Raw genomic sequence first — 57,671 nt, 5'->3', positions numbered from 1 at the left:
TCTCATTGCTGCCGACGCAGAAAATCAACTGTATGCTTTCGCGCCACTTGGTCATATATTCAAGGAGATTGTCCTCATACATCAATCCCCAGCCGCCACCCATTATGAGCACGGTAGGCATAGGCTTTAAGTTAAATTTCTGCAGCAGCTCCTGCTTGTCGTAAGTTGTCCAGAAGTTCGGATGTACCGGAATTCCGGTTACTTCAATTTTCACGGGAGTTACGCCGCGCTCCATCAGCTTGTTTCTCACAAGCGGGGAAGATACCAGGTATTTGCTGACTTCCGGATTGACCCATGAGCCATGGGCATCGTAATCGGTAATAAGCGTATACAGCGGAATATTTAGTCCAAGACGCTTTAGCCTGCCTACGACTGCATTAGGGACAGGATGGGTACATACGATAAGATCCGGCTTCAACTGGGAAATAACCTGTGACGTTTGTGTATAGAACATGCGATGAAGAGCAAGCTGCGTAAAGCGGTTTAGCGATTTCTTGTAATTGCTGCGATACATCAGGCCAACCATTTTTGGCTGTTTGCTTACGGTTTTGCGATAAGCAGACATAATCCATGGCCCGACAACCGGATTAAGAAATTTGCCCAGCTCGATAACGCGGGTTTGAATCTCGGGGTTAATTTGGCGCAATCCCGCCGCTAGAGCATATGCGGCTTGCGTATGTCCCGAGCCGAAACCCTCGGAGAGCAGCAGCACTCTTTTCTTACGCATAATGTCACCTACTTTTCTAATTCCATAATACGTCGCCAAGGTTGGGAACACAAGTCATTCCAGGTTATTAAAATGTAAGCGGTTAGCCTCTGCGATTGCATGGCTGCCTGCTCAACATGCTGGTGCAACAACCTGTCACAAGCCGCATTGCTCTGAGCTTGCCTGCCAGCGCCATTGTCCTTTATGATTAGAATGGCATCAACCGGAAGCGGATTATACATCATGATCGTTTCATTTAAAATAAAGCTAGTGTTGCGGCTGTTCAAAAAGCCGCAGACGGCACCAAGTAGGAGGCATGCATAATGGAAGAAGCAAGGAGCATATTTGAAGTCGGAGCCATTGTGAAAGCGGAAGTAAGATCGGGACTATATGTAGGAGAAGTAATGGAATTGCATGGGCCCCGTGCATTGTTCAAGGTGCTGGCTGTACTTAAGCATCCACAGCAAGGTGATTTGCACCATCCGTATGAGCCGGATGTGCCGCTGTTTCATGAGCGGCCAGCGCTGGCCTATACAGAGAAGACGATGATTCCGCTGCGCCAGCTGCAGACCTTTAGCGGCCATGTGCCGGATTACCGCGAATCGCTGCATGCTGCCTTGGAGGCTGAAGTGGCCACGCTCGATCGGTTGAAGCGCTGGTCAGAGCAGGGTCTTGCTTTGCTTGAGCAGCTTGGAAAGCAATATAAGTAGCGTTGCCCATTGTTTGGGCTGCGCTTATCGGGTAAAACAAACGGCAGTCGTTCACTTAGGACGGCCGCCGTTTGTTTTACTTATGACTAGTCTTACGCTTGCTTGCTGCCCTAGCTTAAAGCTAGTTGATGAAGACAGCTTGAAGCGTACTGCGGTAGGTAATCTGCAAGCCAAGCTCCTCGGAGAGGACCGCTAGCGGCAAATAGGTTTTTTGTTCTTTGCCGTTCTTGTGCAAATAAGCGGCGGGGCTGTTCAGCTTCTTCTTCTCGCCATCAACAAGAATAGTAGACGATCCAATCGTAAACGCTACTGTATGATTATTGTAGGAAACGGTTGCGGTTTGGTTCGTTTTGTTCCAAACAAGCTTCGCGCCAATGGCATCTGTAATGTCGCGCATCGGTACGAAGGTGCGGCTGCTCTTCATCGTCGCAGGGGATGAGGCTGGCAGCTCTTTGCCGCGTACGACTACCGAGACTGGCACATTCGCTGGGCGAGTGCGAGCACTCAAATACTTATTCCATATCGTGGTGGAAAAAGTACGGCCCATAGCAGCGTACCCAAGGCGAGTCGGGTGGAAGTCGCTGTTTGCAATTGATGTATATTCCAGCTCCTTGCCAACAAAAGGCTCGCTGACTGCAGTAATGGAAATATCGATGCCTTCTGCTTTTGTAGCGGCTACAATCGTTTTAAGTTTTTCGTTAAGCTGACTCAGCGCCTGTAACTCGAATTCGCGCAGGCGTGCTGCATCTGGAGGCAGAGGAAAGCTTAAACCGCCGACAGTAATCGTAGCCGGAATCGGCATATATTGATCGGCGATAACGAATTTTGCTTTTGGCGCGAGTGCGGTTACCGCCTGCAGCCCAGCAGTCAGCCCCGTTTCATATTGAGCCAGTGCCGTTTGCAGCAGCTGTGCTTTCTCCTCATCCGTAGTTGTGGATGTGATTTGTGCGGCTACACCAATCAAATCATTTCCGCCAATAGTCATGACGATCAGATCGGCGCCACGGATGCTGTCGGCAATTTGTGCAGTTCCGCTAATAATAGTTGCGCCGCGAGGATCCTTCAGTCCAGGCTGCACATCGCTGATAGTGACGCTTTTACCCTCTTTCGCCGCTCCAAGCAATTGGCTGAAGCCGATTGACGTCAGGCCTAGCAGACTATAATTCACATATTCCGCTTGAAGACCTTGGAACAAGGCCTGCTCATATACATGCTCCACATAGCCGTAAGGCACAGATTTTGCATCAAAGCCATACTCATAGCCGACAGTTAGTGAATCTCCAAGCGCGACGATCTGATAGGACGAAGCTTCTTCTTCTGCGGCGATAGCTGTTTTCAAGCCGGGTGAAGCCACCAATAAACCGATTATTATAAATAGAAACGACACTTTCCTCCACTTTCCAGACAACATGGACACTTCCTTTTGATAAAATAGTAGCAGCGGGTTTTCATTCATTTGCATAATTGTGTATAAAGTTTGCAGAAAGAACACGAACATTGCCGTTCTGATCACAATTATGAAAATATTAAATTGATTCCCTTTTGGCCTGATGTTAAAATACTGTAATAATCGCAAGTGGCGGAATACAGCCCGGAATATGGTCAACCTCAAACGATCCCCGCAGCGCTGCTTAATTTTATTCAACATAACACGAACGTTTTCCTGCGAGTGCAGCTAAAAAGTTTGTGTACACCTATTCGGCGCGCTGCCGGATACAGTCGTTTGAGTAATTATGCAAAGTGATAGGCTGGCGGATAGGCTCTGCTGTCCGCTTTGCTATCAAGCTACAAGCCTGTTTGATGAAGCATAACTGCTTGTTCTCACAGCGATCGGCTTGGTTCCGTTATGCACGCCCCAAAAATCTTCTGATAGAAAGGTTGCACACAATGAAAGAGAAAATTTTTGGATTACCGCCGAAACAAGGTCTGTATGATCCTCAATTTGAGAAAGATGCATGCGGCATGGGATTCGTGGCGAACATCAAAGGAAGAAAGTCGCACAAGATTATTCGCCAGGCGCTGACGTTGCTGGAGAATATGGAGCATCGCGGCGGTCAAGGCAGCGAACCAAACACTGGAGATGGAGCAGGAATTATGCTTCAAATCCCCCATGCGTTTTTTGCAAATGAGCTGAAGCGAGTGGAAGTGGAACTGCCAAGCGAGGGAGAATACGCCGTAGGTATGGTGTTTCTGCCGCAGGATGAGAACGTTCGCCGTTCGCTGGAGAGCGATCTTGAAGCTATTATTCGTGAAGAAGGCCAGTCGCTCATTGCTTGGCGTACCGTGCCGACGAATGATGCAAAGCTCGGTAAATCTGCTAAGTCGGTTAAGCCTTTTGTCCGCCAAGTATTTATTGGCAAGAACGAGAGCTTGAAGGACGTCTTGGCATTCGAGCGCAAGCTGTATGTCATTCGCAAACGGGCGGAAATCGCCATTCGCTTCTCGGGCAAAGAAGGCGGAGAAATGTTTTATTTCCCGAGCTTGTCCACGAAGAAAATCGTCTACAAAGGCATGCTTACGACGGAGCAGGTTGGCTCCTTCTATATGGAGCTTAATGATGAGTCGGTCGTTACAGCGATGGCGCTTGTCCACTCCCGTTTTAGTACGAACACTTTCCCAAGCTGGGAACGTGCCCATCCGTTCCATTATTTGATTCACAACGGGGAGATTAATACGCTCCGCGGCAATGTGAACTGGATGCATGCTCGCCAAACGCTGTTTGAAACCGAATTGTTCGGCAGCGATATGGACAAAATTAAACCTATTATTAATCCGGATGGCTCGGATACAGCGATGTTTGACAATACGCTGGAATTCCTGTACTTGTCCGGTCGCTCCCTGCCGCACGCGGCAATGATGATGGTTCCAGAACCATGGTCCAACCACGAAGGCATGGATGATGACAAGAAAGCTTTCTATGAATACCACAGTACGCTAATGGAGCCTTGGGATGGACCGGCTGCGATGGCCTTTACAGATGGCGTACAGATCGGTGCTTTCCTGGACCGCAATGGCTTGCGTCCAGCCCGTTATTACGTGACGAAGGACGATCATATTATTCTTGGCTCCGAGGCGGGAACCGTTGTTATTCCGCCAGAGGATATTTTGTATAAAGATCGCCTGCGTCCGGGTATGATGCTGCTCATCGATACGAAGGAAGGCCGCATCATTTCCGATGAGGAAGTGAAGAAGCAAATCGCGACGGAGCAGCCGTACCGCGAGTGGCTGAACGAGCATTTGATCGATCTGGAAGATTTGCCGGATGCGCCGGAATTGCCGGAGCTTGATCATGCGACGGTACAGCAGCGCCAGCAATCTTTCGGCTATACGTTTGAAGATTTGCGCAAAGTGCTTGAGCCTATGGCTAGCAGCGGCATGGAGCCGATTGCTTCTATGGGCTACGACGCTCCGCTTGCTGTATTGTCGGATCGTCCTCAGCGTTTGTACAATTATTTCAAACAGCTGTTTGCGCAAGTAACGAACCCGCCAATCGATTCGATTCGTGAGGAGATTATTACTGCAGTAGGTACGACAATCGGACCTGAGCGCAATCTATTGAAGCCGGAGCCGGAAAGTGCACGCCACATTAAGCTGGAGACGCCAATCCTTTCCAACGAGCAGTTCGCGAAGCTGCGCCATGTTCGTCGTCCGGGCTTTAAGTCGATTACGCTGCCGATTTTCTTCACGGCGAGTGAAGGAGAAGAGGGCCTGCGCGCAGCACTGAAGCAAATGTGCGAAGCAGCAGACCGCGTTATCGACAAAGGGCATAATATTCTTATTTTGTCCGACCGCGGTATCGATAAAGAAAATGCGGCGATTCCGGCATTGCTTGCCGTATCCGCTTTGCATCACCATTTGATTCGTCAAGGTACGCGGACTAAAGTAGCGATTTTGCTTGAATCCGGCGATCCGCGCGAGGTTCATCACTTTGCGCTTCTGCTCGGCTACGGCGTGAGTGCAGTTAACCCGTATCTGGCATTTGAGACGCTTGATGATATGATTCGCCAAGGCTTGCTGAGAAATATTTCGCATGAGAAAGCGGTCAAAAACTTCATTAAAGCAGCTACTAAAGGCGTAACTAAAGTGTTGTCCAAAATGGGTATTTCCACGATTCAATCGTACCGTGGCGCTCAAATTTTCGAGGCGCTTGGTTTGAAAGAGGAACTCATCAACGAATATTTCACTTGGACACCTTCGCGTATCGGCGGTATTGGACTTGATGTTATTGCAGAAGAAACGCTGAAATATCACAACTTGGCTTACGCTGACCAGGAAGGCCGTGTAACGGATCTGGACTCCGGTGGCGAATACCAGTGGCGTAAAGACGGCGAGGACCACCTGTTTAATCCGCAGACGATTCATACGCTGCAGATGGCAGCTCGCTCCAATGACTATAAGCTTTACAAAAAATTCTCCAATCTTGTTCAAGGCGAGGACAAGAAGTATATGATGCTTCGTTCTTTGCTGAAGTTCAAGGATGGCAGAACAGCAATTCCGATCGAAGAGGTTGAACCGCTGGAATCGATTTTGAAACGCTTTAAGACGGGTGCTATGTCCTTCGGCTCGATCAGTAAGGAAGCGCATGAAAGCCTTGCGATTGCGATGAACCGCCTTGGCGGCCGATCCAATACAGGCGAGGGCGGCGAAGATCCTGCACGTTTCATACCTGATGCAAATGGCGATTCCCGCCGCAGTGCAATCAAGCAGGTAGCATCGGGACGTTTCGGCGTAACGAGCAACTATTTGGTCAATGCGGATGAAATTCAAATCAAGATGGCGCAAGGCGCGAAGCCAGGAGAAGGCGGACAGCTGCCAGGACGTAAAGTATACCCTTGGGTTGCCGAGGTTCGTGGCTCCACGCCAGGTGTAGGCCTGATCTCGCCTCCGCCGCATCATGATATTTATTCCATCGAGGATTTGGCTGAGCTTGTTCATGATTTGAAAAATGCTAACCCGCGCGCGCGCATTAACGTTAAACTCGTATCCGAGGTTGGCGTTGGTACCATTGCAGCAGGTGTTGCCAAAGGCCGTGCCGACATTATTATGGTCAGCGGTTATGATGGAGGAACGGGCGCATCTCCGATGAACTCGATTCGCCATGCTGGCCTGCCGTGGGAGCTTGGTCTGGCTGAGACGCACCAGACGCTGATGATCAACAACCTGCGTGATCGTGTTACGCTTGAAACAGATGGCAAAATGATGAACGGACGCGATGTTGCGATCGCTGTTTTGCTCGGCGCTGAAGAATATGGCTTCTCGACAGCACCGCTTGTTGTGCTCGGTTGCGTGATGATGCGTGTTTGCCAGCTAGACACTTGTCCGGTAGGCGTAGCAACGCAAAATCCAGAGCTGCGCGCGAAATTTATGGGCGATCCGAGCCATGTAGTCAACTACTTGCGTTTCGTTGGGGAAGAGCTGCGAGAAATTATGGCTGAGCTTGGTTTCCGTACAATTCAGGAAATGATTGGACGCGTAGATATTCTTGAAGCGAAGCATCTGGCTGACCATTACAAAGCGAAAGGTCTTGACCTGACGCCGCTATTGTATCAACCGGAAGTATCTCAGGATGCTATTCGTTACTGTGCGCAAGAGCAAAACCACGGTTTGGATTTGTCGCTTGACGTTCAGGAGCTGGTACCAGCAGCGAAAGCCGCTTTGGAAAATGGGGAGAAAGTACGTGGTACATTCCCAATTCTGAATACGAACCGTGTTGTGGGAACGGTGCTTGGCAGCGAAGTGACTCGTCGTTATGGCGCGAAGGGCTTGCCAGAGGATACGATTTCCTTCCACTTCGTTGGTTCAGCAGGCCAAAGCTTTGGCGCTTTCGTTCCTCAAGGCATTACGCTTTCGCTGGAAGGCGATTCGAATGACTATGTAGGTAAAGGGCTTTCCGGTGGTAAGGTCATTGTAGCTCCTTCATCGAAAGCAACCTTTGTCGCTGAGGAAAATGTTATTATCGGCAACACGGCACTTTACGGAGCAACAAGCGGCGAAGCTTATATTCGTGGTATTGCTGGCGAGCGTTTCGCGGTTCGCAACAGCGGCGTGAACGTTGTTGTTGAGGGCGTGGGCGACCATGGCTGTGAATATATGACGGGCGGCAGAGTCGTCATTCTTGGCCAGACTGGCCGTAACTTTGCAGCTGGTATGTCTGGCGGTGTTGCTTACGTCTATGATGAGCAAGGCGACTTCTACAAGCATTGCAATATCGAAATGGTATTGCTGGAGCGTCTTGAAGAGGAAGTGGATATTGCTGAATTACGCGGCATGATTGAACGCCATGTTACCTATACGGATAGCGCCATTGGCGGCCGGGTATTGAATGACTGGGATCTATCACTTGAGAAATTCGTCAAAGTCATTCCGAAAGATTACAAGAAAATGCTGGAGTATATCCGCAAAGCTGAAGATTCCGGTTTGAAGGAAGACGCAGCGCTGCTATCAGCATTTGAAGCCAGCATGAGAGAGCTTGCCCGTACAGGCGGCTGATCCATGTTGCCCAATAGATAAATGAAAAACGGCTCTCCGATAAGGAGAGCCGTTTTTCATTGCTTTTTTATGCTATACCGTTACAGCATATGCTTATATCGGCAGGTTTTATTATTTGCTTTTTCGTACAAGCAGTGTTCACTTATTTGGGAAAAATGAAAAGTATTTCAAAAATCAAAAAAATTTACCTTAAATCTACGTAATTCGACAAAAAAACAACAAAAAAAGAACAATCGTGCTCCCACCTTACGACAAATTCCCAGTAAGGTATTGGGTATAATAACAGTATTGTTCAAACTATACATAAGGCAGGAGTCGGATACGAAGATGGCAGAGAAAAATTCAGGCCGTATTGAATTAGATGTAAAGGATATACTTATCCAAATGGGAATTCCTCCAGAGAAATGGCCGCCACTATTGAATCCACCATCCAAATAAATAGTCTAATTCATCATTCTCTCCGCTCGTACAAAAGCTATAAACCGTTTCGTTTCTTCCACTGTCAACTTACGCCCATCAATACTCAAATTAAACTTCTCCAATATTTCATCATCGGATAATTCCAAATGCTCGGCAAAATTGCGAACGTCGTCGCTAAGTACCGTTTGCGGATGAAGGGTGCGTCCAACCAGAAAATCAACGGATACTTGGTATAGATCGGCAAATTTTTTCAATGTCTCGGAATCCGGTTCCCGGCGATTTTTCTCGTAATGAGATAAAGCAGCGCGTGAAATGCCTAGCTTTGCTGCGGTTTGCTCTTGTGTCCAGTGTCTGTCATCTCTCAATTGAGCAATTCTGCTGCCTATATTCATATGACCCCTCCTAAAAGTTTGCGAAGCAAACTAACTTCGTAAGCATAAACCTAGGTTTGTGGAACAAACCATCTTCGTAAGCATTAACTTAAGTTTGCGAAGCAAACTCACTTCGTAAGCATTAACTTACGTACAACATATAAACAGCAGGTTTTGCTATGCAAAACCTAGTTTGTATACACACACATATTGGATTATAACTGCTACACCTATATTAATACGGAAACGTTAGATTTGCATTTGTTGCAACGAAATGTCGCAAAAAATATTGATAGACGATTTTTTTGCTTGACATGATACAATTTGTATCTTAAAGTGAAGGAAAAGATTGATACATATCGTATCAAATTATTTCCAAGTCTATATCACTTTATACCTATAAGGAGAAATAAATGGACGGTAAAGAAGAAAATTCGCGCAGCAAGGTCCGTTTAAAGCTGAAGCCAGGCATTAAAGCAGGGTTAAGATTGCTCAATCGGCATGGCATTTTAATGAGTCCATCTACTGGAACGGTACTGGTGCTGAATTTAAGCCAGGAGGGTTTATGCTTCTGGTCTTCCTTAAGGCTCCCCGTACATCGGCTGTATATGGTAGAAGTCCGCATGAAGCTGTCCGGCAAAAACATCCGGCTTCAGGGAAATGTCGTTTGGCGCAAACGAACGGATAATGTTTTCGAGTATGGTATGCATTTCGAGCCCCCACTGCTTATCAAATCCATTATTACCCGCCTACTAAATGAAGAATTACTCGCCCAACAGCCGCAGCAACGGAAAATCCATCAGCTATATCGCAGTTTGAACGCAAGAAGCACTTTTGTCAAATGAGGAGGATTTTCGGGTGAAACGTTGGGTGAAACGCTCACTTATCATCGTCAGCACGGTATGTCTGATCGCTGGCTTGGGAACGGCTTTATACAGCTGGTATCTTTATGGGAAATTCAAAAAAACGGCTGCTGATATGTTTGAGCCCATCATTTCTACACCATACGTAAGCTCAGATTCGGAGCTGCAAGTGTCCGGCATAGAAGAAGCAATAATCGCACTGAAGCCCTTCACCGTACTAGTAATGGGAGTAGATGAGAGGACGAATGATCGGGGACGAACAGACACCATGATCGTCATGGGAGTGAATCCGCTCAAGCATTCGATCTTTATGTTCAACATTCCGCGTGATACGAGAACGGCTATTATTGGGCATGGCACGACGGATAAAATAAACCATGCCTATGCTTTTGGCGGGGTGGAAATGTCAAAGCAGACGGTGGAGCATTTTCTTGATTATCCGATTGATTATTATATTCGGGTCAATATGGAAGGTTTCTCGAATATCATCGACAAGCTTGGCGGAGTAACCGTCAACAATCCTTATGCTTTTGATTTCAGCGGTTATACGTTTGAGCAAGGGCCTATTCAGTTAAATGGCGAGCAGACGCTGCTTTATTCTCGCATGCGATATGAGGACCCGAAAGGAGACAGGGGCAGAAATGACCGTCAGCGCGCCGTCCTGAAGCAGCTCATTTCCAATGTGTTTACCTTTTATGGCGCTACGCAAATAAGCAATCTGCTTGCGGAGATGGGCGACAATGTGAGAACGAATATAACCTTTGATGAGATGAAAATCTTTTTTAAAGAATATGGGACCGGGATTGAAAAGGTGGATAGCGCTGAAATAAGCGGCAGCGGCACGATGATTGATAAGGTATGGTATTATATCGTTGGTGATCAGGAACGGGATCGAATACACGAGCTTTTGAAAAAACAAATGAGCATAGAAATGGATGGGGTTTAAAGCTTTCTGCCCCTATAAATAAATGAGGACCCTGACAAATCGTTGTCAGGGTTCGATGTTTCTGTAAGACGACAAAATTTGAGTTTTCTGTTGACATTATTCGCTAAATACCATAAAATATAAACAAACAGATACATTACGTAACATTTTACATAAATATGATACAATAAGTATACAAGGAGTGATTAGGTGATTCAGCCTCAGGAGCAGTTTTATTGCGTCGGATGCCAAAACATGATACCTACAGGGCAAGCGAATGTGTTGTTCCGAACCGGATTTTTCCGTGTGGTAAATCGGCTAGGTTGTTGTAGAGCATGTGCTCAGGCACAAGCTGGCCTTGCTAATAAGTTGGAGGCACAAATGCAAAGCGTAACAGGCGAAGTCATCCCGTTAACTGCGAAATCTGATTATGATCCCTATCAAACGATCTTCTATCCTGCAACCCAAAGCCTCCTGACTACAGAAGTTGTGTAGCAGGAGTTTTTTCTGTTTAATTGCTACTATTCGGGTACATATTCCAATCGTTTCCTTATTCGATTATACTAGGTAGGGTTAGATAGTTAGATTAATGTTAAATCATTATTAGATCACTATTAGAAATGTGATAGGACATGCGGTCCACTGGAGAAGGAGGAATAGAAATTGGAGCAGCCAATCGTACAAATGCTAAATGTAACGAAGCGCATCGGCAAACGGACGATCATTGATCATCTCAGTCTTGACTTGCCGGCTGGTGAAGTATTCGGTTTCCTTGGCCCGAATGGCGCAGGAAAAACGACAATGATCCGAATGATGGTCGGCCTCATTTCAATAACGGGAGGCGAAATCAAAATTGATGGTCACAGCATCTCAAAGCAATTTGAGAAAGCGATTCGTCATGTCGGTGCCATTGTCGAAAATCCCGAGATGTACAAATATATGACTGGTTATCAAAATTTGGTTCATTTTGCCCGGATGGTTCCGGGTGTTGAGCATTCACGTATTCAGGAGGTAACGGAGCTTGTCGGGCTTGGCTCGCGCATTAATGATAAAGTGAATACTTATTCGCTTGGCATGAGGCAGCGGCTTGGCGTAGCGCAGGCGATTTTGCATCGTCCAAAGCTGCTCATTTTGGATGAGCCGACGAACGGACTTGATCCAATGGGCATTCGCGAGCTGCGGGATTATTTGCAAAGGCTGGCCAAGCAGGAGGGACTGGCGATATTCGTCTCCAGCCATTTGCTTGCCGAGATGGAGCTAATGTGCGACCGGGTGGCCATCATCCAGCAGGGCAAGCTTGTGGAGGTCGTCAAGGTTGAGAAGAACAGGGAGTCGGAACGAACAGCAACGCAGCGGGTCGTTTTTGAGGTAGACGATTTAGAGGCGGCGCTGGCTGTCGCGGCAACTGAAGGAATAGCGGGGGGACGGGCTGGCCGCGCCATTGCGATTGGGGCGGATAAAGAAGCCGTTGCTATCTTTAATGCCAAGCTCGTAGCGGCAGGCATTAAAGTATACGGCATTCAGGCACAGCATCAATCTTTAGAGGATCGGTTCCTCGAGAAGACGGGGGGCGGTCATATTGTATAACTTTAGCAAGCTTCTATTGAATGAAAATATGAAAATATACCTCCGTACAAGAACTTGGATTATGACGGGTCTGCTGCTGGCGTTGGTTGTATTTATGACCGTACCCGTTTATTTTATGTCCAAAGACAGTGCAATGTCGATGTGGACACTTGTAAAATATGAATCGGCTGTAGGTTATTTGCTTATTGCCATGTTCACAGCCGTCGTTGCGGCGGGGAGCGTTGCTGAGGAGTTCACGAGCGGAACGATCAAGCTGCTGCTCATTCGCCCATGGATGAGATGGAAAATTTTATTGTCCAAATACATTTCAGTCGTGTTGTTTGCGCTGCTCCAGGTCGTGCTGCTATATGCATTTACCATTGCGTTCAACTTTTTATTTTTTGACCATACGAATGTAACGGCTGAAGAGATTCACGGCTTTTTCGTTGGTGATGGACAATATGAAGGGTCGGCGGCCGTGTATAATATGAAATATTATGCGATGCGCTTTATTGCACTGCTTGTGACGTCGATGATAGCGTTTATGCTGTCAACGGTATTCCGGAGCGGCGGACTTGCCATTGGGCTATCGATTTTCCTCGTATTTTCCTCCATTTCCATTGGTCCGATTATTGGGCTGATCGATTATAAATGGGTGGACTACTTGTTTTTCGTCCATTTGGATTTGGTGCCTTATTTGACTGGTAACGTTGGTGATCGGACGCTCGGCTTCGCGATTAGCGTGCTTGCTGTTTATTATGCACTATTCGCAGCGCTCACCTGGTTCGTGTTTGAGAAGCGCGACGTTGGTGCGTAGAGGAGTCGTACAGCATGATTTAAAAGAGTACAGGGCAGGCGTGTTATCGCCTGCCCTGCTTTCGTATGTTCACCTTGCAGCTATTTAAAGCTGTTAAGCCAGAAGCAGCGCTTTTTCATAAGTGAAGCTTATTGCACAGTATGCTCTCTAATGATGCTTGCAAGCTGTTTCACCTAATCCATTCCGTTTGCTTGTTCTATGTGTTTTCAGTTATATCCTTCGAGCTGCTGCTTATGTGCCGTTCATTGAAACACGCTGTGGGCTTGCTAGACCGCCTGACGGGCTTTATCCCGAGCACTGCCGTTTGCTGCGTTATCTTTGCCTGCTCCCTCTGTTTCCGAAAGCGGGCGTGTGAGCGGGGCTTGCCCCCGTTCCATATGGCAGCTGCCATTGAAGCTTCCGCCATCTTGAATGATGAAGGAATGGGCGTTAATGTTCCCCGTAATTTGCCCGGTTGCGGTAATGGTAAGCCGCCCCTTCGTCGTAATATCTCCGAATAGTTTGCCCGCTACGGTCAAATCCTTCGCGGTTATATTTGAACGTGCGACTCCGGATTCACCAATAATGACATCTCCTTCACATTCAATGTCTCCGCGGTATTCGCCTTCAATGCGCAGCCCTGCTTCGCATATCAGCTTGCCTTCTACATGAGTACCCTGTCCAATCAGTGTATCCGTGGGGGATATTCGTTTGTTTTCCTTAAATATAGACATAGAAAAACCTCCTTGTTTCACAGCTTAGGATGGTTGAAGCAAGTAGGGCAAAGGATTGACGGCCTCATCGCCTTGCATAATTTGAAAATGAAGATGGGGGCCCGTGCTTCTGCCTGTAGAGCCTAGCAGGCCGATTTTCTCGCCCCGTACGACCTGTTCTCCCTCCTTGGCTTCTATGCTTTGCAAATGCATATAGACGCTGTTCAGCCCGTTATGATGGTCGACAATGATATAGTTGCCCTCAGAGCCTCCAGTACCGACTTCCTTAATGGTTCCATCCGCCGCGCTGAAAACAGGGTCGCCTGCTTTGCCGCCAATATCAATACCGGCATGAAAGACAGCTTTCCCTGAAAAAGGATCCTTGCGGTAGCCGAAGCTGGAGGTCAGCTTCTTCGAATAGGTAGGCCAGCTCGATGGATAGGAATCGACCTGCTGCCTTTTTGTCTGTGCCTGCCGCAGCGTTTGCGCCATTGTTTCTTCCAGAGAGTCGACCATAGCGCTTAACGATTGAACGTCAAATGAGGTAGAAGAAGCCAAAGCACGAAAGGACATCCCGCTCGTATCATAACTGGCTTGCTGAGCCAAAGCCTGCTCGCGCTTGTGTGGCTGTTCAGATTGTTGTCCAAGCTTGTGGTTGCTAGTGTCTATCCCAGAATCAGAGCTTCCATATTTGTCGATGAACTGTTTGAGCTTGTTTTCTAGTGCAAGCAGCTCATCGACACGCGTCTGCATATCCTCGGTTTGCTGAGCAAGGCTTGCCAGCTGCTGCTGTAGGGCGAGGATCGTCTCATCCTTATTGGAGACGGTATGCTGATACTGTTGTGTCTGTTCATCCTGCTGCGTCGCCTGCTCCTGAAGCTGCGCCTCGAGCTCATGCAGCTCGAAGACGGATTTGAGCTGCAGCGCGGCAAAGCAGCCAGACACGGCCAGTGCAGCTGCGGCGGGGGCCGCAATGACGGATCGCTTTGAGACATGAAACTGCTTAACGGTTTTGTCGGCACCGCGCATGACTACAAGCGACCACTTTGAATTAGACGATCGATTCAATAGAGGTTTCTCCTTCCGGCCGGTATGAGAATTTAGAACGTTCTAATGCAATTTATTCTGCGTCGGTGGGAAACATGTCAGAAAATTAGGAAAAGCGCCTCCTTGGAAGCGTCTTTAAACGGGTTCATGCGTTAATGCATGCACAGATCCAACCGTTTGAAGACGCGACCAGAGAGACGCTTGTTCGTAGGCAAATTATTTACTTTCAATCGTAGCGAGCGCCTGCTGCATAGCAGGGGTGAAGCTGAAATCACGGCCCTGTGATTGCTCAGGAGGCAGCGTTGCGAGCTGGGCAATGCGCCGCTCGACTTCTGCTTTAATTTCCAGCGCCCGCGCGCGGTAAGTATCCGCGTTGCCAGCATCGCTGCTCATAGCAGCCGCGTATTCTACAATAGCATGATCATAGAGTTCAATATTCCAGCGGAATTTGCTGATGCCTTCCTCAAGCACTTTCAGCATTTCTGTTGTATTTCCATCTTTCTTGAAATTTTTATATTGGGCCAAAATAAAGGTGATATTGTAAGGATCATTCGTTTTACCTGCTGCAAGCGTCTGAAGCGCTTGTTCTTTCATTGTCGCATTTTGTGTCTGCTCATAGGCTTGCATAAGCCATTCGTATTTCATCAAGCTGAATACGGAATGATCAGGCGACGTCTTAATGGCTTTGTCGAGCGAAGGCAGCAGTTGGTTAAGCTGAGCCTGCCCAGCAGCAGCCGTATTGTACGTATCTTGGAACGTGCGGTTCGCGCCGTTCTCGCGTGCGGAGCCGACTAGCAGTACAACCGCCAGCACGCCGATTGCAGATGGATAGATCCATTTTACAACGTTACCCTGTACGGATTGCTCTGATCCTTGTTTAAACGCAAGCGATTTGCCATATGGCGCGATCATAGCGCCCAAGCAAATGAACAGCAAAGCGCTCAAATAGACGTAGCTCATATCAAAATCGATGGCGCTATGCAGCAGCAGCGTAGTTGCCAAAATAAAAAAGATCAAGTGGCTCCCCCGGCGTTCAGGGTAACGAATATACGAGCGAATATATAAGTAATAGATGTAAACGAGCAGCCCGATCAGTGCAGCAAATCCAATCCAGCCTACTTCAACTAGCGTTTGAATGAAGAAGCTGTGCGCTTGTCTGCTCCAATAAGGATTGTTCTGGTACTGCTCATACAAAGCTTGCCAGCCGCCTCCGCCTGCTCCGAGCAGCGGATAGTCTTTGGCAACCTTAAGACCATCTTCATAGAAGGTCCAGCGCTCAAGAACGCTGTGCTGCTGCAAGTTAATGTTTTCAAATCGGGAAGCGATTTTCTCAGGCAGCAGATCGCGTATGCCATCGCTTGTAATAAGCAATACGGCTGCTAATAATCCGATAACGATAATAGCAGCGGGAAAAGCGGCAAATGCCCATTTGCGTTCCGCAAGGCGTGCACTTTTATTTTCAATCCAAGGGAACAGCTTCTTGTGGATAAGCATGATCAGCCCTGCATTGACAAGGGCAGCCCCAGCGAGCAGCGCCCAGCTTTGCAGCGGCAGTTTGTCGAACATCGAGATCGTCGTTGCGACTTTCGTTTCTGTCGGCTGGACAATGGCGGAAATCGCTTCTGTATTGGCCGTAATTTTGCCCAAAATAACGAGCGTAAGCACTGCGGATAGACCAGCATAAACCACATAGGCAAATTGTCTAGCCAGCTTCAGGAAAGGCAGAAGTACAATAAGCATCACCGGTATGATAACGATGGCGCCGCGCGAGTATGCGAGAAAAAAGGAAATTAAAATCGGTACGAGCATAATGGAATTAGCCAGGCGCATGTACCAGCGTTCACAGGTTGCCGCATAATAAGCAGCGATCAGAAAGATTGCAATTAGGAAGCCGGCGTAAGTATTCGAATATTGAAAGACTGAGCTGAGCCGGTAGCCATCATGGGCGAGCCACATCGCGTCCTTGTAATATTGCTGGCCGAACAAATTGAGCAGGCCGAAAAATACGATTAAATAGGCCGAAAGCATAATTCCGTATTCCAGCCATTTGCGCATCTGTACTTTTCCAGCTGCGTAGAGACTGGCCATAAACAGAGAGGCGAGCAGGAAAAAAACAAACGTCATAAATTTGGCGTAATAGCTGGAGACGGCTTGCAGCGATGAGAGCCAGTAGATGGCTGGCAGCAGCAAAATCGCAATCGACAGCACGCTGCGATGATTGTTCAGTTTCCAGCCCGTAAGATAAGCGTACAGGGCGGTTGCGGCGAGTAGAACGTAGCCGTAGATGGCTGCGCTGTAAATAGGCGATTCAAAAGCGTACTCATAGCCATTGAACAGTCCCCGCTCGTATGGGAAAATAAGAACGAACAAAGCGAGTCCAAGCGCGAGTAACCCTTGCAACAGCGGCTGCTCTTTTACTAAAGCCGCTGTATTTTGTATTGCTTTTTTCCGTGCACTCATTAATATGTACTCCTTGTATGCGTAGTAGATTTCTTCATAGAGTTATTTTAACAAATGAGGGAGTGGATTACTATAAGGGGAGTGGTAGTGAGGATAGAATACATTAAAAAACGTTGCACTAATACTGATAAGCGAAGATGCTGTGTCGAAAGTGATAGGAGTTAAGCGCACCTAAGAATATAATAAGGTGTTAATATGTCGTTTTTTTTGGTAAGATAGCATAGGTGGAAAAGGGTAGATGAAGTGTTGTTTAATTGCAACTTACGTTAACGGTGGTGTTTATAATAAAGAAGAGTCTTTTTAGATTGTTATATAGAACTGCGCTATATTTCAAAAAATGGATTTTAATATTCGTTCCCCAACCAGTAATGCAAAAGATAAAAACAAAAATGCTTAAATCAGCTTTTCCAATCGAAAAAAAACAGGGGATTATTACGAGTTTCGGTGAGGATGGGATAAATTTAGTAGGTTATGCAAGAGCTGAAATGGGTATAGGTGAGTCCTGTCGTATAGCTGCTAATTGCTTAAATTCAGTAAACATTCCTTTTGGAATTATTAATTTTATAGGAACGAATAGTGCAAGAATGACGGATACAACTTGGATTCATAAAGAAATGAATATACCCATTTACAATGTGAATGTATTTCATATTAATGCAGAACAGATGGTTGAGGTCTATGCTAATTATGGAAATGATATTTTTAATAATAAATATAATATAGGTTTTTGGCATTGGGAGCTACCGGATTTTCCCGAAAGATGGTTAGATAGTTTTGGTTTAGTAAATGAGATCTGGGTTCCATCAACCTTCATTGCTGATAGCATTGCACAGAAGAGCCCCGTTCCAGTTGTTAAAATTCCGCATGGAATTGAAGTTTTAATTAAAGAAGCTAGGGATAGGGAGTTCTACGGTCTCCCAGAAAATAGGTTTTTATTTTTAAGTATGTATGATGTTAAAAGTTATCAGGAACGCAAAAATCCTCAAGCTTCAATTAAGGCGTTTAAGCTAGCTTTTAAGCATGATGACAGCAGTGTTGGGCTTGTTATTAAATTGAATAGCAATAGTGATGAAATAAAAGATATATTTGAATTAGAACAATTAATTGGAGATTATCAAAATATCTTTTTAATAAAAAAAGTGCTATCTAGAAATGATACAAACGCATTATTAAATGTGATAGATTGTTTTGTTTCGCTTCACAGAAGTGAAGGTTTTGGTTTGGGTCTAGCTGAAGCTATGTATTTGGGGAAGCCTGTTATAGGTACTAATTGGTCTTCTAACACTGACTTTATGAGAAGTGACAACTCTTGTCCAGTTGATTATGATTTGGTAACATTGGGAAATGACTATGGTCCCTATGAAGCATATCAATATTGGGCGGAGGCTAAAGTAGAACATGCTGCATTTTATATGCAGAAATTGACGGAAGATGAAGGTTTTAGAGAGGGAATTTCACAACGTGGTCAACAGACGATACGAACTGAATATTCTCCTCAAAAAGTAGGGGAGCTAGTGGAAAAACGATTGAAATATATAAAATTATGGAGTTCCGGAGGATGATATGACGTTAACTTGCGTAATAATGGCTGGTGGAAAAGGAGAACGGTTTTGGCCAAAGAGTCGTACTCATTTGCCAAAGCAGTTTCTAAATATATCAGGGAATAAGTCTATGATTCAGCAGTCTATTGAGCGACTAGAGCTACTTATTCCCATTAGCCAAATTTTTATTGTCACTAATGAGCTTTATGCAGAATTGCTAAAAGCACAGATCCCTCATTTACCTCATGATAATATTATTATTGAACCAGTAGGGAGAAATACAGCGCCTTGTATAGGTCTTGCTTCATTAATTATCGAAAGTAAATACAGCGATAGTACAATGATTGTAATTCCTTCCGATCATATTATCCAGAATGAAACTGGTTTTATAGATATACTTAAAACCGCGGCTAAGTTAGCCAATGATGGAGATAACCTAATTACGTTGGGAATAGAGCCTACTTATCCAGAGACAGGTTATGGGTACATAGAAAGCACTGGGATTGAACAAACAGTGAATGATGTGAAAGTTTACAAAGTAAATAAGTTCGTTGAAAAACCCAATAAAGAAGTAGCCGAGAGTTATCTAGAAGCTGGAAACTTTTATTGGAATAGTGGCATTTTTGTGTGGAGAACTGAGGTTATTAGAAAATATATACAACAGTTAATGCCTGAAGTACATGATATACTTGAGACGATGAAATATGCTTTAGGTGGAATGAATGCAAAAGAAATTATTGCGGAACTTTTTGTAAAGATGCCTGATCAATCCATAGATTATGGCATTATGGAGAAAGCGGAAGAAATTTTTGTTATTCCCTGTCTCTTCGGCTGGGACGATGTTGGAAGCTGGACGGCATTGGAAAGAATTGATGAGTTGGATGAAAATGGAAATGTAATAAAAGGGAATATTTTAAACTTGGATACAAAACGTTGTATTATCGAAAGTAATGGTAAGCTCATTGCTACCTTAGGGATAGAAGACTTAATAATTGTAGATACAGAAGATGTAACTTTAATATGTACAAAAGAAAAAGCACAAGAGGTTAAATTATTGCTCAAGGAATTAAGAATGCAAAAACTGGAGCAGTATTTATAAATTATATAATATTAAGGAGTAGTTATCACCATGACTAAGAATGCACTAATCACAGGAATTACAGGGCAAGATGGATCTTATTTAGCAGAATTGCTCTTAGAAAAGGGATATAAGGTATTTGCTTTACGTAGAAGAACGAGTGTGCCTATTATGGAAAATATTGAACATATTAAAAATGAAATTGAGTTTATTGAAGGCGACTTGCTGGATCAGGGATCACTAATAAATGCAGTGCGTATTTCTAATCCAGATGAGGTTTATAACTTAGCTGCACAGTCATTTGTGGGTACGTCTTGGATTCAGCCTGTATTGACTGGTCAATCAACAGGGATTGGTGTAACAAATATGCTGGAGGCAGTGAGGTTAACTAAACCAGAAGCAAGGTTTTATCAGGCTTCAAGCAGTGAAATGTTTGGAAAAGTTGTTGAAACTCCACAAAAAGAGACTACACCATTTTATCCGCGAAGTCCATATGGTGTAGCTAAAGTTTATGGACATTGGATAACTGTCAATTATAGAGAAAGTTATGATATGTTTGCTTGCTCGGGTATTTTGTTTAATCATGAATCGCCACGTAGGGGAGTAGAGTTCGTTACACGAAAAGTGACAGATGCTGTGGCTAGAATTAAATTAGGTCTACAAACCGAACTGCGAATGGGTAATTTGGATGCAAAACGTGATTGGGGTTTTGCGGGTGATTATGTAAAAGCAATGTGGCTGATGCTACAACAAGACCAACCAGAGGATTTTGTTATTTCTACCGGAGAGACACATACGGTTGAGGAGCTTGTTGAAATCGCCTTTACTCATGCTGGTCTTAACTGGAGAGATTACGTTGTTATTGACCCTAAATTCGTACGTCCTGCAGAGGTAGATCTACTACTTGGCGATTGTACAAAAGCAAAAGAAAAGCTGGGTTGGAAATTAGAAGTTGGGTTTGAGCAAATGGTGAAGATGATGGTAGAAAATGATTTGCAAAAAATACAACGTTGATTGAAGTAGAGGGCGGTAATTTTTAATGAGAGCTTTGATTACAGGTATTACGGGATTTGCTGGTGGGTACTTAGCAAATCATTTAAAGCTGCTAGGATATGAAGTGTTTGGCACTACAAGTAAATCAATTAATAAAACCTCACGTATAAGTTTAGTTAACCAATGGACCACTGAGAAGGAGATCATTGATCTCCTTAATGAAATCCAACCAGATTATGTTTACCATCTTGCAGGGCTCAGCAATGTTAAGGAGTCCTGGGATGATAAAATTTCTGTGGTCTCTACAAATACGAATTTAACTATTAAATTACTAGAAGCAGCAAGGAAAAGTAGTGTTTCTAATCATGTAAAAATATTAACTGTAGGCTCTTCAGAAGAGTATGGGAGAGTAGCGGATCCAACGGTGCCTATTAACGAAGGAGATGCACTGCAACCTATGAATCCTTACGGTGTGTCAAAAGCTGCCGTTTCTTATTTGGCAAAGCAATACTTTACCGCTTATGGCTTGAAAGTCATTCATGCAAGGTCTTTTAATCATATCGGGCCAGGCCAACGCTTAGGATTTGTAGTATCTGACTTTGCATCACAGATTGTTCAAATTGAACATAAGCAACAGGAAAAAATATTAAGAGTTGGGAATTTAGATGCCAAACGAGATTTTACTGATGTTAGAGATATTGTGAGAGCTTACCACTTGTTGCTTGAGTCTGATGCGTGCGGTGAAATCTTTAATGTATGTTCAGGAAAACCTATTTCAATTAGTGATTTAATTCAGAAACTGCTAGAGTTGTCGACAGTTGAAATCGAATTGCAATTAGACCAAAGTAGAATGAGACCCAATGACATACCATTTTATATAGGGAATAATAATAAACTTAAAGAATTAACTGGCTGGAGACCGCAAATTGCTGTGGAAACAACGTTGTTAGATGTATTAGAATATCTACGCAATATATAAGGTGGACTATATAAAATGCTTAATGTATGGAAGGACATTTATCAATATAGGGAGTTTCTTAAAAATAATGTTTCAAAGGATTTAAGAACACGCTATAGAGGTTCGATTTTTGGATTTTTATGGACATTCCTAAATCCTTTATTTATGTTAGTAGTTTACTCGACATTATTTTCTATTATTATTAAAATGCCAGTAGATAATTATCCTATATTTTTATTTTGTACGTTATTGGCATGGAACAATTTTCAATCCAGTGTTCAGAGCAGTGCTTCTATCATAGTTAATTCAGGTAATCTCATTAAAAAGGTATATTTTCCTCACGAAATACTACCGATTTCTGTAGTTACCGGAGGCCTAATTAATTACTTATACGGTTTAGTTATTCTGATACCAGCACTTATTATTTTTGGCTATATGCCTAATTTAAATTATTTATGGTTACCCGTTATAATTATAATTCAATTTATATTCACCCTCGCAATTTCATTTATTGTATCTGCTCTTAATGTTTATTTCAGGGACTTAGAGCATATGTTGAATATTTTCTTAATGGCCTTTTTATATTTAACACCAGTATTATATCCTCAAACAATGATACCAGAAAAGTATCAATGGTTATTTAATTGGAACCCAATGGCGATACTTGTGACGGCGTATAGAAACGTTTTTTATTACAATGAACCCCCTGCTACAGCTCAGTTATTTATTTTGGGATTTATTTCAGTTGTTTTACTATTGTTTTCTCAATTGTATTTCAAAAAAGTAAAGGTGAAATTCAATGAAGAAATATAAAGGGTGAATTTTAGTGGACAATAACAAGATGATTGAAGTTAAGGATGTTTGGAAGAAGTATAAAATATATCAAGATAAACCGGTATCCTTTAAGGAAAGATTTTTATATAAGAGAAAAGGTGTTTTTCAGGAAAAGTGGGTATTACAAGGAATATCCTTATCTATTGAAAAGGGGAAAATGATAGGACTAATTGGAAGAAACGGATCAGGTAAAAGTACTTTATTAAAAATGATGACTAAAATTTTGCAGCCAGACAAAGGTGAACTCAAAATAATAGGTAGAGTTTCAAGCCTGCTTGAGCTAGGGGCAGGCTTCCACATGGACTTTACTGGAAGAGAAAATATATTTATGAATGCATCTTTGTTTGGGCTGTCTCGTAAAGAAATCAATTCCAAGCTTCAAGAAATCATTCGTTTTGCGGAGCTGGATACATTTATAGATAACCCAGTAAGAACTTATTCCTCTGGTATGTTTATGCGATTAGCGTTTTCCATCGCCATACATGTTGAACCTGATATTTTATTGATAGACGAGATTCTAGCGGTAGGAGATAATGCATTTCAAAAAAAGTGTATTAGTAAAATTGAAGAGTTTAAGGAGAAAGGAAAAACGATAGTTTTTGTTTCTCATGATAACGGCATAATGGAAAGATTATGTGATGAGCTTTATTGGATTCATGAATCTAAATTAGTAAAGAAAGGCAAGCCAGAAGAAGTTATTAGAGATTATTTGGATTTTCTGTCGGGTAGTGAAGAACAGCGTTTGAAAAATGAGGTTATGCAACAAGAAAATCAGCAGACGAGTCAAATTGAAGTAACTGAACAAAATGAAGAAGTTAATAAAAAGGAAAACAAACGTTGGGGTAATGGTGCTGTTGAGATTACTAATATCGCAATTAGAAATCCTGACAATGAGAATAAATTTATTTTCACAAGAGAGCAACGTTTAGAAGTAGAGTTAACTTACAAAACAACAAATTTAAAAGTTGAAAGACCTGTATTTGGAGTTGGAATTTTTAAAATGGATGGAACAAATTGTTACGGGACGAATACGTATATTGATAAGGTAGAGTTAGAAATAAGCGAACATGGTAAAGTGCGTTATTGCATTGAATCTTTAAATCTAGTTCAAGGAGATTATTATGTTGACGTAGCGTGCCATCATGAGGATGGAACCCCTTATGATTATATAACGAAAGCTGCAAATTTTAGTGTTCATTCAAAGGAAAATGATCAAGGAATTGCATTCTTGCCACATAAATGGTTTTTTGAAAAAGGGGGAGAGTCCTGATGACAGCATCATTTGATTCTGCTGAAGAGCTAATGGAGCATTTGAAAAAGCAAATTATTGAATTTCCTAACTCAGAAGAAACGATTACCTATTCGGTAGAGAAAAAGACTGGGACTGGGATACTAGATCTTACCAGTTTTCGTAATGAATGCGATGCGAACAATAGTTTATGGAACGTAAGTACTGACCGTCCAATAACATCACACCGGAAATTAACGGGTAAATTTATTGTATTAGGCAAGAAAGTCGTTCGAAAATTATTGCGCTGGCATGTAGGAAATACGTTTGAGATGCAAACGACCTTTAATGGATCGGTAACTAGGTCATTTAATGAGCTATATAACGTTGTTCTCCAATTAACAGCGAAACAAGAACAATATGAAACACATATCCAGGAGCAACAAAAACACATTCAACGCCTTGAAAACAAATTAAATAATTTGGATATGCAGCGCGAAGTAAAAATTGGAATGAATAATTTCAAAACCGAAATTAATGAATTTAAAACCGAATTTGATGAATTGAAAACCGAATTTGATAATTTGAAAACCGAAAAAAGTATTGAAAAGCATAAAAGTGAGGAAGATATTGCAAATGTTATTTCGGAAGTTAGATCATCCCAAAATAACTACGTAAGAAGCTTTAATGAATTAACAAATTTAATAACTGATAGATTTAATACGCTAGATGATAAATTTAAAGCAGAAATTAATTTCATGCAGTATCGATTAAGAAAAATTAAAAATCAATCACTGACTGAATCAAGCGGAAAGTTACCTATGCTTATAGAGCCTAATGAAAAGGTGGAAACTGATTCAAATAGTTTTGATTATCTGCATTTTGAAAATAAATTTAGAGGCAGTGTGGATGAAATAAAAAAACGCCAGACGGTGTATCTTCCTTATTTTATAAATAAAGAGAATGTACTGGATATCGGTTGTGGGCGTGGTGAATTTATTGAATTGATGTTGGAGAACAGTGTATCTGTAAAAGGGATAGACCTCAATAGAGAAATGGTGGAGTACTGTCAAGACCGTGGGTTGCCAGTAGAATATAATGATGCTATTCAGTATCTACACTCAGTAGAGGATAATGCACTTGGTGGAATATTTTTAGGTCAAGTTATTGAGCATTTAACTTTTGAACAAATAATCACACTCGTTGAATTATCGTATAATAAACTAAAAGCGGGTTCTTATTTAATTATGGAAACGCCTAATCCGTTGTCATTGGCTATTTTCTATCGTACTTTCTATGTAGATCCAACGCATGTCAAACCCGTACATCCTTTAACTATTCAATATTTAGTCGAATCTATTGGCTTTAAAGAAGCCAAGTTGAATTACTCAAGCAGGGTAGAGCCGAATTGGTGGTTACCAACCCTTGATGTAGAGGAAGCCGCAATCAAAAATGTAAATGAATTTAATGAGGGAATAAATCGGATTAATGAATTATTATATGGGAATTTAGATTATGCTATTATAGCAAAAAAGTAAGGTTGTGAATGTTATGAAAATCGGTATTGTAAAACCGGACTATAAAATATCTGGTGGATTTGAAGTAGTAGTAAATCGTCTTAAACTTGAGTTGGAACAAATGGGGCATCAGGTTCAGATGGTTTATATCGATGCTACAGATCAATCTATAAATGAAATACCCTACAACCTAACTAATGAGATGTTTCACAAAAATCCGGATTTTTTCAGATATATTAATCATTTTTGGAAGTATCTAAAAATGGATTTGAACCGGTTTGATTGTGTGATAAGTACACAGCCTCCTTCATTTGCTATTCAACATCCACGGCACATCTCATTGTTTTATCATCATATGAAAGTTTATTATGATATGTCTAATCTAATACAAGAAGTTGGACTTCAACAGCCTTACCATCGTAAGGCTGTTGAAGTCATTAGAGAAATAGATACGAAGAGTTTGTCCAAGGTTTCAACTATTCTTGCGGGTAGTAAAACTATCCAAAATAGATTAGCTGAATTTAATGGTTTATCGAGTAATGTTGATGTTATATATGCAGGAATAGATCCTGAAATTTATCATTATGATGGTGAACTAAGCTATGTTAATCCGGTAGTCGTTGGCAGGCATGAATTTCCCAAACGCCCTGAATTATTTGTAGCTGCTATGAAGCTTGTTGCAAATGAAACAGGCGTTATCGTTGGGGCTGGAGGTCGAACAGATGATTTGAAAAAAATTGACCAGTTGCTAACGATGGCTGCTAAAGAGCAAATAAGTATTCCTAACGATGTTATCTGGAAACAGATGTCTAATGGACATTTTCATAAAGAATATAAAGATCTAGGTCAGTTGGCTAAAAAGAAAAACTATCCATCAAATATTAGATTTACAGGTAGAGTCTCAAAAGAAGATCTGTTCAAAGAATATTCAAAAGCGTTGTGCGTTGTATGTCCAGCCTATCAAGAAGATTACGGCCTTACCGCAATAGAAGCGATGTCATTTAAAAAGCCGATAATTGCTTGTAAAGATGGTGGTGGCTATGCAGAACTTATTGAGGATGGAATAAATGGATTTTTGGTTGAACCGACCTCAGAAGCAATAGCCGAGGCTATTCTGAAGTTTTCACAGGATAAGACTCTTGCTGTTCGAATGGGAAATGCTGCGTATGAAACTAGCAGAAAGTATACATGGAATAACACGATTAGTAAATTAAATGAACATCTGATATTTTAAGGAAAGAGGGTCTACATGGACATTGCTATCGTCTCACCAAGTCCTAAGCCTTTTGCTATGGGTGGAATAGAAAAGTTAATGTCGGGCTTATATCACCATATTGATGAGCAGACTAATCATAGGGTTGAGCTTTTCAAAATTCCTACAGAAGAAAATGGTTTTTGGGAACTTATATGGAGCTATAAAACTTTTTATGAGTTGGATTTAAATCATTTCGACAAAATTATAACGTGTAAATACCCGGCTTGGATGGTTCAACATAAAAACCACACGATATATATGGCTCATCATTTAAGAGGATTGTTTGATACTTATCATATGTTAAATATGCCTACTGAAGTGCAGAAGTCTTCATACCCATTAGTTAATGAAATTCTGAATTATATTCAGGATAAACAGAACATGACGAATTCTTTAGTTCGTTTTTTTGAACTGTTGAACGAGCTACATAAAAATAAGGAACAGCTTCCGCAAGACTTGTTTGCTTTTCCAGGTCCTTTTATAAGAAAATTAGTTCATTTTATGGATAAGTGGGCCTTGCACCCTTTAAGAATAAAAAAATATGCATCTATCTCCGAAACCGTGAAAAAGCGGAAGGATTATTTTCCGAAAGGTGAAGATGTTCATGTTATCTATCCTCCGACTTCCTTAAGCAATTTACAATCAGGAAGTTATGATTATTTTCTCGTTGTAGGAAGGCTAGACGGAGCTAAAAGAGTAGATTTAGTCATTAATGCTATGAAAGAAGTGGATAATAACGATGCCAGACTGTTAATTGCAGGTACTGGACCTGATGAGGCGCGACTTAAAGCATTAGCAAATGGTGATAAAAGAATCGAATTTATCGGATACATTAATAATGAAAAATTAAAGTCATTGTATGCGGATGCATTAGCAATCATTTATGTACCTTATGATGAAGACTATGGGCTTGTTACCATTGAGGCGATGTTTTGTGGAAAACCAGTAATCACTTGTAAAGATTCTGGTGGTACGACTGAATTTGTTGTTGATAATAAAACGGGTCTATTAGCTGATAATAATTCGAAAGATTTAGCGAAAAAAATGAAATTGTTGGCCGATAATAAAGCTCTTGCTTTGAATTTGGGGAATGAAGCAAGAAAGCAAATACAAAAGGTTAATTGGAATAATTGTATTACTAATCTTTTGAGTGAAGTGAATTCTTCGGAAGTAAATGCTATTAAAAAAGTAATCAGTAAGAAAATGATAGTGCTTTCCACATATCCAGTATTTCCAAGAAAACATGGCGGCCAAATTAGAATCTTTAATATATATAAAAATTTATCCTCTTATTATGATGTGACAATTATTAGTCTTAATAATGAATCTAACTATTATGAAAAAAAATTCGGTGGTCTAACAGAGATTTCTGTTCCAATGAGCAGTAAACATTTAGAACAGGAATGGGAGATCGAAAGAGAAATTGGTATACCTATTACAGATATTGTAATGCAGCAACTGCTTAAATATTCTCCAGACTATGTACAGCTTGTAGAGAAATATATTAGTCAATCAGACATTTTAGTTTGTGCACAGCCCTATTTATTTAGCCTTATTAAATCATACTCTGGTCATAAAACAATCATTTATGACTCACAGAATGTAGAATATGAATTGAAAAAATCTATGTTGCCAGATAATAAGGCTGCAAAGAAGTTGCTAAACTCATTGTATGAACTTGAAAAGCAGGCTTGCTCATTAAGTGATATAGTGATCGCTTGTTCTGAAGAAGATAGAAAAAAGATAATGGAACTGTATCAAGTTTCGAATGAAAAGATGATATTGGCCGCTAATGGTGTTGATGTAGAAGAAAATGCATACGTTAATTATGAGAATAGACAAGATAATAAATTTAAACTAGATATAAATGATGAGAAAATTATAGTTTTTATCGGGAGCTGGCATAAGCCTAATTTAGAGGCTGTGGAGGAAATTATTAAATTAGCTCCGCAGTTGCCTGATTTTAAGTTTATTATTATGGGAGGGCAGTGTCTGGCATTTAAGGATATAAAGCCACCTCGAAATTTAGTTTTTGCTGGTATGGTCAGTGAAGAAATGAAAAAGCTTATATACTCTGTCGCAGATATAGCCATAAACCCTATGCTTGCAGGCTCAGGAACAAATTTGAAAATAGCCGAGTACATGGCTAATGGTGTGCCTGTAATATCGACTGCTATCGGTGCAAGAGGATACAATGTGGATAGCGGTGTTCATATAATAATAAACAATATGGCTAACATGGCCGATAGTATAAGAGAGCTCTTCAATAATAAAAAACTGATGAGTGATCTTTCTATCCGTGCAAGAGAAGTAATCGTGAAGCAATATTCGTGGGAAGTGGCATCGTTAAGTATACTAGATATTTTAAATAATGGGGGTAAAAAAGTTGTCAGTCTTACTGAGGCAGTTGAATAAGCCTGTATATTTATATTCAAGTGTCATTCTCATTTCTTTTTTTATTTTGATCTGGTCGTTACAATTATGGAAGGCTGATCTGAGTATACCATTTGTATATGCAGGAGATGGATTATTGCATGGAGAAATCATAAAAGGAATAATCAATAATGGCTGGTATTTAAATAATTATTATACAGGTGCGCCATTTGGTCAGGAATTTTATGATTTTCCTATTTCTGATGGTCTTTTCATATTGATGTATAAGTTATTATCATTATTCACAAGTAATTATGCTCTGATATTTAACTTGTTTTATTTGATAGGATTTATACTAACATCTATAACTTCATTTTTCGTTTTACGACATTTTAGTGTAGCTTATTGGCCCTCGTTATTGACAAGCGTATTATTTACTTTTACTCCTTATCATTTTCTTAGAATATATCATTTGCATTTAGCTGCATATTTTATGATTCCTTTAATTATAATGGTTATACTTTGGACTTGTGATCAGCAAAAACCTATATTTTACTCGATGAAAAATAACAAACTGAGCTTTTCTTTGAAAAACAAAAGAGCCATTATTAGTCTAATTATATGTGTACTTACAGCTTCTTCAGGTGTTTATTACGCTTTCTTTTCTTGTGTATTATTAGGTGGCAGTTTGTTAGTCGCAATAATTTCGAAATTTAGATTTAGATCCTTATTGAGTATGTTTTTACTGATACTAACTATGGCTTTCACCGTTCTATTAAATATATTGCCTACAATAATAAATAATTTTTCGAATGGCAAGAATAACGGAACAGCGGTAAGGGGATTTGCAGAGTCTGAAATATATGGGTTAAGAATATCACAATTAATAATTCCAGTAGATGATCATGGAATTGAAATTTTGAGTAAACTCATTAGTAGGTACAGTGGTTACCCAATAAGTAGTGAAGGGCATGCATACATTGGGTTAATTGCTGTAATAGGTTTGCTGTTATCTCTAGTGTATCTATATAAAAAAAATAATGAGGGACCGTTCGAGCTTATCAATCAAATTTCTCTATTAAATCTTACAGCAATATTATTTTCTACAATAGGTGGCTTTGGATCGCTTTTTTCGCTAGTTGTTACCCAGCAAATCAGAGCTTATAGTAGAATGAGTATATTTATTGCGTTTATATCCTTGTTTATTTTATCAATTTCAATTGATTTTTTTATCAAGAAATATAAAATACAATATAAAATTGTAATCCCAATAATGGTTCTATTAATGATTTTTGGAGTTATTGATCAAACTGGCTCTTCTTTTATACCACAATACGATTATAATAAAGATCAATATATTAAGGATAAAAAGTATTTTGAAACCATTGAAAGTGAATTATCTAAGGATTCTATGGTATTGCAGTTACCATATGTTCCTTTTCCTGAGAATCCTTCTGTTGTAAATATGACGGATTATGAACATTTCAAAGGATACCTTCATACCAAGAATTTGCGTTGGAGCTATGGAGCGATGAAAGGGAGAACGGCTGCTGATTGGCTGAAAGATATCTCGTCAAACGATACAGCCCAATTAATTCAGAAAGCTTCATATGCTGGATTTGAAGGGATTTATATAGATCGTTATGGATATGTGGATGGTGGGCTTCAAATAGAAAAAGAGCTTAGTGACATCTTACAACAGCAGCCCCTTGAGAGTGAGGACAAAAGAAGGAGTTTTTATAATTTAACCAGCTATAATAAACATAATAAGAGCCAATACACTGATGAAGAGTGGAGTAAAATATCATATGATACTTTACATACGGTCATAGTGGATTGGAGAAATACTTCTGTAGAAGGCACAAAGGAAAATAATTGGAGATGGTTTCCTAATGAGGCTGTATTAGATATTAATAACACAAGTGATGTAGAACAAACGATTAGTTTAGATATGTCTTTTATTTCTGGTGAGATAGAACTTTCTTCTCTTTCAATTACAAGTGATTTTTTTGAGGATAATTTAATGATCTCTTCGGAGGGAAAACAATATAAACGTAAATTAACAGTACCTCCAGGAAAACATGAAATATTGATTCAAAGTAACGCTAAAAGAATATATGCCCCGGAAGATGCGCGTTATTTAGTGTTTAGAATAGCAAATTTCAAATGGGAAAAAGATAATTGATTAATGATATGGAGTGTTGATTGATGTTTAATCAATCTATGAAGTTTGTTGTTGTGGGATTAATGAATACGTTGATTGGTTATCTTTTATTCTTTGTATGTTTGCAATTTTTCCATCTTGATTACACGCTTTCGTTAGTCATTTCTCATATATTAGGTGTTTTTAATAGTTTTATTTGGAATAAAAGGTGGACATTCAACATTCGTCATAGTTCGAAAGCTATGTTGATAAAGTTTTTATTTACCTACCTTGTAACGTTCATAATAAATTATTTATTATTATTATTATTTGTGGAAATGTTGTTGGTAAATCCAGTGTTTTCTCAATTAATCGCAATGGTTTTTACGACTGGTATTAGCTTTTTTGGACAAAAGTATTGGAGCTTTAAAGAAAAGGTATCGGAGAGTGAATTGAAATGATGGCGATTGGCAGCTTGGTAGAATCGAGAAATGGTAAGAAAGCAATTATTACAGGAATATCTTCAGATGGTTATAATGTAATTGAGCTAATGAAAGGTATAGTGGCAGATAGTACTAGTCAATTAATGATCGAGACCCAAGTTAACAATGAGAGTTACTTGTGTGATGTAACTAGAACTTTTGTATACTCCATCGCTGACGTTCGCCTGATCGAGGTGTTATCTAAAGAAACATTTGAAAAAGTAATGAGGCTGGAAATATTGTCTAAGGTAGGGCAATTTTATCACCTGTTTCATGAAAAAAAGCAAGAGTTTGTGCCTGAACAATCGGCCCTTGCTTATGGGGGACGCGTATATAGTGAATTAGAAATGAAGAGTCTAGTAGATTCATCGCTAGATTTTTGGTTAACGGCTGGAAGATTTAATAAGCAATTTGAGAAAGAGTTTGCTGAGTTTATAGGTGTTCGCTATGCTTTATTAACAAACTCGGGGTCATCAGCCAACTTGCTGGCATTCTCAACTTTAACTTCTCCAAAGCTTGGTGATCGAAGAGTTATGCCAGGTGATGAAGTTATTACAGTAGCAGCAGGATTCCCTACAACGGTAACGCCTATCGTCCAGAATGGAGCGGTACCAGTATTTATTGATGTGGATCTGGGTACATACAATATTTTAGCTGAACGAATTGAAGACGCTATTACACCAAAAACAAAAGCAATTATGATCGCACATACTATGGGAAACCCGTTTAATTTGGAGAAAGTGATGGAGGTTGCAAAAAAATATAACCTATGGGTTATTGAAGACAATTGTGACGCTCTTGGTTCTAAATATAATGGAAAACTTACTGGTACCTTTGGACACATAGCTACATCCAGCTTCTATCCTCCGCACCATATGACGATGGGTGAAGGTGGAGCTGTTTATACAAATGATCCTAAACTAAAGATGATTATTGAATCTTTTAGAGATTGGGGAAGAGATTGCTGGTGTCCTTCCGGTTGTGATGATACTTGTAAAAAAAGATTTGGCTGGCAGCTAGGTACGTTGCCTGAAGGATATGATCATAAATACACATATTCTCATATCGGCTATAACTTGAGAGTAACAGATATGCAGGCAGCGGTCGGCGTTGAACAACTAAAAAAAGTTCCTGATTTTACACAGGCAAGAATAAGTAATTTTAATAGATTACATGCAGGGTTGCAGGATTTGGAGCAATATTTTATTCTTCCTAAAGCAACTGAAAATGCCGATCCTAGCTGGTTTGGATTTATACTCACCATAAAAGATGGTGTTAGCTTTAAGAAAAATGAAATTGTGAATTTCTTAGAGTCTAATAAAATTCAAACCAGAATGCTATTTGCTGGAAATTTAACAAGACAGCCTGCTTTTGAAGGGGTTAATTATCGAATTCATGGAGACCTTACAAATACGGATAAAATATTACAGGATACGTTTCTAGTTGGGGTCTATCCTGGCTTAACGGAACAAATGATTGATTATGTAATAGAAAAAATACATGAGTTTGTAAGTCAGAATAGCTAATAGAAACTAATTCAAACAACACATACGGAGGTAAGACATGAAGGTAGTTATTCTTGCTGGAGGTTTTGGAACCCGAATAAGTGAAGAATCCCATCTAAGGCCCAAACCAATGATTGAAATTGGTGAGAGACCGATTTTGTGGCATATTATGAAGATATATTCCTCGTATGGTTATAATGATTTTGTTATTTGTCTCGGTTATAAGGGATACTATATTAAAGAATATTTTGCTCATTACTTTTTGCATGAATCAGATGTTACTTTTGATTTTACTGATGATAACCAAGCAATTATTCATCATCATTCTGCAGAGCCTTGGAAGGTAACATTGGTGAATACAGGATTAAATACTCTCACAGGTGGACGAGTAAAAAGGATTAGCCCATATATTAGAAACGAACCTTTTATGTTGACATATGGAGACGGTGTATCGGATATTAACATCAAGGAGTTAGTATCGTTTCATCAAGCAAGTGGTAAATTGGCCACCGTTACCTCTATTCAACCAAGCGGAAGATTTGGAGCTCTTGAGCTAGGTGATAATAATGAAGTAAAGGGATTCCAGGAGAAACCTAAAGGTGACGGAGCATGGATAAATGCGGGTTTTTTTGTAATGCAACCAGAGGTATTAAACTTTATTGAGGGAGATAGTACAATTCTTGAAAAAGAGCCTCTTGAAAAATTAGCCTCCCAAAATGAGTTAATTGCCTATAAGCATGATGGCTTTTGGCAGCCTATGGACACTTTAAGAGATAAAAATTATCTGGAGCAGCTGTGGTCAAATGGAGATGCTCCATGGAAAAATTGGGGTTAGAACGATGAATAATCATTTTTGGCATAATAAAAAGGTTTTTATTACTGGTCATACTGGTTTTAAAGGTTCTTGGTTAGTGATGACTCTTGCTAAGTTAGGTGCCAAAATAACTGGATACTCATTAGCCCCTAACACATCACCTAATTTATACAGCTTATGCAAGGTAGAAGAATTGTTAGAAAAGTCGTATATAGCTGATATACGTGATCAGAAACAAATTGAATCCGCTATTGAAGAAAGTTGTCCAGATATCATATTTCATATGGCTGCTCAACCATTAGTTAGAGAATCGTATCTCGCACCTAGAGAAACTTTTGAAGTTAATATTATGGGAACGATAAATATTCTTGAAGCTGCGAGAAAAGTTAAAAATCTAAAAGCTTTAATAAATATTACGACCGATAAAGTATATGATAATAAGGAATGGCATTGGGGATACAGGGAGAATGAACCTTTGGGAGGACATGATCCTTATTCTAGTAGTAAAGCATGCTCGGAATTAGTAACGCAAGCCTATCGAAATTCTTTTTTTGAAGTTAATGATGGAGTTAATAATCTTGCTCTAGCTTCTGTTAGAGCTGGTAATGTGATAGGAGGCGGTGATTGGGCAAAAGATCGTTTGATACCCGATTGTCTGACTTCTCTATTAAGTAATAAAGAAATTATTGTGCGGAATCCAAGCTCTGTAAGACCATGGCAGCATGTGTTGGAGCCGCTAAGCGGTTATATGATGCTAGCAGAAAAGCTATATCTCGAAGGAGCTAAATATGCTTCTGCTTGGAATTTTGGCCCCGCTGATACGGATGCTAAGCCAGTGGATTGGATTGTAAAGAAGTTATGTGAAACATGGGGGTCAGATGCCAAGTATGTCATTAATGATTCGCAGCAACCACATGAGGCAACTTATTTAAAGCTGGATTGCTCTAAAGCAAACACAGAATTAAATTGGAATAGTAAATGGAATATTCAGAGCACTCTAATAAAGATTGTAGAATGGACAAAAGCATATGAGAATAATAGCGATATGAGAGAAATGACTTACAATCAAATTGAAGAATATTTTAGTATGTAACTTTGGAAAGAGGATGAAGAAAATGGAGAATGCGCTGAAACGAAAAATAAAACAAGGCCAACCTGTTTTAGGACTTTGGAATACCATTCCTTCTCCAATACTAGTAGAGATACTGGGTTTTTCCGGTTTTGATTTTCAGATTTTAGATATGGAGCATGGCGTTTTTGATATGGGTTCCCTAGATGCATGCATTAGAGCATGTGAATCTACTGGATGCGCTCCTATAGTGAGGGTACCCGGCATCATGCAGAGCGTTATACAAAACGCGCTTGATCTGGGGGCTCATGGTATTATAGTTCCTCAAGTTGCAGGATATGATAGTGCCTGCCAAGCTGTGGAATATATGAAGTTTGCTCCAGAAGGCTCAAGAGGCTATAATCCGTTTATCCGCGCAGCGAAATATGCTAACCCTAGAACAAACACTGGCGGTAAGCTTTCTAATGAATTTGGGTTAACATCTATTATTATTGAGAATAAAAAATCATACGATGAGTTAGAAAAAGTTCTATTAATAGATAATTTGGATTTAATTTACTTAGGTATTTATGATATGTCTCTTGCTTTAGGATGTAATGGGGATGTCTCTCACCCAGAGGTTACCAGATTTTTAGAAGACTCAATCAAGCAAATTAAATCATCAGGCAAGGCCATAGGTATGATGGTGAAAAGTAAGAATGAAATAGAATATGCTTTTAATTTAGGAGCTAATGTAGTCGTTTATGGAGTAGATTCCAACCTGATTTATCAGATGGGCTCTAATATTGTTAAAGAATTTAATGAGGTTAGTAAGTTAATCTAAAGGATGGAGGAAAGACTATGAAAATTCGTGTGTCTGATTATATTGCAAATTATATCGAAAGTATGGGAATTAAATCAGCCTTCATGTTATCTGGCGGAGGAATGATGCATCTTATTGATGCTCTAGGACAATTAACCCAGGTGAAATATTATTGTAATCATCATGAACAAGCTTCTGCAATGGCAGCTGAAGGATATGCTAGACAAACGAATCAACTTGGAGTTTGCTATGCAACCAGTGGTCCTGGAGCGACCAATATTGTAACGGGTTTAACAGGTGCGTGGCTTGATTCTGCGCCTGTTTTATTTATAACGGGGCAAAGTAATTTATTGCAAACAGTAAGAGGCACACAAATTTCTGGATTAAGACAATATGGTACGTTTGAAGTTGATATAGTAGCTATTACTGAACCTATTACCAAATATTCTGTGTTTGTAACCGACCCCAAGTCCATAAGGTTCCATTTGGAAAAAGCCGTTTTCTTGGCTACTACTGGAAGACCAGGACCGGTTCTAATTGATATACCGTTGAATATTCAAGGTGCATTGATTGATACGGAAGAGTTAGAAGGTTATACACCAGAACTAGAGAATAACTACAAAGTTAATGCTCAAGAAATAGAAGATGTCATTGAGCTTTTGAAGAAGGCTGAACGTCCAATTCTACTTGCAGGACATGGAATCAGGGCTGCAGGTTGCATAAATGACTTTAGAGATTTTGTCCACAAACTTAATATACCGGTAGTAACTACCCAGCTTGGAAAAGATGTTTTGCCATATGTTTCTGACTTATTTGTAGGTCATCCAGGTGTTAAAGGTGATCGTGCAGGGAACTTGTGTGTGCAAAATGCGGATTTGATTTTGGTATTAGGAAGTAGCTTACATGCTCAGACAACAGGCTATGATGTTGAGCATTTTGCACCTCATGCCATAAAGATTCAAATTGAATTAGACAAAGCGGTATTGGAAAGAGAGAATGTTGGAGTTAATATAAAAATAAATAGTGATATAAAAACATTTATTGAGTTAATGAATAAACATGAGAAACTTTCATTAAATATTGATGGTTGGAAGGATGCTTGCATTAATTGGAAGACCAAATATGCAGTATTTAATGAACCTCATATTATAGATGATGGTCCAGTAAACTTTTATGAGTTTGCAGAAGTATTGAGTAATGAATTAGTAGGAAATGAGACAATTGTAACTGATGCTGGTTCAGCTTTTTATGTCATGGGACAAGGATTGAAAATCAAGGAGAATCAACGATACATTGTTTCTGGTGGGTTGGGCGCCATGGGGTATGCTCTCCCGGCAAGCCTTGGCATTGCAACTGCTGATTCTGATTTGAATGTTATATGTGTAACAGGAGACGGCTCTTTGCAAACAAATATTCAAGAGCTGCAAACTATGAAACATTATCAACTCAATGTAAAACTGTTTGTTTTAAATAATGATGGTTATGTATCGATTCGTAATACACAAAACGCTTATTTTTCAGGTCATTATGTTGGTACAAGTATCGATTCTGGCGTTTCTATTCCGGATCTTGATAAAATAGCAAATGCCTATGGCATTCCTTATATTGCATGTGAAAATAGATATGGATTAAAAGATGCGATTAATCAAGCTCTTGCAATAGAGGGGCCAGTGATTTGTGGGATTACATCACAGCCTAATCAGCTCATAATACCTACGGTATCTTCGGCTAAGCTAGATGATGGCAGGATGGTTTCAAAACCAATACATGACATGTTTCCTTTTTTGGATCCAGAAGAATTGAAAAAAAATATGTTTGCTAGTTCATAAATACTCACTATGGAGATATGTGATGAAAAAAATTAGAGTTGCTATTTTAGGAAGTGGAAATATAGGCACCGATTTATTGATCAAAATTCAAAGATCAAAATATCTTGAATGTAGTCTTTTTATTGGTAGAAACTTTGATTCCCCTGGAATGATTAAGGCTAGAGGTTTAGGAGTGCAAACATCCGATAGAAGTATTCAGGCAATAATTGATAATCCAGATGTATGTGATATTGTTTTTGATGCAACTTCTGCCGCTGATCATAAAGTGCATGCTCCAATATTGAAAGAATTAGAAAAAAAAGTAATTGACATGACGCCAGCTAAAATTGGAGAAATGTGTATTCCTGCAGTGAATCTACATGAGTGCCTGGATTATGATAATGTGAATATGGTTACATGTGGAGGACAAGCTTCGATCCCATTAGCGTATGCCATTGGATTAATACATGATAATGTTGATTATATTGAAGTCGTTTCAAGTATTTCTTCTAAAAGTGCAGGAGCAGCTACACGAATTAATTTAGACGAATATATTGAAACAACAGAAAATGCACTTTCGTTTTTCTCCGGATGTGAAAAAACAAAAACTATTTTGAATTTGAATCCGGCACATCCATGTATTGATATGCAGACTACTGTTTTTGCATTAGTACAAAAGCCAGATATAGAAAGACTTCGTGCAAAAGTAGATGAAATAGTGGAACAAATACAAAATTATGTCCCTGGTTACCAATTACTTATACCTCCTACAATTGAAAATGATAGATTGGTGATAATGGTAAAGGTTCAAGGAGCCGGAGATTATCTCCCATCCTACGCTGGAAATCTGGATATTATTAATTGTGCAGGTATAGCTATGGCAGAAGAGTATGCTAAAAAATATTTTTTATAACATAGGAGGAAATTATGCCTTCTCGTATTTTAATCAGTGATCCAACATTAAGAGACGGTTCTCATGCAATAAAACATCAGTTGAAAAAAGAAGATATTGCCCTTTACTCAAAACTTGCTGAGGAAGCCCAGGTTCCAATTTTAGAAATTGGCCATGGCAATGGGTTAGGAGCATCATCATTACAATTAGGTACAAGTTTAATATCAGACATTGAAATGATAGAAGAATCCAAGAAGCATCTCAAGAACACGAAATTAGGAATACATGTTATTCCGGGTTTTGCAACTATTAAGAGAGATCTTAATTCTGCAATTGATGCAGGGGTGGATGTAATTAGAGTAGCTTCTCATTGTACAGAGGCTGATATAACAAAGCGGCATATTGAGTATGCACGTAATAGAGAAAAAGAAGTTTATGGCGTTCTGATGATGTCGCATATGGCTCCTGCTTCTATTTTAGTAGAAGAGGCTCTGAAAATGAAAAGTTATGGGGCTCAGGGGATAATTATTATGGATTCAGCGGGAGCATATTTACCTGCTAATGTTAGAGAGAAGATAAGAACGCTTGTTCATAGCTTAAATATGCCAATTGGATTTCATGCTCATAACAATCTAGGTATGGCAATTGCTAATTCTATTGCAGCAGTAGAAGAAGGCGCAGTAATCGTTGATGCAACAATTCGCGGATTTGGCGCAGGAGCAGGAAATGCACAACTGGAAATTCTAGTAGCTGTATTACAACAGATGGGTTACGAAACAGATGTCGATTTATATAAACTTTTGGATGCAGCTGACATAGTTGAAAAATCCTTCGTAACAATACCTTATGTTACTTCTTCAAGTATTGTAAGTGGAATGGCGGGCGTTTTTTCTGGATTTTCAAAACCTGTGGAAAGAATTGCGAAGGAATACAATTTAGATCCAAAGGATATATTTTTTGAGCTTGGGAAAAGAAGAGTGGTTGCAGGGCAAGAAGATCTCATATTGGAAGTAGCGGTAAATCTATCCCAATTACGATAAATAGGTGAGGAGAACTAAGATGAAGAAAGTAGCTATATTAGGTTCAACAGGGCATATTGCTAAAAATATTATTTACGGGCTTTCTACAAAAAATTATCAATTATTTTTATTCGCTAGAAATACGGAAGCTGTAAAAAGTTTTATGACTACAGAGATAAGCTCAAGTGAAAATAGCTCTATTCATTCTTTTTCTGAGTTTAGTGATCACAAATATGATGTAGTCATTAATTGTGTAGGAATTGGTGATCCAGGAAAGCTTAGAAGAGCTGGAGGATCGATTTTTAAATTGACTGAGGAGTTTGATAATTTAATTCTGGATTATTTAGAATTAAATAAAGAAACATTATATATAAATTTAAGTAGTGGTGTTGCCTATGGTTCGAACTTTAATACACCAGCAGATCAAAATAAGAATGCATTAATTAATATTAATAATATATCATCAACAGATTACTACACGATTTCAAAAATTAATACTGAAACAAAGCACAGAGCTTTTAGTCAATTTAATATTATCGATTTAAGAGTATTTGGATTTTTTAGCAGATTCATTGACCTGAAAACACCTTATTTTCTAAGTGACATTGTCAATTGTGTCAAATCCGGTAGTGCATTTATTACAGGAAATAGTGATATGGTTAGGGATTACATAGATCCTAAAGATTTTCTTAATATTATTGAAAAATGTATCCAGGCTAAAGATATAAATGACGTTTTTGATGTGTATAGCCTTGAGCCAATAAGCAAATTTGAAATGATTAGTTTTTTTGAAAAACATTATAATTTAAAGGTTTCAATCGAAGATAATAAAGTATTAACTTCTGTTACGGGGATAAAGTCGAATTATTATTCTTTAAACAAACGGGCAGAGATTTTAGGATATAAACCGGAGTTTCGTTCAATAGACTCCATAAATAATGAGTTAAAAGAAATACTGAAAAATTAACTTGGAGGTGAATCCAACTGAAGTTTATTAGTATTGTAACTCCGTGCTACAATGAGGAAGCTAATGTAGAAGAGGTTTATGAACAAGTAAAAAATATATTTGAAACATTAAATGGATATGTTTATGAACATATCTTTATTGACAATGCATCAAAGGATAAGACGCTTGATTTGCTCAGATCCATAGCTCAAAAAGATCCTAATGTCAAAGTTATAGCTAATGCAAGAAATTTTGGGCATATTCGCTCACCTTACCATGCTCTTCTACAAGCAAGAGGGCATGCAGCAATTCTATTAGTCGCAGATCTTCAAGATCCTCCAAGAATGATTAGAGATTTTATTGAAAAATGGGAAGAGGGTTTCAAAATTGTTCTTGGAGTGAAATCACAAAGCGAAGAATCAGCACTTATGTTTGGTATTCGCAAGATGTATTATAATTTCATTAATAAAGTTTCCGAAATTGAGCTTACGAAAAATAATACAGGCTTTGGATTATATGATGCACGTGTTATTGAAATATTAAGAGGAATTGATGACCCTTATCCCTACTTCAGAGGATTAATTTCTGATATTGGTTTTGAGAGCTACAAAATAGAATATGTACAACCTTCAAGAAAGCGGGGAGTAACTGCTAATAATTTTTATACGTTGTATGATATTGCTATGTTGGGGATAACAAACCATTCTAAAATTCCTCTGAGATTGGCGGCGATGGTTGGATTTGTTATGTCAGCATTCAGTTTTATAGTAGCAGTTGTATATTTTTTAGCTAAGCTTCTCTTTTGGAATTATTTTTCCGTTGGAACTGCTCCTCTTGTTATCGGATTATTTTTATTCAGTTCAGTTCAGTTGTTTTTTATCGGAATAATTGGTGAATATATTGGTTCTATTCATACCCAGGTACTGAAAAGGCCCCATGTTGTTGAAAAAGAGAGAATTAATTTTGATAAGTTTCCTGAAAATCTTAGCTCAGTTACGCCAAAGACTGATAATAAAAAAATTTATTATTCTGCTTGATTTAAATATAAATTAAACAATATGTGAAATTCGAATGGAGAAGCAGGTATGAAAGGAATAATTTTAGCTGGTGGCACAGGATCACGGTTGTTTCCTTTAACTAAAGTGACCAATAAGCATCTCCTTCCTGTTGGGAAATATCCTATGATATTTCATTCTATTGCCAAGCTCAAAGAGTCCGGTATTACTGATATTCTCATTGTTACTGGTAAAGAACATATGGGTGATGTTGTTAGTTTAATAGGAAGCGGACAGGAATTTGGTTTATCATTTACTTATAAAGTTCAGGATGAAGCAGGAGGGATTGCTCAAGCCTTAGGTATGGCCGAAAATTTTGCAAATCAGGAGCGCATGGTAGTATTGCTTGGGGATAACATATTTGAAAATCAAATAGTAAATTTTGTCGAGAGTTACAGACAGCAAGTAGAAGGGGCCAAAATTCTAATACAAGAGGTTTATGACCCTCAACGTTACGGTGTGCCTGAGTTGTCAGAGGGGAAAATTGTTTCAATAGAAGAGAAGCCACAAGCGCCTAAGAGCAATTATGCAGTTACAGGGATATATATGTATGATAGCCGAGTATTTAATATAATTCGATCTTTAAAACCTTCTAATCGTGGCGAGTTAGAGATAACAGATGTTAACAATGCGTATATTGCCTCGCAAGAGTTGACTTATGATGTATTGCATGGTTGGTGGACAGATGCTGGCACTCATGATTCTTATCATAGGGCAAATGAACTTTCCAAATTTGTTGTTTATGGTGATGAATTTGGAAAGTTCAAATTTTAAGTTAGTCTAGACTAGATATTCCTATCCTTAAAACCAACAAACTTAAATCCCATTCCAAGATTTCGATTATCTGAGTTATTAAGATGTTCTGAGGGAGACCAAAGAAAGTCAACTATAAATGTTAATTCAACTACTCCTGATTCTATATGATCGACTGGAAATTTTTCATGTTTCCAGTCAGGATTTAAAAAAGATAGTTTTCCTAGGAGTTTTTGATTTATGAATATATCACAACTGTAATTTCCAGGGAAAGTACTTAGCGCTTCAATTTATAAGAAATTTGCATATTGCTGCTTTTTGATTTTTAAAGTCGCTTTACTGGATGACATCCAACGATGTTGTTCTTCTTCATCATGCCATTCGTTTAGTGAAACTATGCTTTTATACGCACTATGGTTATTTAAATACACCGATTCAGGAATATCTTCTTGTATAAATTTTTTGTTCAGTACTAGGATTTCATATACTTGTGTTGCTGGCAACGGAAAAAATCTATTGGTGCGTCTAATAGAATCTAATATATGAATACCACAATCAATATTAACGTTCGGAACGATTGACAGTATTCTATCGAGATGTCTCATTTCACTCTGACCTATGTAGAAATTACGGCCGTCATAGTCAAGACCACGGGTATAACCACCTTGAGATGCAACAGGCTCACTCTCTTTATTCAAACTTAAATTTAATGACTCACAATAATGAATTTTATTTTCAATCATTACTACACTATGAGGAAGCTGTAAGTTATCATAATGTACTTTAATAAGTTGTTTTGATTGTAAATCATATTCTGAAATAACGCCATCAAATAGCCCATCTCTATTTCGCCAGCCCCAGTTAATGAAAACATGGATACAAATATGCTATCATTTGATATATAAATATCGTTAATATGATTTTGGTCGTCTGAAAATGGTGAAATCTTAATCTCATCGATTCTTTTGAACGGATTTGTTTGATAGATTCCAAGTGCATTTACTGCTGTTTCGACAACATATAATATCTGATTAGGTCCAAGCTTCATTCCATGCAAATCAAGGGAAGGGACATCGTAGTTATTAACAATATTAAGGCGTTCGTTAAGCTTAAGTATGCCGTGTGAATTAGTAGCTAAAAAGAAACCATCGCGGCATTCCACTATTCCCCCGACAATCTGCTTCAAGTATTTTACTTATATGCTTTAAAGAGAAATCGATTAAAAACAAGCCACCTGGAGAACTTGGATCTTTCGGACAGCTTACTAGAAGCTTGTTTTGCAATTCTTGAAAGTTAGAAAAAGGATTCATATATAGTGGCATTATATAAGACTCCTTACCCTATGAGGAACCAGCAACTCCAGAAATCGTAATAGAAACAGATACTACAGCTATAAATGATGCAGCGAAGAAAATTGTGGAAAATTTAAATGAAAAGGGTTACTGTTTTAGTTAGCTCAAGTTCGAGACAGATGACCATAAGGAAAAGTTAGATTAGCGATACAAATCTCATAACACACATCGCATGTCTGGTATTAACATATACATACATGTATAGCTTGAAGAAATAGAAGCTGGTAAGCAGTATGATTTTACTAATAACAGTTGTGTGGCAAAACTTTAGTAAGTTAAAATGTAAGCGGTGGTGATAGTGATGAGAGTAATTGATGCTGAGCTTTTAGGATTGAAACTGCTCGAACCTGAAGTTTTTGAGGATCATCGGGGTTTTTTTGTTGAAAGTTATAATGCTAATTCTTTGCAAAATCACAGTATACAAACAATTTTCATTCAGGATAATCACTCCCTATCCGTTGATGCTGGTGTGATTCGTGGGCTTCACTACCAGCTAAATCCGAACGCTCAAACGAAGTTGGTACGAGTAACAGCAGGGGCCATTTACGACGTAGTTGTCGATATTCGCAAAGGCTCACCTACTTTTGGTCATTGGCAGGGCTTCATATTAAGCGCTGCTAACAAGCGTCAGCTTCTAGTTCCGCAAGGATTCGCCCATGGTTTCTGTACAATCGTGCCTAATAGCGAAGTACAATACAAAGTAGATGCCCTTTATACTCCTGAACATGACAGAGGCATAGCCTGGAATGATCCGGCACTTGGAATCGATTGGCCTACCTCCGCGCCGATTCTTTCTGACAAGGACGGCAAGCATCCTGTTCTTGCCGATGCGGAAATTAACTTTGTATACAAAGGGTGAGCTTAACTCGTGAAATTATTAATCACCGGAGGGGCCGGTTTTATTGGCAGCAATTTTGTGCTTTATATGATCAATAAATATCCTGACTATCACATTATTAATGTTGATGCGCTAACTTACGCAGGCAATTTAGAAAATTTGCGCAGTATTGAGCAGCATCCGAACTATACATTCGTGAAGGCGGATATTACGGATAAGTCCGCGCTTGAGCCGCTGTTTGCAGCTGGTATAGATGCCGTGCTGAACTTTGCAGCGGAGTCGCATGTGGACCGGAGTATCTTACATCCGGAAATTTTTGTGCAGACGAATATTTTGGGTACCCAGACGCTGCTCGACTTGTCTAAGCAGTACCAGATTTCTAAATTCGTTCAAGTGTCCACTGATGAAGTATATGGTACGCTCGGTGCAACTGGCCTCTTCACAGAAGAAACACCACTTGCTCCAAATAGTCCTTATTCGGCGAGTAAAGCTGGTGCAGATTTGCTTGTAAGAGCTTATCACGAAACGTTTGGCCTGCCGGTTAATATTACGCGCTGCTCTAATAACTATGGACCATACCAATTTCCGGAGAAGCTTATTCCGCTAATGATACAGAATGCATTGCAGGATAAGCAGCTTCCAGTTTATGGCGATGGTCTTAATGTTCGCGATTGGCTTTATGTCGAAGATCATTGCAGTGCCATAGATTTGGTATTGCACAAAGGACGCAATGGCGAGGTTTATAACGTTGGAGGCAACAATGAGCGTGACAATCTTCATGTTGTAAAAACGATTTTGCAAGAGCTGAGCAAGCCAGAGTCACTTATTACTTATGTACAAGATCGACTCGGTCATGATCGCCGATATGCCATTGATGCGGATAAAATTCGCAAGGAGCTGGGCTGGCAGCCACAGTTCGCCTATGAGAGCGGGATTAAAGCGACGATTCAGTGGTACTTAAACAACAAGGAATGGATGGAGCAGGTCGTTTCAGGCTCTTACCAGCAATATTACGATACGCAGTATAAGGATCGATTGGGTGATCAAGCATGATCAACGAGCAACCCAGGAAGTGGCAGCGAATTGTTGTTACGGGGGCGGGAGGGCAATTGGGCGCAGAACTGGCGCATTTGCCTAAGGCTGAGGGAATAGAGATTATCGCCCTTAGCCGCTCTGAACTGGATGTTACAGACAGTGAGCAATGTCGTGCCGTACTAGCGCAGCATCACCCTGACGCAATCATTCACTGCGGTGCTTATACAGCTGTTGATAAAGCCGAATCCGAGCCGGATGAGGCTTTTCGCGTGAATGGAGCAGGTACTCGCAATCTTGCAGTTGCCGCTCAGGAGGCGGGCATTAAGCTTTGCTACATCAGCACGGATTATGTTTTCGATGGTAAAAGTGCTGTGCCTTATAATGAATATGACAATACGAATCCGCAAACGGTATACGGCAAATCCAAGCTGGCGGGCGAATATGCGGTACAAACGATGCATAATCGTTTTTTTATCGTCAGAACTTCTTGGGTATTTGGCAAGTACGGAAATAACTTCATCAAGACGATGCTGAAAATGGGTACGGAGCGTGAACGCTTGAAGGTCGTCTCGGATCAGCTAGGTTCGCCAACGTATACGTACGATTTGGCCCTTTTTTTAGTAGAGCTTGTACAGACAGAAAACTATGGTATTTATCATGCTTCTAATACGGGAGTTTGTTCTTGGCATGAATTTGCTCAGGCGATATTTGAGGAGAGCGGGATTAAGATTCAGGTAGATCCCTGTACAACCGATGAGTTTCCTCGTCCCGCTCCTCGACCAGCGTATTCTGTCATGGATCACAGCGCCATCCGCAGCAATAATTTACAGCAGCTGCGTCCATGGAGGGAAGCGCTGCAACATTATTTAAAAGATAGTGAGTGATGAGTTGTAATGGCTACAGCAAGCGTCTGTATCGTGACCTACAATAGCGCTTCAGATATTGAAGCGTGCTTACATGCAGTTCTGCGTCAGACTTTGCGGCCAGAGCAGGTTATTGTTATTGATAATGCTTCCAATGATGGAACGCAAGCGATTGTGCAGCGTTATGCCGCAAACGAAGGCTTGAAAGGCAATATTCTTTTTATATCCAATGTCATAAACAATGGATTTGCTGGCGGGCAAAATCAGGCTATTGCGCAAACCGACGCCGATTACGTTTTGGTTCTTAATCCCGATGTGACGCTCAGGCAGGATTATTTGGCGGAGTTGGTAGCTTTCATGGAAAGCAATCCGCAAGTCGGCAGTGTGACGGGGAAGCTAGTATTCGGCTCCGATCCTTCTAAGATGGACAGTGCAGGACTTGGCATGCGCCGCACGCGTCAAGCCTATGATTTGGCTACTGATGAGCCAGCCGCGAATTGGAGCAAACCGCTGGAAGTATTCGGCGTCTCCGGAGCAGCGGCAGTGTATCGCATGGCTATGATTCGTGATATTCAAATCGACGGACAGTTTTTTGATGAGGACTATTTTGCCTATAAAGAGGATGTAGACGTGGCGTGGCGGGCGCAGAAGCTAGGCTGGAAAGCCAGTTATATACCTTCGGCAGATGCGCTGCATCACCGAGGATGGAAGCAGGGAGGACGCCGTTCTGTCCCGCTGTTCATCCGCAGGCATTCGTATCAGAACCGGTGGTTCACGCTTATTAAAAATGAGCCAATCAGCTGGCAGCTGCTCTGGTTGATTCCCTTGCTGACTTTCGTGGAAGCTGCGAAGCTTGCTTATATTCTGCTTAGAGAACCAGGGCTGCTTGGCTCTTGGCCAGTTATTTTCAAGATGCTGCCTGCTATGCTGCGAAAGCGCAAGCAGGTCAATCGCAAGATGAAGGAAAAGCGTAGTTAATTAGTCATTTAATGAGAACCTCAATGTGGAAACATATGGGGTTCTTTTTGCATCCTTATTTTGATACAATACTACTAGAGTCGAAATCTGATAGAATGTGGGTGAATTTGCATTTATGATCCGGCAAAACCAGAGGATATTGTCCCAGTTATATATGCTTGCGGATCTGTTATGTACGTTAATCGTATTTCTTGCCGCCTACTGGCTTAAATTTTATAGTGACTGGTTGTCCTATGTGAATTCTGTTCCTTTCTCCACCTATTTGGTTTGGGGAACCGTTTATTCTTTTTCAGCTGTCGTGGTCGGTTTTTATTTGCAGTTTTATTCGCCCAAGCGGCGCAAAAATTATTCCTACGAAGTATTGAAGATTATTCAGATCCAGACGATCAGCTTCCTGTTCTTGCTCAGCTTGTTTTACTTCACAGGTGAAGTTCATATTTCCCGGGAATTACTTTTGATTTTTTTCCTGATGAATATTGCAGCCATAGCTCTCTATCGTTATATCGTAAAATCAATGCTTTTCTCCTTCCGTCGCCGCGGCTATAATAAGCGCTATGTGCTAATTGTCGGGGCAGGATCGGTGGGACGCAGTTTCTATCACAATTTGCAGAAGCGTCCGGAGCTTGGATATGAAGCGGTTGGTTTTCTTGACGATTATCAAGGAGAGCATGCGGAGGAACACCAGTTCATGCAGCCGATCATCGGCAAGCTGGATGATCTTGAAGCAAAGCTGAATGAGCTTACGATTGACGAGGTTATTATAGCACTGCCGCTCGAAGCGCATAAGAAATATGCGCAGATCATTGAGACTTGCGAGAAGACAGGTGTGAAGACGCTAATTATCCCTGATTTTTTCGATTTATTGCCTGCTAGGCCGTTTTTTGATAATTTTGCCGGTATTCCGCTCATAAATGTGCGGGATGTTCCGCTGGATGAGCTAAGCAATCGTGTGCTGAAGCGTGGCTTTGATATTATTTTTTCGCTTATTGCTATCCTTATTACATCACCTATTATGTTGGCGACGGTTATCGGCATCAAGCTGACCTCGCCTGGACCGGTTCTGTTTAAGCAGGAGCGGATGGGTTTGAACCGCAAAAATTTCTTTATGTATAAATTTCGCTCGATGCGGGTGTCGACTGGCGAAGTGTCCAATACCCAGTGGACGGTGGAAAATGATCCGCGCCGTACGAAGTTTGGCAGCTTCCTGCGCCGCACGAGCCTTGACGAGCTGCCGCAGTTTTTTAATGTGCTGTTCGGACATATGAGCGTTGTCGGGCCGCGCCCGGAGCGTCCATATTTTGTTAGTCAGTTCAAGGAAGAGATTCCGAAATATATGATCAAGCATCAGATTCGTCCCGGCATTACCGGCTGGGCACAGACGAATGGGCTGCGCGGTGATACTTCAATTGAGGATCGAATCGTACATGATTTATTTTATATTGAAAACTGGACTTTTATTTTGGATTTGAAAATCATCGTAATGACGATTGTGAGAGGGTTTGTCAATAAAAATGCTTACTGACCGCAGTACAAATGTGAAGGTTTCGGTAATAATTCCTACATTAAACGCAGGATTGGAGTTCGTTGAGCTTATTCAAAGGCTTCAGAAACAAACGCTGCAGCCCTGCGAAATTATCGTGATGGACTCCACCTCAGAGGATGGTACGCCTGAGCGGGCGCGTCAGTTGGGCACGCGTGTGCTGTCGGTGCTGCGCAGTGAGTTTGACCATGGCGGAACGCGCAATACGGCGGCTGCCCAAGCAAAAGGCGATTTTTTCGTGTTTATGACGCAGGATGCGCTGCCCTATGATGAACAGCTGCTTGAAAAGCTTATTCAGCCGCTGCTTGATGATCCAAGTACCGCCTGCTCCTACGCAAGGCAAATACCGTATCCCCATGCAGGTATATTGGAACGGCTGGCGAGAGCATCTAATTATCCGCCTGAGCCGCGATTGAAATCTAAAGCGGATATCGACCAAATGGGCATTCAAACGTTTATTTGCTCAAATGTATGCGCGGCCTATCGCAGAGAAACCTTTTATGAGATGGGCAGCTTTGCAGCCCCGGTTATTTTTAATGAGGATATGTTTATGGCGGCAACGTGTGTTATGAACGGATACAGCATTGCCTATGCTGCAGAAGCGGGCGTGTATCATTCTCATGATTATACGCTCATGCAGCAGTTCAGGCGTTTTTTTGACAATGGGGTATCGATGTGCCGCAATGAATGGATTATTCCGTACAGCAAAGTGGGCAAGCCCGGCTTTAAGCTGGTCAAAACCCAGCTCAAATGCTTGCTGAAGGAGCATCGTTATCATTTGATTCCTGTGCTTTTTGCGGAATCGGCAGCGAAGCTTATCGGCTATAAGCTGGGCATAAAACATAAGCGTCTTCCGGAGTTTTTGTGCAGGTATTTCAGCATGCATAAGCTGATTTGGGACCGAATGCATCGCGTGAACGATGCGTCGGCCCCTATGAAACGTACAGGCTAGCCTGATTAGCAGGAAAAGATGTTTTCTAATCATGGATGAAGCAACTTATGGCAGTAGCGACGATACTTAGTAAAGCTCCCAGCATGCAGCATTGAAAAGCAATTAAAAGCACGCCACCCTGATTTGGAAATCGGGTGGCGTGCTTTTTTGTTATGTGCATTTAATCTCCTGCACGTTAAAAAACGGGTGGCTTGCAAGGAAACATGCGCATAATGAAACGCTGAACCGCCGACACTAAAAAAGTATGGGTCTAGCCGCAGGCAGCTTGTTTCCATCACATTGCACTGGCAGCAGGTTATGGGTTCTTTTAGCACGCGTCAACAACAAGGGGGACCTTCATGTCCGTTTGGTTGATTATAATAGTCTTAGCTATCGTTCTAGGGCTTTATTTGCTGCAATTTGTATTTATCTTCTCAATGGAATATCGCCGTCCGGTACGATTGGCAGCTTGGCTGACCATTACGATAATGCTGCCAGTCGTTGGAGCGGCACTTTATCTGCTCCTAGCGAGGCCTGTGGATAGCGTTAGCAGCCATAGGCACAAGCGGCTGGCTCGCGAGCAGCTTCTCAAAGCGGGAAAGCTGACAACGAATGCCGAAAGCTTTGCTGATCTTAACGGACATCCGCAGCTTGCTGGGCAAGAACAGCTATATCAACTGCTGTCCGCCGCGAAGGGGCGCTGTATTACGCTGCGCAACAAAGTTCAGTTGCTGCAGAACGGGCAGGATACCTACGAAGCAATATTAAAAGCTATTGCCAACGCTAAAACCTATATTCATCTGGATTATTACACGATCCGTAATGATGGAATTGGCTCGCGTTTCAAACAGGCTCTAATCGAGCGAGCCAAGGCGGGGGTAGAAGTACGCGTGCTTTATGACGGCATTGGCAGCCTGCATTTGAGCCAAGCGTTCATTCAGGATTTGGTGGCCGCAGGGATTCGGACAAGCTGCTTTTTGCCTCCGCGCCACGCCTGGTATGAAAGAAGGCTAAACAACCGCAATCACAGCAAAATCGCGGTTATTGACGGGAAAATTGGCTTTGTTGGCGGTATTAATATCGGGGATGAATATTTGGGCCAGAACCAGAAGCTTGGATTTTGGCGGGATACACATGTGCGGCTGGAAGGAGATGCCGTTTATTTTTTGCAGCAGCTGTTCAGAAGTGACTGGGCCTTTGCAGCACATGAGGAGCTGGACGAGGAACGTTATATGCCCAAGCATCATTGCCAGGGCCATGATCCGGTACTCATTACGCCGGGAGGACCGGATCAAATCGGAGAGCCGATTTTGGAAGCTGTCGTGGCGTCTGTGATGGCTGCCCAAACAAGCATTTGCTTGTCGACGCCTTATTTTATACCCGATCCAGGGCTGCTGATGGCGCTTCGAGTAGCAGCGCTTAGCGGTGTGGATGTGCGAATTATTATTCCAGGAAAAGGTGATTCCCAGCTTGTCCTATGGGCTACGTTATCCTATGTGGAGCCGCTGCTTAAGGCGGGCATTAGAGTTTTTCGCTATAAGAAGGGATTTATCCATGCAAAGGTGCTCATTATTGACCGTATGTTGGCGTCGGTGGGGACGGCAAATATGGATATGCGCAGCTTTTACAACAATTACGAGCAAAATGCGCTGTTATTTGATTCTGACTCGATCGCGCAGTTGGCGAAGGATTTTCGGCAAGATGAGCGGGATAGCGAGGAGCTGAGCTTGGCCCACTTTGCAAAACGGCCAGTCATGCAGAAAATGGCCGAAGCTGCTGCGCATCTGCTGTCTCCGTTATTATAATCGCGGATTAGGATAGCAGGAATGCATGAACAGGCGCCCGTTCGGGCATATTTTGCAAGTAGGCTAGAAGCTGATTAGAGGAAGGAGGGAAGGAAATGACAGACGGAAATGAACTGCCAGCAGGTGAAAGTCTGACTGCGGAAACAGGAGCGGATGCCCAGCACGAAGGGCGCTCCGATTATTTTATGGATATTGACCGTATGGTGAACGAAGGGCTTGGAGGAGGCAATGTAACGCCTCATAATGGCCTGATTGATGAATCGACGACGGATACGATGGAAGAAGAGGGACGCTAGTTTAAAACGATGCTTAGCAAAAGGAGGGAATGGAATGGACGCTTCGCGCGCCAAGCAAATTTACGATTCATCGCAAATCATTGGAGTACAGCTCGATGGCAAATCCGTTTGGATTGAGCATGTGGATATAGCCAATAGCATGGCGACTGTACAGGTTGGCTCCAATCCATTAAATACGGAGACCGTATCGGTGGAGCGGCTGCGAGAAGAGTAAACGCCGCTTTAAGAGGCACGTCCTTAACATATGCGTGAAAAGCAGGGTACTTTCAAAGGCTGATGGCCTGTAGAAAATACCCTGCTTCTTTTCATATGCCCGAACCTGTCTGAAGAAGCTTCAAAAAAACGGCAAAATATTGATCGGGCGAGTCGTTGAAGTCTAGTCGTAACCGCACGAAGGTTCCTTACCCGCCAAACGATTCGCGAAAGGCTTCGTTTAGCTTTGCTTGATCCGTCTCCCATAGCTCGGCGATTTCAGCTGAGACGTTCTCATCCCACCAATCCGCGAGCAGCTTGCGATTGCTTTTATGCTCGTGAATCCACAGCAAATTGACAGCCACCTTTTTAAAATACAAATTTTCTGCCTGCTCAAGCTTTTCTTTGGACACCCACAGCTTCAAACGCTTGGCAGTACGGTAAAGCTCATTGCTGCAGGCACGCCGTATTTTTCGCGCGGTAGGCAGGCTTGAGTCATGCTTCTGGGCAGTAGGCTTCATGGCAGACCGGCTCCTCTCTTTCCTCTATATGTATGCTTCCGCCCGTATGAACGTCACCTGCACGCTTTCGACTGGATGAGCCTTCCTTCCGTGTGGTAGAATAACAAACGAAGCAGTAGTTTAGAGAGGATGTGAGAGGCAAGCGTGATGGATAGGATTTCGGAGATTTTGCATACACTGCTCTTATGGATTGAAAGCCTTGGCTACTTTGGCATTTTGATCGGTTTGCTGATGGAGGTCATTCCAAGCGAGATCGTGCTCGGTTTTGGCGGCTACTTGGTGTACAAAGGCGAAATTTCCTACGCAGGCGCCGTCTTTTTTGGGACGCTTGGCGCGGTTGGACAAAATTGGATTTTGTATGCATTTGGAAGATTTGGGGGACGTCCCCTGGTGGAGAAATACGGCAAATATATTAAAATTAAAAAGAAGCATGTCGATCTTGCCGAAGAATGGTTCAAAAAATATGGCTCCGGCATTGTGTTTACAGCCCGTTTTGTGCCCGTCATGCGTCAGGTCATCTCGATTCCCGCGGGCATGGCGAAAATGAATTTTTGGCTGTTTACTGCACTCACCGCAGCAGCTTCCCTGCCATGGGCGCTTTTATTCGTCCATTTGGGCCGCTCGCTTGGCGAAAATTGGGAAAATATTCATGAGCAAGCGAAGGATTATGTGCTTCCAGCTATTATTCTTGCCGTATTGTTAATCATTATTTATTCGCTTTATAAATTTAGAAAATCACGTAAAAAATCGGCGTAATGCAGTCTGGCCCGCATGATCTTACGATACATATAACAGGAGAAAGAGGGTAAATGATTATGAGCAAAAGCGTAGCAGAGAAATTGAACAAAGGCATCAGCCCGCAACAATTCATCGACGGCATGGAAAAAAATAAAGAGGCTTTTCAAGACTGGTACAACCAGTTTGCTTGGACAGACGAAAGTGATCGTGAATATTTCGAATCGCTGAACAACCGCGACGATTTGCGCGTCTTGATTTTGATGGCGGAATGGTGCGGCGATGTCATTCGCAATATTCCAGTTGTATTCCGTGCGCTTGAAAATAGCGGCGTTCCAACCGAGGTGCTCATTATGGAGGAACATCTCGATACGATGGAGCAGTTTTTGACGATGGGCGGCCGTGCGGTGCCGATCGTTATTATTGCAGATACAGGCGGCCATGTGCTTGGACAATGGGGACCGCGTCCTAAGCATGTTCAAGAAGCGATGACAGCGTTCAAGCTGGAAAATCCAGACCGCGAGGCAGCGGATTATCAAGAGAAGCTTGGACTTGTCCGCCAGGAAATGGGCCGCCGTTACGGCGAAGGCACAGGCTATCAGTCGGTTATTGTGAAAGAGCTGCGCGACCTGCTGGAGTCGTTCTAAACAGAAGAATAGGAGCACTAATCATGAGTGAAATGCGAGTTGAGTCATTTGCGTTGGGGCCTCTCCAGACGAATTGTTACCTGCTCACGGTAAAGGATGAGGAAACAGGCAAGGAACGGGGCCTCATCATTGACCCGGGCATGAATCCGAAAGGGCTGCTGAAGCGGATTGCCGATACGCATATTGAGGCGATTTTGCTGACGCATGCGCATTTCGATCATATGGGCGGTGTGGACGAGGTTCGCAAAGCGGCAGGCTGTCCGGTTTATATTCACGATTTGGAGGCCGACTGGCTGACCGATGCTGGGAAAAATGGTTCCATGCGCTGGCAGGATGTAACGCCGCCGCTGACGACCGATCCAGCGGAATACGCGCTGGATGAAGGCATGACGCTGGAGCTGCTGGGCGAGAAATTTCGCGTTATGCATACGCCTGGGCATTCCCCAGGCAGCGTGAGCTTCCTGCGCGGCAACGATCTTTTTTCCGGCGATGTGCTGTTTAGGCTTTCGGTTGGACGTACGGATTTGCCGGGCAGTCGCGAGCGGGATTTATACGCTTCCATTCAGGGCAAGCTTTACAAGCTGCCTGATGAGGTCAAAGTATATCCGGGGCATGGTCCGCGGACAACGATTGGCTTTGAGAAGGCGAATAATCCGTTTACGCGATAATCGCTTATCCAAAAATAATGAGAACTGTAATATAACCGTCAGCCAGCATGGCATTTGCCGCTTGCGGCTGGCGGTTTTTGTGCTGTATAAGGAAGCTGTGCAAGTTTAATCTACATATACGGTCCAATGATTTTGAACACGTCCCCAACATAATGGTAAAATAGGGAGAAGCCCACCTGCGGCAAAACAAGCAGGCTATGAAAATGCAAAAAGGACGGTGCGTACCGCTTGGCAAATACGACGACGAATATAACGAGTGAAGCGCTCGATGGACAATCTGGCAAGGTGGAACGGACGGCGGAGCAAATAGCTGCGGAAAATGAACGGATTATTAAAGGCGTAGCCGCCCAGCTAGCTATCCCGGTTACTAAAGTTAAAGCGGCTGTCGTCTTGCTGGATGAAGGCAATACAATACCTTTTATCTCCAGATACCGCAAGGAAATGACGGGCGAGCTGGATGAAACAGAGCTTAGAGCGATTGAGGAAAAACTGCAATATTTGCGTAATTTAGAAGAGCGCAAGCGCGAGGTCATTCGGCTCATCGACGAGCAGGGCAAGCTGACCGAGGAATTGAGCTCAGCCATCAACGCGGCCGTTAAGCTGCAGGAAATTGAGGATTTATACCGGCCATACCGCCAGAAACGCAAGACGCGGGCGAGCGTGGCGAAGGAGCGGGGATTAGAGCCGCTTGCACAATGGCTTTGGTCGCAGCCGCGCCAAGGCGAGCCTCTCGCCGAGGCTGCTAAATATGTAGATGAGGCCAAGGGTGTCCCCGGCGCTCAGGAAGCGCTGCAGGGAGCCATGGATATTTTGGCTGAAAATATAGCAGATGATGCGTCGATTCGCTCCTGGGTGCGAAAGCATACGTTTGATCATTCGCTTATCCGTACCGAAGCGCGTGATGCGAAAGCGGAGTCTGTATACGAAATGTACTACAGCTACAATGAACCGCTGCGAAAGCTGCCTCCTCATCGCGTGCTGGCGATTAATCGCGGCGAGCGCGAGGATGTGCTGAAGGTGGCGTTCGAGTTGTCCACTGAGCGGATTCATGAGCATGTTGGCCGTAAAATTTTGCGGAATCATACAGCTGAAGCGGTACGGAGCGTGCTCGTTGCCGTCATTGAGGATTCGTATAAACGCTTGATAGCGCCGTCCATTGAGCGCGAGGTCCGCGGTGAGCTGACGGATAAAGCGGAGGAGCATGCGATTTCGATTTTTTCAGAAAATCTTCGCAATCTGCTGCTTCAGCCGCCCGTTCGCGGGAACGTCGTGCTTGGCGTCGATCCCGCGTTCCGTACAGGCTGCAAGCTGGCGGTCATAGACGATACAGGCAAGCTGCTGGAAGTAGCCGTATCCTACCCAACTGCGCCTCATCATAAAGTAGTGGAAGCTGAGCGTTTAATTAACGGCCTGATTGATAAATATAAAGTCGAGCTGATTGTCATTGGCAATGGGACAGCTTCAAGGGAAACGGAGCAGTTTATTGCGAACCTTATCAAAGCCCGCCAAGCTGCGCCTGGTCTTGAGCTGAAATATATTATTGTCAGCGAGGCAGGGGCGAGCGTCTATTCGGCTTCCAAGCTTGCTGCTGAGGAATTCCCGTCTCTTGACGTTGCTGAGCGCAGCGCCGTGTCCATTGCACGCAGGCTGCAGGACCCGCTGGCTGAGCTTGTCAAGATTGAGCCAAAGGCAATCGGCGTCGGCCAATACCAGCATGACGTCAGCCAGAAGCGTCTGGATGAAAGCTTGGGCGCTGTCGTGGAGTCGGCGGTTAACCATGTCGGCGTAGACGTTAATACGGCTTCTGCGTCGCTGCTGTCCTATGTTGCGGGCATTAATGCTACGACGGCCCGCAACATCGTCAAATACCGCGAGGAAAATGGCCGTTTCGTGAAGCGTGCGCAGCTGCAAAAGGTACCACGCCTTGGCGCAAAAGCTTACGAGCAGTGTATCGGCTTCCTGCGCATTCCTGAAGCGGCGAATCCGCTGGATGCAACGCCAATCCACACCGAGTCGTATGCGGTCGTGGATAAGCTTTTTGCCCATTTAGGAGTTAAGCTAAATCAGCTCGGCTCGGAAGAGCTTAAGCAGAAGCTGACGGAGCTGGATGTGGCTGCTGTCGCTCCCGAGCTGGGCGTCGGCGTTCCAACGCTGCGCGATATTACGGATAGCCTGCTGCGACCTGGACGTGATCCACGGGAGGAGCTGCCCGCTCCTATTTTCCATACCGAGGTGCTGAATCTGGAGGATTTGACCGCGGGCATGGAGCTGCAGGGCACGGTGCGCAACGTCATCGATTTCGGGGCATTTATCGACATTGGGCTCAAAAATGACGGGCTCGTCCATATTTCCCAATTGAGCGATAAATTTGTGAAGCATCCGATGGACGTTGTATCTGTAGGGGACACCGTTACCGTCTGGGTACTGACTGTAGATGTGAAAAAAGGGCGCGTTGGCTTCACGATGCGCAAGCCAGGTTAATAAAAGCTTTAAAGACGGACTTGCCGATTGCCGGCAAGTCCGTCATACTTAACAGGGAATACAAAGAGTTGCCTTGTTAAGGAACGGGGACTTGGAGAGGATGAGTATCTATGCAAGCCGAGAAATGCAGCACTTTTCCCCATCATAAATGGTTTGGCATAGCGCTTCAGGCGCTCGTCGTACTGGCTCATAAGGATCAGCCATGCACAAGCGCAGAAATTGCAAAACGGCTTCAGGTCGAGCCGACGATGCTGCGGCGTGTGATGGCAGAGCTTGCCCGTGAAGGGCTTTTGGAAACGAAGGAAGGCAAGGACGGGGGCTATAGGCTAAGCCGCTCGGCAGACGCAATTACGCTGGCAGATGTGTATTTAGCGCTGCAACTAGGGGAGCCTTTATGCAAAGGCTTGGAGCAGACGACTGGAGAGCATGAATTTGGACAGGAAATGCGCCAGGCATTTGGGGAAATTGCTGAGGGAGTGAAAAATAGCGCGCTTGCTATGCTGGGTAAAGGGACAATTGATCAGCTGACGAGACGGGTTTGCGACCTCAAAAAAGCAACAGATAACCAACTATAAAATAGTTAGAAATATACGATTGACAAGTGAGTGGATGGAGTACTATACTATTGCTTGTGTAGGAGATGTTTTTTTGAAATTAA

50 protein-coding genes (1 of these 50 only partly in view) are annotated in these 57,671 nt (G+C 41.9%); 41 read left to right on the top strand and 9 right to left on the bottom strand.

Annotation, left to right across the window (positions count from 1 at the left end; translation table 11 throughout):
* Positions 1-727 carry the 5' portion of a UDP-N-acetylglucosamine--LPS N-acetylglucosamine transferase gene (locus tag WH37_RS02010; RefSeq protein ID WP_046228888.1) on the bottom strand. The gene continues 389 nt to the left of window position 1, outside the view, so only the first 727 of its 1,116 coding nucleotides appear in the window; the start codon lies at positions 725-727; the stop codon falls past the left edge of the window.
* Between the two features lie 302 nt (positions 728-1,029).
* Here WH37_RS02010 and kapB point away from each other — a divergent pair, with 302 nt between their 5' ends.
* Complete coding sequence (gene kapB / locus WH37_RS02000) at positions 1,030-1,416, top strand: kinase-associated lipoprotein KapB (protein WP_046228886.1); 387 nt, start codon at positions 1,030-1,032, stop codon at positions 1,414-1,416.
* Positions 1,417-1,537: 121 nt separating this feature from the next.
* On the opposite strand, the gene WH37_RS01995 is transcribed toward kapB, so the two are convergent.
* Positions 1,538-2,755, bottom strand: a complete 1,218-nt coding sequence (locus WH37_RS01995; protein WP_197091333.1) for an SGNH/GDSL hydrolase family protein — start codon at positions 2,753-2,755, stop codon at positions 1,538-1,540.
* Positions 2,756-3,303: 548 nt separating this feature from the next.
* On the opposite strand from WH37_RS01995, the gene gltB reads away from it, so the two are divergent.
* Complete coding sequence (gene gltB, locus WH37_RS01990; protein WP_046228884.1) at positions 3,304-7,905, top strand: glutamate synthase large subunit; 4,602 nt, start codon at positions 3,304-3,306, stop codon at positions 7,903-7,905.
* Positions 7,906-8,348: 443 nt separating this feature from the next.
* Here the strand turns inward: gltB and WH37_RS01985 are convergent, their stop codons facing one another.
* Positions 8,349-8,717, bottom strand: coding sequence for a helix-turn-helix domain-containing protein (locus WH37_RS01985; RefSeq protein ID WP_046228883.1), 369 nt, complete (start codon positions 8,715-8,717; stop codon positions 8,349-8,351).
* Between the two features lie 392 nt (positions 8,718-9,109).
* Here WH37_RS01985 and WH37_RS01980 point away from each other — a divergent pair, with 392 nt between their 5' ends.
* The 4 genes from WH37_RS01980 (at position 9,110) to WH37_RS01960 (ending at position 12,867) form a co-directional block, all read left to right on the top strand.
* The gene (locus tag WH37_RS01980; protein ID WP_046228882.1) at positions 9,110-9,541 is read left to right on the top strand and encodes a PilZ domain-containing protein; all 432 of its coding nucleotides are present in this window, start codon (positions 9,110-9,112) and stop codon (positions 9,539-9,541) included.
* A gap of 13 nt (positions 9,542-9,554) precedes the next feature.
* A complete protein-coding gene (locus tag WH37_RS01975; protein ID WP_046228881.1) occupies positions 9,555-10,505 on the top strand; it encodes an LCP family glycopolymer transferase in 951 nt (316 codons plus the stop codon).
* 663 nt (positions 10,506-11,168) lie between these two features.
* Positions 11,169-12,071 (top strand): ABC transporter ATP-binding protein, encoded by a 903-nt coding sequence (locus WH37_RS01965; RefSeq protein WP_046228997.1) that lies wholly within the window; start codon positions 11,169-11,171, stop codon positions 12,069-12,071.
* On the top strand, positions 12,064-12,867 hold the full coding sequence (locus WH37_RS01960) for an ABC transporter permease (RefSeq protein WP_052736747.1): 804 nt from the start codon (positions 12,064-12,066) through the stop codon (positions 12,865-12,867). The genes WH37_RS01965 and WH37_RS01960 overlap by 8 nt, the downstream gene beginning before the upstream one ends.
* A gap of 266 nt (positions 12,868-13,133) precedes the next feature.
* Here the strand turns inward: WH37_RS01960 and WH37_RS01955 are convergent, their stop codons facing one another.
* From WH37_RS01955 to WH37_RS01945, 3 genes are all read right to left on the bottom strand, one after another.
* Complete coding sequence (locus tag WH37_RS01955; RefSeq protein ID WP_046228878.1) at positions 13,134-13,580, bottom strand: bactofilin family protein; 447 nt, start codon at positions 13,578-13,580, stop codon at positions 13,134-13,136.
* 24 nt (positions 13,581-13,604) lie between these two features.
* Complete coding sequence (locus WH37_RS01950; RefSeq protein ID WP_143088530.1) at positions 13,605-14,627, bottom strand: M23 family metallopeptidase; 1,023 nt, start codon at positions 14,625-14,627, stop codon at positions 13,605-13,607.
* Between the two features lie 195 nt (positions 14,628-14,822).
* Complete coding sequence (locus WH37_RS01945) at positions 14,823-17,066, bottom strand: O-antigen ligase family protein (protein WP_046228876.1); 2,244 nt, start codon at positions 17,064-17,066, stop codon at positions 14,823-14,825.
* Positions 17,067-17,371: 305 nt separating this feature from the next.
* On the opposite strand from WH37_RS01945, the gene WH37_RS01940 reads away from it, so the two are divergent.
* From WH37_RS01940 to WH37_RS01840, 21 genes are read left to right on the top strand one after another with little or no spacing between them, the layout of a single operon-like run.
* Positions 17,372-18,628, top strand: coding sequence for a glycosyltransferase family 4 protein (locus WH37_RS01940; RefSeq protein WP_231594082.1), 1,257 nt, complete (start codon positions 17,372-17,374; stop codon positions 18,626-18,628).
* A gap of 1 nt (position 18,629) precedes the next feature.
* Positions 18,630-19,706 (top strand): mannose-1-phosphate guanylyltransferase, encoded by a 1,077-nt coding sequence (locus WH37_RS01935; RefSeq protein ID WP_046228875.1) that lies wholly within the window; start codon positions 18,630-18,632, stop codon positions 19,704-19,706.
* A gap of 30 nt (positions 19,707-19,736) precedes the next feature.
* Positions 19,737-20,699: a GDP-mannose 4,6-dehydratase gene (gene gmd, locus WH37_RS01930; protein ID WP_046228874.1), complete on the top strand. Its 963-nt coding sequence runs from the start codon at positions 19,737-19,739 to the stop codon at positions 20,697-20,699.
* Positions 20,700-20,724: 25 nt separating this feature from the next.
* Entirely contained in the window at positions 20,725-21,657 is a 933-nt protein-coding gene (locus WH37_RS01925) for a GDP-mannose 4,6-dehydratase (protein WP_046228873.1), read from the top strand.
* A gap of 15 nt (positions 21,658-21,672) precedes the next feature.
* Positions 21,673-22,449: an ABC transporter permease gene (locus WH37_RS01920; protein ID WP_046228872.1), complete on the top strand. Its 777-nt coding sequence runs from the start codon at positions 21,673-21,675 to the stop codon at positions 22,447-22,449.
* Positions 22,450-22,462: 13 nt separating this feature from the next.
* Positions 22,463-23,740, top strand: a complete 1,278-nt coding sequence (locus WH37_RS01915; RefSeq protein ID WP_197091332.1) for an ABC transporter ATP-binding protein — start codon at positions 22,463-22,465, stop codon at positions 23,738-23,740.
* The gene (locus tag WH37_RS33250; RefSeq protein WP_052736746.1) at positions 23,740-25,236 is read left to right on the top strand and encodes a methionine biosynthesis protein MetW; all 1,497 of its coding nucleotides are present in this window, start codon (positions 23,740-23,742) and stop codon (positions 25,234-25,236) included. Before WH37_RS01915 ends, WH37_RS33250 begins: the two co-directional genes overlap by 1 nt.
* Positions 25,237-25,249: 13 nt before the next feature.
* A complete protein-coding gene (locus WH37_RS01905) occupies positions 25,250-26,449 on the top strand; it encodes a glycosyltransferase family 4 protein (protein ID WP_046228871.1) in 1,200 nt (399 codons plus the stop codon).
* 15 nt (positions 26,450-26,464) lie between these two features.
* Positions 26,465-28,885, top strand: a complete 2,421-nt coding sequence (locus tag WH37_RS01900; protein WP_046228870.1) for a glycosyltransferase family 4 protein — start codon at positions 26,465-26,467, stop codon at positions 28,883-28,885.
* Positions 28,857-31,028: a DUF6311 domain-containing protein gene (locus WH37_RS01895; RefSeq protein ID WP_046228869.1), complete on the top strand. Its 2,172-nt coding sequence runs from the start codon at positions 28,857-28,859 to the stop codon at positions 31,026-31,028. The genes WH37_RS01900 and WH37_RS01895 overlap by 29 nt, the downstream gene beginning before the upstream one ends.
* Positions 31,029-31,051: 23 nt before the next feature.
* Positions 31,052-31,447 carry a GtrA family protein gene (locus WH37_RS01890; RefSeq protein ID WP_046228868.1) on the top strand — a complete coding sequence of 132 codons (396 nt, stop codon included), beginning with the start codon at positions 31,052-31,054 and terminating at the stop codon, positions 31,445-31,447.
* A complete protein-coding gene (rfbH, locus tag WH37_RS01885) occupies positions 31,444-32,994 on the top strand; it encodes a lipopolysaccharide biosynthesis protein RfbH (protein WP_197091331.1) in 1,551 nt (516 codons plus the stop codon). Before WH37_RS01890 ends, rfbH begins: the two co-directional genes overlap by 4 nt.
* 37 nt (positions 32,995-33,031) lie before the next feature.
* Positions 33,032-33,808 carry a glucose-1-phosphate cytidylyltransferase gene (gene rfbF, locus WH37_RS01880; RefSeq protein WP_046228867.1) on the top strand — a complete coding sequence of 259 codons (777 nt, stop codon included), beginning with the start codon at positions 33,032-33,034 and terminating at the stop codon, positions 33,806-33,808.
* A 4-nt stretch (positions 33,809-33,812) separates the two neighbouring features.
* The gene (gene rfbG, locus WH37_RS01875) at positions 33,813-34,880 is read left to right on the top strand and encodes a CDP-glucose 4,6-dehydratase (protein ID WP_046228992.1); all 1,068 of its coding nucleotides are present in this window, start codon (positions 33,813-33,815) and stop codon (positions 34,878-34,880) included.
* A 22-nt stretch (positions 34,881-34,902) separates the two neighbouring features.
* Positions 34,903-35,679 carry an HpcH/HpaI aldolase family protein gene (locus tag WH37_RS01870; protein WP_052736745.1) on the top strand — a complete coding sequence of 259 codons (777 nt, stop codon included), beginning with the start codon at positions 34,903-34,905 and terminating at the stop codon, positions 35,677-35,679.
* 17 nt (positions 35,680-35,696) lie between these two features.
* Positions 35,697-37,487: a thiamine pyrophosphate-binding protein gene (locus WH37_RS01865; protein ID WP_046228866.1), complete on the top strand. Its 1,791-nt coding sequence runs from the start codon at positions 35,697-35,699 to the stop codon at positions 37,485-37,487.
* 22 nt (positions 37,488-37,509) lie between these two features.
* Positions 37,510-38,379, top strand: a complete 870-nt coding sequence (locus tag WH37_RS01860) for an acetaldehyde dehydrogenase (acetylating) (RefSeq protein ID WP_046228865.1) — start codon at positions 37,510-37,512, stop codon at positions 38,377-38,379.
* A gap of 14 nt (positions 38,380-38,393) precedes the next feature.
* Positions 38,394-39,398, top strand: a complete 1,005-nt coding sequence (gene dmpG / locus WH37_RS01855) for a 4-hydroxy-2-oxovalerate aldolase (RefSeq protein ID WP_046228864.1) — start codon at positions 38,394-38,396, stop codon at positions 39,396-39,398.
* 19 nt (positions 39,399-39,417) lie between these two features.
* Entirely contained in the window at positions 39,418-40,344 is a 927-nt protein-coding gene (locus WH37_RS01850) for an NAD-dependent epimerase/dehydratase family protein (RefSeq protein ID WP_046228863.1), read from the top strand.
* An 11-nt stretch (positions 40,345-40,355) separates the two neighbouring features.
* Complete coding sequence (locus WH37_RS01845; protein WP_331458010.1) at positions 40,356-41,360, top strand: glycosyltransferase; 1,005 nt, start codon at positions 40,356-40,358, stop codon at positions 41,358-41,360.
* 48 nt (positions 41,361-41,408) lie between these two features.
* Entirely contained in the window at positions 41,409-42,152 is a 744-nt protein-coding gene (locus WH37_RS01840; RefSeq protein ID WP_046228861.1) for a sugar phosphate nucleotidyltransferase, read from the top strand.
* Positions 42,153-42,421: 269 nt separating this feature from the next.
* Here the strand turns inward: WH37_RS01840 and WH37_RS01835 are convergent, their stop codons facing one another.
* Positions 42,422-42,874, bottom strand: coding sequence for a hypothetical protein (locus tag WH37_RS01835; RefSeq protein ID WP_046228860.1), 453 nt, complete (start codon positions 42,872-42,874; stop codon positions 42,422-42,424).
* Between the two features lie 2 nt (positions 42,875-42,876).
* On the bottom strand, positions 42,877-43,317 hold the full coding sequence (locus tag WH37_RS01830; protein ID WP_046228859.1) for a hypothetical protein: 441 nt from the start codon (positions 43,315-43,317) through the stop codon (positions 42,877-42,879).
* A gap of 467 nt (positions 43,318-43,784) precedes the next feature.
* On the opposite strand from WH37_RS01830, the gene rfbC reads away from it, so the two are divergent.
* From rfbC to WH37_RS01785, 9 genes are all read left to right on the top strand, one after another.
* A complete protein-coding gene (gene rfbC / locus WH37_RS01825) occupies positions 43,785-44,342 on the top strand; it encodes a dTDP-4-dehydrorhamnose 3,5-epimerase (protein ID WP_046228858.1) in 558 nt (185 codons plus the stop codon).
* Between the two features lie 9 nt (positions 44,343-44,351).
* Positions 44,352-45,374: a dTDP-glucose 4,6-dehydratase gene (gene rfbB, locus WH37_RS01820; protein WP_046228857.1), complete on the top strand. Its 1,023-nt coding sequence runs from the start codon at positions 44,352-44,354 to the stop codon at positions 45,372-45,374.
* Complete coding sequence (gene rfbD, locus WH37_RS01815) at positions 45,371-46,240, top strand: dTDP-4-dehydrorhamnose reductase (RefSeq protein ID WP_046228856.1); 870 nt, start codon at positions 45,371-45,373, stop codon at positions 46,238-46,240. The genes rfbB and rfbD overlap by 4 nt, the downstream gene beginning before the upstream one ends.
* Before the next feature lie 9 nt (positions 46,241-46,249).
* A complete protein-coding gene (locus WH37_RS01810; RefSeq protein WP_046228855.1) occupies positions 46,250-47,197 on the top strand; it encodes a glycosyltransferase family 2 protein in 948 nt (315 codons plus the stop codon).
* Between the two features lie 115 nt (positions 47,198-47,312).
* A complete protein-coding gene (locus tag WH37_RS01805) occupies positions 47,313-48,719 on the top strand; it encodes an undecaprenyl-phosphate glucose phosphotransferase (protein ID WP_046228854.1) in 1,407 nt (468 codons plus the stop codon).
* On the top strand, positions 48,709-49,689 hold the full coding sequence (locus WH37_RS01800) for a glycosyltransferase family 2 protein (RefSeq protein WP_052736744.1): 981 nt from the start codon (positions 48,709-48,711) through the stop codon (positions 49,687-49,689). Before WH37_RS01805 ends, WH37_RS01800 begins: the two co-directional genes overlap by 11 nt.
* A 338-nt stretch (positions 49,690-50,027) precedes the next feature.
* A complete protein-coding gene (gene cls / locus WH37_RS01795; RefSeq protein ID WP_046228853.1) occupies positions 50,028-51,473 on the top strand; it encodes a cardiolipin synthase in 1,446 nt (481 codons plus the stop codon).
* Positions 51,474-51,568: 95 nt separating this feature from the next.
* Positions 51,569-51,769, top strand: a complete 201-nt coding sequence (locus WH37_RS01790) for a hypothetical protein (protein ID WP_046228852.1) — start codon at positions 51,569-51,571, stop codon at positions 51,767-51,769.
* 34 nt (positions 51,770-51,803) lie between these two features.
* The gene (locus WH37_RS01785; protein ID WP_046228851.1) at positions 51,804-51,983 is read left to right on the top strand and encodes an H-type small acid-soluble spore protein; all 180 of its coding nucleotides are present in this window, start codon (positions 51,804-51,806) and stop codon (positions 51,981-51,983) included.
* Between the two features lie 187 nt (positions 51,984-52,170).
* Here the strand turns inward: WH37_RS01785 and WH37_RS01780 are convergent, their stop codons facing one another.
* On the bottom strand, positions 52,171-52,482 hold the full coding sequence (locus WH37_RS01780; protein WP_046228850.1) for a hypothetical protein: 312 nt from the start codon (positions 52,480-52,482) through the stop codon (positions 52,171-52,173).
* A 147-nt stretch (positions 52,483-52,629) separates the two neighbouring features.
* On the opposite strand from WH37_RS01780, the gene uptA reads away from it, so the two are divergent.
* From uptA to WH37_RS01755, 5 genes are all read left to right on the top strand, one after another.
* A complete protein-coding gene (gene uptA / locus WH37_RS01775) occupies positions 52,630-53,238 on the top strand; it encodes an undecaprenyl phosphate transporter UptA (protein WP_046228849.1) in 609 nt (202 codons plus the stop codon).
* A gap of 59 nt (positions 53,239-53,297) precedes the next feature.
* A complete protein-coding gene (locus WH37_RS01770; RefSeq protein ID WP_046228989.1) occupies positions 53,298-53,864 on the top strand; it encodes a thioredoxin family protein in 567 nt (188 codons plus the stop codon).
* A 32-nt stretch (positions 53,865-53,896) separates the two neighbouring features.
* Entirely contained in the window at positions 53,897-54,532 is a 636-nt protein-coding gene (locus WH37_RS01765; RefSeq protein WP_082110622.1) for an MBL fold metallo-hydrolase, read from the top strand.
* 285 nt (positions 54,533-54,817) lie between these two features.
* The gene (locus WH37_RS01760) at positions 54,818-57,013 is read left to right on the top strand and encodes a Tex family protein (protein WP_177217995.1); all 2,196 of its coding nucleotides are present in this window, start codon (positions 54,818-54,820) and stop codon (positions 57,011-57,013) included.
* A 110-nt stretch (positions 57,014-57,123) separates the two neighbouring features.
* On the top strand, positions 57,124-57,588 hold the full coding sequence (locus WH37_RS01755; protein ID WP_046228847.1) for an Rrf2 family transcriptional regulator: 465 nt from the start codon (positions 57,124-57,126) through the stop codon (positions 57,586-57,588).
* Positions 57,589-57,671: the final 83 nt, after the last annotated feature.

Source organism: Paenibacillus algorifonticola, from assembly GCF_000971975.1.
GTDB classification, from domain to species: Bacteria; Bacillota; Bacilli; order Paenibacillales; family Paenibacillaceae; genus Pristimantibacillus; species Pristimantibacillus algorifonticola.
The sequence above is the reverse complement of the archived record's forward strand: the minus strand, read 5'-3'. Positions and strand labels throughout refer to the sequence as shown.

Bases quoted from the DNA above. Each gene is read 5' to 3' on its own strand.
- kapB (WP_046228886.1), top strand. From the start codon at position 1,030: ATGGAAGAAGCAAGGAGCATATTTGAAGTCGGAGCCATTGTGAAAGCG.
- gltB (WP_046228884.1), top strand. From the start codon at position 3,304: ATGAAAGAGAAAATTTTTGGATTACCGCCGAAACAAGGTCTGTATGAT.
- WH37_RS01985 (WP_046228883.1), bottom strand. From the start codon at position 8,717: ATGAATATAGGCAGCAGAATTGCTCAATTGAGAGATGACAGACACTGG.
- WH37_RS01980 (WP_046228882.1), top strand. From the start codon at position 9,110: ATGGACGGTAAAGAAGAAAATTCGCGCAGCAAGGTCCGTTTAAAGCTG.
- WH37_RS01965 (WP_046228997.1), top strand. From the start codon at position 11,169: ATGCTAAATGTAACGAAGCGCATCGGCAAACGGACGATCATTGATCAT.
- WH37_RS01955 (WP_046228878.1), bottom strand. From the start codon at position 13,580: ATGTCTATATTTAAGGAAAACAAACGAATATCCCCCACGGATACACTG.
- WH37_RS01945 (WP_046228876.1), bottom strand. From the start codon at position 17,066: ATGAGTGCACGGAAAAAAGCAATACAAAATACAGCGGCTTTAGTAAAA.
- WH37_RS01935 (WP_046228875.1), top strand. From the start codon at position 18,630: ATGACGTTAACTTGCGTAATAATGGCTGGTGGAAAAGGAGAACGGTTT.
- gmd (WP_046228874.1), top strand. From the start codon at position 19,737: ATGACTAAGAATGCACTAATCACAGGAATTACAGGGCAAGATGGATCT.
- WH37_RS01925 (WP_046228873.1), top strand. From the start codon at position 20,725: ATGAGAGCTTTGATTACAGGTATTACGGGATTTGCTGGTGGGTACTTA.
- WH37_RS01920 (WP_046228872.1), top strand. From the start codon at position 21,673: ATGCTTAATGTATGGAAGGACATTTATCAATATAGGGAGTTTCTTAAA.
- WH37_RS33250 (WP_052736746.1), top strand. From the start codon at position 23,740: ATGACAGCATCATTTGATTCTGCTGAAGAGCTAATGGAGCATTTGAAA.
- WH37_RS01905 (WP_046228871.1), top strand. From the start codon at position 25,250: ATGAAAATCGGTATTGTAAAACCGGACTATAAAATATCTGGTGGATTT.
- WH37_RS01900 (WP_046228870.1), top strand. From the start codon at position 26,465: ATGGACATTGCTATCGTCTCACCAAGTCCTAAGCCTTTTGCTATGGGT.
- WH37_RS01890 (WP_046228868.1), top strand. From the start codon at position 31,052: ATGTTTAATCAATCTATGAAGTTTGTTGTTGTGGGATTAATGAATACG.
- rfbH (WP_197091331.1), top strand. From the start codon at position 31,444: ATGATGGCGATTGGCAGCTTGGTAGAATCGAGAAATGGTAAGAAAGCA.
- rfbF (WP_046228867.1), top strand. From the start codon at position 33,032: ATGAAGGTAGTTATTCTTGCTGGAGGTTTTGGAACCCGAATAAGTGAA.
- rfbG (WP_046228992.1), top strand. From the start codon at position 33,813: ATGAATAATCATTTTTGGCATAATAAAAAGGTTTTTATTACTGGTCAT.
- WH37_RS01870 (WP_052736745.1), top strand. From the start codon at position 34,903: ATGGAGAATGCGCTGAAACGAAAAATAAAACAAGGCCAACCTGTTTTA.
- WH37_RS01865 (WP_046228866.1), top strand. From the start codon at position 35,697: ATGAAAATTCGTGTGTCTGATTATATTGCAAATTATATCGAAAGTATG.
- WH37_RS01860 (WP_046228865.1), top strand. From the start codon at position 37,510: ATGAAAAAAATTAGAGTTGCTATTTTAGGAAGTGGAAATATAGGCACC.
- dmpG (WP_046228864.1), top strand. From the start codon at position 38,394: ATGCCTTCTCGTATTTTAATCAGTGATCCAACATTAAGAGACGGTTCT.
- WH37_RS01850 (WP_046228863.1), top strand. From the start codon at position 39,418: ATGAAGAAAGTAGCTATATTAGGTTCAACAGGGCATATTGCTAAAAAT.
- WH37_RS01840 (WP_046228861.1), top strand. From the start codon at position 41,409: ATGAAAGGAATAATTTTAGCTGGTGGCACAGGATCACGGTTGTTTCCT.
- WH37_RS01835 (WP_046228860.1), bottom strand. From the start codon at position 42,874: ATGATTGAAAATAAAATTCATTATTGTGAGTCATTAAATTTAAGTTTG.
- rfbC (WP_046228858.1), top strand. From the start codon at position 43,785: ATGAGAGTAATTGATGCTGAGCTTTTAGGATTGAAACTGCTCGAACCT.
- rfbD (WP_046228856.1), top strand. From the start codon at position 45,371: ATGATCAACGAGCAACCCAGGAAGTGGCAGCGAATTGTTGTTACGGGG.
- WH37_RS01810 (WP_046228855.1), top strand. From the start codon at position 46,250: ATGGCTACAGCAAGCGTCTGTATCGTGACCTACAATAGCGCTTCAGAT.
- WH37_RS01805 (WP_046228854.1), top strand. From the start codon at position 47,313: ATGATCCGGCAAAACCAGAGGATATTGTCCCAGTTATATATGCTTGCG.
- WH37_RS01800 (WP_052736744.1), top strand. From the start codon at position 48,709: ATGCTTACTGACCGCAGTACAAATGTGAAGGTTTCGGTAATAATTCCT.
- cls (WP_046228853.1), top strand. From the start codon at position 50,028: ATGTCCGTTTGGTTGATTATAATAGTCTTAGCTATCGTTCTAGGGCTT.
- WH37_RS01790 (WP_046228852.1), top strand. From the start codon at position 51,569: ATGACAGACGGAAATGAACTGCCAGCAGGTGAAAGTCTGACTGCGGAA.
- WH37_RS01785 (WP_046228851.1), top strand. From the start codon at position 51,804: ATGGACGCTTCGCGCGCCAAGCAAATTTACGATTCATCGCAAATCATT.
- WH37_RS01780 (WP_046228850.1), bottom strand. From the start codon at position 52,482: ATGAAGCCTACTGCCCAGAAGCATGACTCAAGCCTGCCTACCGCGCGA.
- uptA (WP_046228849.1), top strand. From the start codon at position 52,630: ATGGATAGGATTTCGGAGATTTTGCATACACTGCTCTTATGGATTGAA.
- WH37_RS01770 (WP_046228989.1), top strand. From the start codon at position 53,298: ATGAGCAAAAGCGTAGCAGAGAAATTGAACAAAGGCATCAGCCCGCAA.
- WH37_RS01765 (WP_082110622.1), top strand. From the start codon at position 53,897: ATGCGAGTTGAGTCATTTGCGTTGGGGCCTCTCCAGACGAATTGTTAC.
- WH37_RS01755 (WP_046228847.1), top strand. From the start codon at position 57,124: ATGCAAGCCGAGAAATGCAGCACTTTTCCCCATCATAAATGGTTTGGC.